We start from the raw sequence: 57,322 nt of genomic DNA, 5'->3' as shown, positions 1-57,322 counted from the left end.
GGTCGCACCGAGCATCGGCACGTCCACGCCCTCGTACTGGTCCTTGTACTTCATGGACAGCGGCCAGTAGTGCGGCGGCGTCCAGAGGAACACCAGCGCGAACAGGATCATCGGCGTCCACGTGAGCGAGCCGGTCACGGCGGACCAGCCGATGACGACCGGGAAGCAGCCGGCGATTCCGCCCCACACGATGTTCTGCTCGGTGCGGCGCTTGAGGATGATCGTGTAGATGACGACGTAGAAGAAGATCGCCACAGCCGACAGGGTGGCGGCAAGCCAGTTCGTGGTGAGCCAGAGCCAGACGGTGGATACCGCTGCCAGCGTCCACGCGAACACCAGCGCTCCGCGCGGCGAGACCTCGCCTGTCACGAGCGGGCGGTTCACCGTCCGCTGCATGTGGGCGTCCATGTCGCGGTCGAGGTACATGTTGAACGCCGCCGCGGATCCGGCGCTCATCGAACCGCCGAGCACGGTCGCCAGCACCAGCCAGATGTCGGGGAAACCGCCCTGGGCGAGGATCATCACCGGGACGGTCGTGACCAGCAGCAGCTCGAGCACCCGCGGCTTGGTCAGCGCGATGTAAGCCCGGATCGTGCGGCCCAGCGAACGAGGTCGTACGGCGGACACGTCCGCCGTCATCATGGTGTCCATCGCTCCCCGCTCAACCGACTGAACCTGCCCCCCGAGTCTATGGCATCCGCACCCGCCGCCTTCCGGCCCTTCGCTATGCTGAGAACCACACGCGCCTTGCGCCGGCTGCTGCTCCGATTGCGGCGCGGTCAGCGGACCCGGGTGCACTTCTTCTGAGAAAGGCGGCCCGGTGTCGGATCTGCGTTGGGATGAAATCGATCGGCGCGCGGTGGACACCGCTCGCGTGCTGGCGGCGGACGCGGTCGAGAAAGTGGGCAACGGCCACCCCGGGACGGCGATGAGTCTCGCTCCGGCGGCCTACCTGCTGTACCAGCGCGTGATGAACCACGATCCCGCCGATGTGCACTGGCCGGGTCGCGACCGTTTCGTCCTGTCGGCCGGCCACTCGTCGCTCACGCAGTACGTGCAGCTCTACCTGGGCGGTTTCGGACTCGAGCTGGACGACCTGAAGTCCCTGCGCACATGGGGGTCCAAGACTCCGGGGCATCCCGAGTACGGCCACACCGACGGGGTCGAGATCACGACCGGTCCGCTCGGTCAGGGCCTGGCCTCCTCGGTGGGCTTCGCGTACGCGGCCCGCTACGAGCGCGGCCTGTTCGACCCGGAGGCCCCCGCGGGCACCTCCCCGTTCGACCACATGATCTACGTGATCGCCAGTGACGGCGACCTGCAGGAGGGTGTGACCAGTGAGGCGTCCTCCCTCGCCGGGCATCAGTCCCTGGGCAGTCTCGTCGTCATCTACGACTCGAATCAGATCTCCATCGAGGACGACACGAACGTCGCCTTCACCGAGGACGTCGCCAAGCGATACGAGGCGTACGGCTGGCATGTGCAGACGGTGGACTGGAAGAAGACCGGTCAGTACGTCGAGGATGCCGCAGAGCTGTTCGCCGCCCTCGAGGCGGCCAAGGGCGAGACCGCCAAGCCGTCCATCATCATCCTGAAGACCATCATCGGATGGCCCTCACCGGGCAAGCAGAACACCGGCAAGATCCACGGATCCGCCCTGGGCTCGGACGAGCTGGCCGCCACGAAGAAGGTGCTGGGCTGGAACCCCGACGAGACCTTCGTCGTTCCCGAGGATGTGCTCACGCACACGCGTGCTCTCGGTGAGCGGGGTGCGACGGCTCATGCCGAGTGGCAGGAGCGCTTCGATGCCTGGGCTGCGGCGAACCCGGAGCGCAAGGCGCTGTGGGACCGGATGAACGCCCGCGAACTGCCCGAGGGCATCGCCTCGGCACTGCCGACCTTCGCGCCCGGCAAGGATGTCTCCACGCGCGCGGCGTCCGGCGCGGTGATCAACGCCCTCGCGGCCGAGCTTCCCGAGCTGTGGGGCGGCTCCGCAGATCTCGCCGAGTCGAACCTCACGACGATCAAGGGCGCGAACTCGTTCATCCCCGAGGAGTGGTCCACGCACGAGTGGAGCGGTGACCCGTACGGCCGTGTGCTGCACTTCGGGATCCGCGAGCATGCGATGGGCGCGATCGTCAACGGCATCGTCCTGCACGGGCCGACCCGTGCCTTCGGCGGCACGTTCCTGATCTTCAGCGACTACATGCGCCCGCCGGTCCGTCTGGCCGCGCTGATGAACATCCCGAGCATCTTCGTGTGGACGCACGACTCCGTCGCCCTCGGCGAGGACGGCCCGACCCATCAGCCGATCGAGCAGCTGGCCGCTCTGCGCGCCATCCCGAACTTCACCGTGGTTCGCCCGGGCGACGCCGCGGAGACCGCGGTCGTCTGGCTCGAGATGCTCCGCCGGCACGCCGGTCCCGCCGGGATCGCACTGACCCGTCAGAACATCCCCGTCTTCGAGCGAGGCGAGGGCGCGGCATCCGGCGACACGTTCGCGTCCGCCGAGGGCGCCGTGCGCGGCGCGTACGTCCTGGCCGAGGCGCCCGGCGGTGCACCCGACGTGATCCTCATCGCGACGGGCTCCGAGGTGCAACTCGCGGTCGCCGCCCGCGAGACGCTCGCCGCCGAGGGCGTGCAGGCGCGCGTCGTGTCCGCTCCGTCGCTGGAGTGGTTCGACGAGCAGGACCTCGACTACCGCGAGAGCGTCCTGCCCTCGTCCGTGCGAGCGCGCGTGTCCGTGGAGGCGGGCATCAAGCTGCCGTGGCGCGCCCTCGTCGGCGACCGGGGCCGCAGCGTCTCGATCGAGCACTTCGGCGCATCGGCGGACTACAAGACCCTGTTCGAGAAGTTCGGCGTCACCGCCGAGGCCGTCGTCGAGGCGGCACGCGAGACTCTTAAGGAGAACTCATGAGCACCCCCACCGCACACCTCGTCGCCGAGGGCGTCAGCATCTGGCTGGACGACCTCTCTCGCGATCGGATCGTCACCGGCAACCTGGCCGATCTGATCGCCACCCGCAATGTGTCCGGAATCACCACGAACCCGACGATCTTCGCGGGGGCGATCGGCTCCGGTTCGCAGGCGTACTCCGGGCAGGTCGGCGTGCTCGCGAATCGCGGCGCGACCGCCGATGAGGCGATCTTCGAGATCACCACCGATGACGTCCGCGCCGCCGCCGATGTGTTCCGGCACGTGTACGACGATACGAACGGAGTGGACGGTCGCGTCTCTATCGAGGTCTCCCCCGATCTGGCTTACGACACCGCGGCGACCATCGCGCAGGCCAAGGAGTTGTGGGCCAAGGTCGATCGCCCCAACATCCACGTCAAGATTCCGGCGACCCAAGCGGGCCTGGCGGCGATCACCGAGACGATCGGAGCCGGAATCTCGGTCAACGTCACCCTGATCTTCAGCCTGGAGCGCTACGCCGCGGTCATCGACGCGTACCTGGCCGGTCTCGAGCAGGCTCAAGCGGCCGGGTACGACCTGTCCGGAATCCACTCCGTCGCGTCGTTCTTCGTCTCGCGCGTGGACACCGAGGTCGACAAACGCCTCACGGCGATCGGCACCGAGGAGGCCGCGGGGCTGAAGAGCCTGGCCGGCGTCGCGAACGCGCGCCTGGCCTACGAGCTGTTCGAACGCGAGTTCGCGACGGACCGGGCGAAGGCGCTGACCGATGCGGGCGGCAACGTCCAGCGGCCGCTCTGGGCCTCGACCGGGGTCAAGGACCCGGCCCTGCCCGACACGCTGTACGTCACCGAACTGGTCGCGCCGGGCACCGTGAACACGATGCCCGAGAAGACGCTCGAGGCGACGTTCGATCACGGCGTGATCGCCGGCGACACCGTGACCGGTGCCTACGCCGGCGCACACGAGGTCTTCGACAGGCTTGCGGGCGTCGGCGTCGACTTCGCCGATGTCACCCAGCTGCTCGAGGACGAGGGAGTGTCGAAGTTCATCACCTCCTGGCACGAGCTTCAGGCCACCGTCAAGAACGCTCTCGAGGCAGCGCAGTCCGGCCGATGAGCCTTGAGATCCACCTGACCGGGCATGTCAAGTCCGTCGTCCAAGACACTCTCCCTGGCCTGATCGCCGACCTCGTGGCGTCCGGCATCACTGCCGGCGATGCCTCGTTGTGGGGTCCGGATGCCGAGGCCGGCGCATCCGATCGTCTGGGCTGGGTGCAGGCGGTGTCGATCTCGCGGCCGCTCGTTCCGGAGATCGAGGCGCTCCGCGCCGAGTTGGTCGCCCGTGGCGTGACCCGCGTCGTGCTGGCCGGCATGGGCGGGTCCTCGCTGGCGCCCGAGGTGATCGCGCAGACCGCCGGGGTTCCTCTCGTCATCCTCGACTCGACCGCACCCAGCCAGGTCCTGGCTGCGATCGACGGCGACGCCGAGGCCGGCGGGCTCGAGCAGACCGTGCTGGTCGTCTCGTCGAAGTCCGGTTCCACCGTTGAGACCGACTCGGCCAAGCGCGCCTTCGAGGCGGCGTTCCGCGACCTCGGCATCGACCCGGCCGAGCGCATCGTCGTGGTCACCGATCCCGGCTCGCCCTTGGATGAGCGCGCACGCGCAGACGGATACCGCGTGTTCACTGCGGATCCGACGGTCGGCGGACGCTACTCGGCGCTGACCGCCTTCGGGCTGGTTCCCGCCGGGCTCGCGGGTGTCGACATCTCCGAGCTGCTCGACGAGGCGGAGGCGTCGCTGCTGGAGGTCGCGATCGACAGCGCCGACAATCCCGCTCTGGTGCTGGCTGCGGCGATCGCCGGCGGAAACCCGCGGCGCGACAAGCTGGGCCTGATCACCGACGGGACGCACATCGTCGGCCTGCCGGACTGGATCGAACAGCTCATCGCCGAGTCCACCGGCAAGGACGGCACCGGCATCCTGCCCGTCGTGCTCCTGCCCGTCTCCCCCGAGGCCGACAGCACGCCGGCAGACATGCAGATCGTGCGCTTCGTGGACGAGGCGAACGAGTTCCACTTCCGCGAGCGGCACGAGGGCGAGGTCCTGGTCAGCGGCTCCCTGGGCGCGCAGTTCGTCGTCTGGGAGTACGCGACAGCGATCGCGGGACGGATGCTGGGCATCGACCCGTTCGATCAGCCCGACGTCGAATCCGCCAAGATCGCCACCCGCGGACTCCTCGACGCGCGGCCCGAAGCCACCGACCCCGCGTTCACCGTCGACGGCGTCGAGGTTCGCGTCTCCGATCCGACCCTCGCGGCGTCCGGAACGGTCGCGGGCGTCCTGGACGCACTCTGGGCGCGGCTGCCCGCGGACGGCTACGTGTCCGTCCAGGCGTACGTCGACCGGTTGCGCCTGCCGCAGCTGCAAGGGCTTCGCGAACTCGTCGCCGCCGACTCGGGACGGCCTGCCACCTTCGGGTGGGGACCGCGTTTCCTGCACTCCACCGGCCAGTTCCACAAGGGCGGTCCGGCCGTCGGCGTCTTCCTGCAGATTCTGGAGCAGACCGACGTCGACCTGGAGATCCCCGGGCGTCCCTTCACGTTCGGGGAGCTGATCCAGGCGCAGGCCGCGGGCGATGCCGCCGTCCTCGCCGGTCACGGACGCCCCGTGGTCACCCTCACGCTCACCGATCCACAGGCCGAGGTGCTCACGCTGTTCGAGGCTGCGCAATGACCGTCGAGATCTCACGCGGCCATAACCCGCTGCGCGACCCCGAGGATCTTCGCCTCAACCGGATCGCCGGGCCGAGCGCGCTGGTGATCTTCGGTGTGACGGGCGACCTCTCCCGCAAGAAGCTCATGCCGGCCGTGTACGACCTTGCCAACCGCGGTCTGCTGCCGCCGGGCTTCGCACTCGTCGGCTTCGCACGCCGGGACTGGGAGGATCAGGACTTCGCGCAGGTGGTGAAGGACGCCGTCAAGGAGCACTCCCGCACGGAGTTCCGGGAAGAGACCTGGGAACAGCTCTCCCAGGGCATCCGCTTCGTCCCGGGCGAGTTCGATGACCCGGATGCGTTTCGCCGTCTCCGCGAGACCGTCGAGAAGCTCGACGTGGAGCGCGGGACCATGGGCAACCACGCGTTCTACCTCTCGATCCCCCCGAAGGACTTCCCGCAGGTCGCCAAGCAGCTGAAGGACTCGGGGCTGGTCGATGACACCGCCGACCAGCCGGAGCGCTGGCGACGCGTCGTCATCGAGAAACCGTTCGGCCACGACCTGGCCTCGGCCAGATCGCTCAACGACGCCCTGCGGTCCGCGTTCCCGGCCGACTCGATCTTCCGGATCGACCACTACCTCGGCAAGGAGACGGTTCAGAACATCCTCGCGCTGCGTTTCGCGAACGAGCTGTACGAACCGATCTGGAACCGCAATTACGTCGATCACGTGCAGATCACCATGGCGGAGGACATCGGCGTGGGCGGCCGTGCCGGATACTACGACGGCATCGGCGCAGCCCGCGATGTCATCCAGAACCACCTCCTGCAGCTGCTCGCGCTGACCGCCATGGAAGAGCCGATCTCCTTCGATGCCAAGGACCTGCGCGCCGAGAAGGAGAAGGTGCTCGCCGCGGTCTCGCTTCCTCACGATCTGAGCGCCTCGACCGCGCGCGGACAGTACGCGGGCGGGTGGCAGGGCGGCGAGAAGGTGCTCGGCTTCCTCGAAGAGGACGGCATGAAGCCGGACTCGACCACGGAGACGTACGCGGCGATCACCCTCGAGATCAACACGCGCCGATGGGCAGGTGTGCCCTTCTTCCTCCGCACCGGCAAACGGCTCGGCCGTCGAGTCACCGAGATCGCGGTGATCTTCAAACGTGCGCCGGAACTGCTGTTCTCTCGCGGGCAGACCTCCGGACTCGGGCAGAACGCGCTGGTCATCCGTGTTCAGCCCGACGAGGGCGTCACCATCCGCTTCGGGTCGAAGGTGCCGGGTGCCGGCGCGCAGGTCCGCGACGTGACGATGGACTTCGGCTACGGCCACGCGTTCACCGAAGCGAGCCCCGAAGCGTACGAGCGACTCATCCTGGATGTCCTGCTGGGCGATCCGCCGCTGTTCCCTCGGCATGAAGAAGTCGAGCTCTCCTGGAAGATCCTCGACCCGATCGAGGATTTCTGGGAGCAGGAGGGCGGCCCGCTCGAACAGTATCCGCCCGGTTCGTGGGGTCCGGCATCCGCCGACGCCATGCTCGCTCGCGACGGACGCTCGTGGAGGCGACCATGATCATCGACCTGCCTGATACGACCGTGAGCAAGATCTCCAAGGCGCTGGTCAACGTCCGCCAAGAGGGCGGCGCGGTCGCTCTGGGTCGCGTGCTCACCCTGATCATCGCGACCCGGCGAGGCGTTGAGGAAGAGGCCATCGAAGCAGCCAACGATGCCTCGCGCGAACACCCCATGCGCGTCATCGTCATCATGCTCGGCGACCAGAAGAGCCCGCCGCGACTGGATGCCCAGATTCGCGTGGGCGGAGACGCGGGCGCCAGCGAGGTCATCGTCCTGCACGCGCAGGGGCCCGTGGCATCCAGTCACGACAGCCTCCTCACCGGCCTCCTCCTGCCGGATGCGCCGGTGGTGGCGTGGTGGCCGGCGGAGACGCCGGAGGTCCTGTCGACCTCGCCGATCGGGCGCATCGCGCAGCGCCGCATCACGGACGCCTCCGCACAGAAGGATCCGGCCGCGTGGCTGAGCACCCTCGGCGCGCACTACGCACCCGGCAGCACGGACTTCGCATGGACCCGCATCACCCGCTGGCGAGAGCAGCTGGCGGCGGTGCTGGACCAGCCGCCCTACGAACCTGTCACGGCCGTCGAAGTGCGCGGAGCGTGGGATTCGCCCTCTACGGCGCTGCTGGCGGCGTGGTTGCGCCTGAAGCTGGACGTCGACGTGAAGTACGAATACCTTTCGCACGACGAGTGGGCCGGCGGCATCAAATCCGTCCGGCTGGAGCGTCCCAGCGGCGTGACCCTCCTGGAGCGGCCGAGCCCCGCCGTCGCGGTGCTCACACAGCCGGGGCAGCCGACCCACGACCTCGCCTTCCCGCGCCGCAGCCTCCGCGAGTGCCTCGCTGAGGAGCTTCGCAGTCTCGATCCTGACGTCCTGTATGGTCGAGTCATCACGGAGGGTCTCGAACTCTTGGAACCCGCGACGGAGACGCATGGCTGAATTCATCATCGAGAAGCGGGTTGTGATCAGCCCCGATCCGGCCGCTCTCGCTGAGTCCGTCGCCGCGCGGTTGGTCCACCGCCTCGCCAAGCGGGGAGCGGGCGGGCGCACCGTCCACGTATCCCTCACCGGTGGCTCGATGGGATCCGCGGTGCTCGTCGCCGCGATGAGGCACCCGCGCCGCGACAGGGTGGACTGGTCCCGCGTTCACTTCTGGTGGAGCGACGAGCGGTTCCTGGCGCGCGATCACCAGGAGCGCAACGAGAGGCAGGCCCGAGCGGCTCTGCTGGACTCGTTGACGATCCCGGCCGCGAACATCCACGCGGTCGCCGCCACGGATGACGGCATCGAGCTGGAGGAAGCGGCTGAACGGTACGCCGCAGAGCTGGCGCGCTACCCGCAGGCGGACGGCACGCCGTGGCCGTCCTTCGACATCTGCTTCCTGGGCGTCGGACCGGACGGGCACATCGCCTCGTTGTTCCCCGACCGCCCCGAGATCCTGATCACCGACCGCGTGGCTGTGGCCGTGCGCGACTCGCCCAAGCCCCCGCCGGACCGCGTGTCGCTGACCCGGCCGGTCATCAACGGATCCCAGCGGGTGTGGCTCGTGCTGTCAGGTACCGACAAGGCCTCCGCGCTCGGACTCGCACTGGCGGGCGCGAGCTACGCGAGTGTGCCCGTGGCCGGGGCGAAGGGTCGGAAGCGCACCGTCTTCTTCGTCGACCAGGCTGCGGCATCGCAGGTGCCGCCCGAGCTGATCGATCAGGAGTATTGACGCGTCGCGGATCAATGCGAGCGAAGCCCGCCTTGATGCGCGCCGGGTCAAGATCCAGTAGGCGCGCCAGCGCCGTATCGAGATCCCGTCCGCGGGGATCTACTCCTGCCCGCGGCGGTCTCGCAGCTGCTTGAGCGCATCATCCAGAAGCGTTTCGGCCTCTTCCTCGGTACGGCGTTCCTTCACGTAGGCGAGGTGGGTCTTGTACGGCTCGGACTTCGCCAGCGCGGGCGGGTTCTCTTTGTCACGCCCGGCCGGGAGGCCCGAGTGAGGCGAGTCGATGGTTTCCGGGATCTCCTCCTCGGGGATACCTGCCGCGAAGTGGCGGACGGTCTCGTTGCCGAGGGCATCCCAGTAGGAGATGGCGATGCGCTCGGCGTGGAAGCCGTGATCCTGCTCGCCCATGGGACCCGCGCCGACCCGCGTTCCGCGGATGGCATTTCCTCCGCTGGCCATCAGACGCTCGCGAACTTCGTCAGGAGCCCCAGGGCCACGATCGAGACAAACCATGCGAGCGCCAGCACGACGGTGAACCGGTTGAGGTTGCGCTCAGCCAAGCCCGAGGAGCCCAGGGCAGACGTCATGCCGCCGCCGAACATGTCGGACAGACCGCCGCCGCGTCCCTTGTGGAGCAGGATGAGAAGTGTCAGCAGCAGGCTGGTGATGCCCAGGAGCACCTGCAGGACGAACTCTAGGATCTGCACAGATCTAAGCCTTTCACCGCGCCCGAGAGACGGGCGCACGATTCCCCAGTATAAGCGCGGTCAGACGCCGACGTGTTTCTGATAGCGGACGATGGCCGCGAACTCGCCCACAACCAGACTAGCCCCGCCCACCAGTGCACCGTCGATGTCGGGTTCACGCATGAAGCTCGCGATGTTCGTGGACTTCACCGATCCGCCATACAGGACGCGTGTCCGCTGGGCGGCGTCCGGTCCCAGCTTCGCGGCGATCACGTCGCGCAGCTTCGCGCAGACCTCTTGCGCCTGCTCGGGTGTGGCGGCCTGGCCCGAGCCGATGGCCCAGACCGGCTCGTAAGCCACGACGATATCCGCTTCCGACGGCAGGCCTTCGAGCGCGACTTCGAGCTGCCCGACGGGGACGGCGCTGGCGCCGAACTTCTCCAGGTCCTCGGACGTCTCACCGACACAGATCACGGGGACAAGCCCATGGCGAAGCGCCGCCTGCGCCTTCGCAGCGACAACCTCGTCGGTCTCATCGTGGTATTCGCGGCGCTCGGAGTGTCCCACGATGACGTACCCGCAGTTCAGCTTCGCCAGGAAGGCCCCGGAGACCTCGCCGGTGTATGCGCCGGAGTCCTTCGTGGACAGATCCTGCGCGCCGAGCGCGAAAGAGATCTTGTCGGCGTCCAGCAGCGTCTGGACGGTCCGCAGGTCGGTGAAGGGCGGGAAGATCCCCACCTCGACACTGCCCTCTACGTGCTTGGCCTCCTTGAGCGACCAGTGCAGCTTCTGCACGAACGCGATCGCCTGCTGGTGGTCGAGGTTCATCTTCCAGTTGCCCGCGATGAACGGGGTGCGACCTGTCACTGCCATCCGAGGACCTCCAGTCCGGGGAGCTTCTTGCCCTCGAGGAATTCCAGGCTTGCTCCGCCGCCCGTCGAGATATGACCGAACTGATCGTCCTGGAATCCCAGCTGACGCACGGCCGCGGCCGAATCGCCGCCGCCGACGACGCTCAGTCCACGCACGTCGGTGAGAGCCTGTGCGACTGCCTTCGTGCCGGCTGCGAACGGTGCGAGTTCGAACACGCCCATGGGGCCGTTCCAGAACACCGTCCGGCTGTCGCGGATGACCTCCGCGAAACGTGCGGCGGTGTCGGGCCCGATGTCCAGCCCGAGACCGGACGCACCGAACGGTGTGTCCTCGATCCGGTCGGCGGCCGTCACGACGTGTTCGGCATCCGCACTGAATTTCGACGCAACGACGACGTCGGTCGGCAGGACGATCTCGACCCCGGTCTCCTCTGCGGTCTTCACGTACTGGCGCACGATGTCGAGCTGGTCGGCCTCCAGCAGGCTTGCGCCGACGCGGTGGCCCTGGGCGGCGAGGAAGGTGAACAGCATCCCGCCCCCGACCAGCAGCCGGTCCACCCGCGGGAGCAGGTGCGAGATGACACCCAGCTTGTCGCTGACCTTGGAGCCGCCGAGCACGACGGTGTAGGGGCGCTCCGGGTTCTCGGTCAGACGGTCGAGGACGTCGAGCTCGGCCGCGATCAGCAGCCCGGCAGCGGACGGCAGGATCTCGGCGAGCTCGTAGACGCTCGCCTGCTTGCGATGCACGACTCCGAAACCGTCCGAGACGAGCACGTCGCCGAGTTCCGCGAGCTGCTCGGCGAAGGCGCGGCGCTCGGCGTCGTCCTTCGCGGTCTCTCCGGGGTTGAATCGGAGGTTCTCGATCACCGCGACGTCGCCGTCTTCGAGTGCGGCCACCGCATCGGAGGCGGACTCCCCCACCGTGTCCAGCGCGAACGCGACCGGCTTGCCGAGCAGCTCCGACAGCCGCTGCGCGACCGGTGCGAGGCTGTACTTCTCGTCAGGGGCGCCCTCAGGGCGACCCAGGTGCGAGCAGACCACGACGCGGGCACCTTGCTGGATGAGCGCGTTGAGAGTGGGAAGCGACGCTCGCACGCGGCCATCGTCCGTGATCGCGCCGTCCTTCAGGGGGACGTTGAGATCGCAGCGGACGATGACCCGCTTGCCGGCGAGCGAACCCAGCGAGTCGAGGGTGCGCAGAGGCATGATCGCTTAGAGGCGTTCGGCGACGTACTCGGTGAGGTCGACGAGACGGTTGGAGTAGCCCCACTCGTTGTCGTACCACGCCGAAACCTTGACCAGGTTGCCGCTGACGTTCGTCAGTTCCGAATCGAAGATCGACGAGTGCGGGTTGCCCTGGATGTCGCTGGAGACGATGGGATCCTCGGTGTACTCGAGGTACCCGACCAGTCGCCCATCGGCCGCGGCGGCCTTGTAGGCGGCGTTGACCTGGTCGACGGTGAGACCCTCGGTGGGGGTGATGAGCGTCAGGTCCACGATCGAGCCGGTGGGCACCGGCACCCGGTAGGACGAGCCGCTGAGCTTGCCGCTCAGCTCGGGAAGCACGTGGCCGATGGCCTTGGCTGCGCCGGTCGAGGCGGGGACGATGTTGATCGCGGCACCACGCGCACGACGGAGGTCGCTGTGCGGGCCGTCCTGCAGGTTCTGGTCGGCCGTGTAGGCGTGCGCGGTCATCATGAAGCCGCGCTCGATGCCGAAAGCGTCGTTGAAGACCTGCGCGAGCGGTGCGAGGCAGTTCGTGGTGCAGGACGCGTTGGAGATGATGACGTCGGTGGCCGGGTCGTATTCGCCCTCGTTCACGCCCATCACGATCGTGACGTCGTCGCCGGTGGCGGGTGCGGAGATGAGGACCTTCTTGGCACCGCCGGCGATGTGCTTCTTCGCGTCTTCTGCGTTGGTGAAGCGGCCGGTCGACTCGATGACGATGTCCACGCCCAGCTCGCCCCAGGGGAGGTTGGCGGGGTCACGCTCTTCGAAGACCTTGATCTTCCTGCCGCCGACGGTGATGGAGTCCTCGTCGTACGAGACCTCTTCGCCGAGGGGGCCGCTCACGGAGTCGTACTTCAGCAGGTGAGCGAGGGTCTTGTTGTCGGTGAGGTCGTTCACCGCCACGATTTCCAGGTCTGCACCCTGCGCGAGCGCCGCGCGGAGGTAATTGCGTCCGATGCGGCCGAAGCCGTTGATTCCGATCTTGACAGCCACGGAGATTCTCCTGAGATATGTGGTGCGCGACAGCGCGTTTGATGCGGTTGCAGGGGTGGACAACGGCGTCCCGGCGGGGGCACCCCGCCGGGACGCCCACTCGCTATGACAGTACCAGCAGGCCCGAGGTCTTCTCGCGGGCGGCGGTGAAGCGCGACTGGACGTCTGCCCAGTTCGCGATGTTCCAGAACGCCTTCACATAGTCGGCGCGGACGTTCTTGTAGTCCAGGTAGTACGCGTGCTCCCAGACGTCCAGAAGCAGCAGCGGCACCGTGCCGGCCACGATCTGACCCTGCTGGTCGAAGAACTGCTGGATGATCAGGTTCTGGCCGATCGAGTCCCAGAACAGGCCTGCCCATCCCGAGCCCTGGACGCCGAGCGCGGCGGCGGTGAACTGGGCCTGGAACGCATCGAAGGATCCGAAGAAGTCGCCGATGGCCGACTCGAGCTCGCCGGTCGGCTTGTCGCCGCCGTCCGGGGAGAGGTTCGTCCAGAAGATGGAGTGGTTGGTGTGCCCGCCGAGGTTGAAGGCGAGGTCCTTCTGCAGCTTGTTGACGTTCGCGAGGTTGCCGCTCTGGCGGGCCTCGGCAAGCTGCTCGAGGGCGGTGTTGGCGCCGGTGACGTACGCCTGATGGTGCTTGTCGTGATGCAGCTGCATGATCGTCGCACTGATGTGCGGCTCAAGAGCGGCGTAGTCGTAGGGGAGGTCGGGCAACGTGTAGTTCGCCATGTTCTCTTCTTCCTATCGGCGCTGCGCCGATACTCCTCGACGCAGCGAGCGTGACGTGTCTAGCCTACTGATGCGGCGCGGCCGGGCGCTCAGTCCTCGGCGCCCACCGGGACCGCAGCCTCGGTGTCGGGGATACCGTCCTGCTCGGCCTTCTTGTCGGCCATCGCCAGCAGACGGCGGATCCGCCCGGCGACCGCGTCCTTGGTGAGAGGCGGGTCCGCGTGGTGGCCGAGCTCGTCGAGGCTCGCGTCGCGATGGGCCAGGCGCAGCTCGCCCGCCTCGCGGAGGTGCGCGGGCACTTCGTCGCCGAGGATCTCCAGCGCGCGCTCGACGCGGGCGCATGCCGCGACGGCCGCCTGGGCGGACCGACGCAGGTTCGCATCGTCGAAGTTGACCAGGCGGTTGACGCCGGCGCGCACTTCGCGGCGCTGGCGCATCTGGTCCCAGTCGCTCGAGGCGCGACTGGCGCCCATCTGCGCGAGGGCGACTCGGATCGCCTCACCCTCCCGGACGACGACGCGCGGTACACCGCGCACTTCGCGGGCTTTCGCCGGGATGCCGAGACGGTGCGCGGCGCCCACCAGAGCCATCGCCGCCTCCGGCGCCGGGCAGGTGATCTCCAGGGCGGCCGAGCGGCCGGGCTCGCTGAGGGTTCCCGCCGCGAGGAAGGCGCCCCGCCAGATCGCTGCCAGGTCGGAGCGGGATCCGGTCGTCAACTTGTTCGGCAGGCCGCGCACCGGGCGGCGCCGCTGATCCAGAAGTCCGGTCTGGCGGGCGAGGGTCTCGCCGCCCTCGATCACGCGTACTGCGTAGTGGCTGCCGTTTCGGGCGCCCGATCCCTGCACGTGCACGAGCTCAGGTCGCACTCCGTACAGCTCCATGAGGTCGCGGGCGACGCGTCGAGCGAGTACGTCGGAGTCCAACTCCGCCTCGACGGCCACGCGGTTGGCGATCGAGTGCAGACCGCCCGAGAAGCGAAGGAGGGACGTCAACTCGGCCACTCGAGCCGTGGGACTCGGATCGCGCACAGCCGTCAGTTCAGCCTTCACGTCAGCGGTCAGCGACACGGATCTCCTCGCAAGCGATGATGCGGATTGGGGGTGGGAACGAGGATCAAGCCTACTCGGGACCCCGGTCACTCACGACCCAGGTCACGATGCTTCACCCGGACGGCGACCCCCGGCACGCTCGACAGCCGCGCCGCCAGTTCCCGCGCCACCGCCACGGATCGGTGCTTCCCGCCGGTGCAGCCGATGGCGATCACGGAGTGACCCTTGTTCTCGCGCTGGTATCCGGCCAGGACCGGCTGGAGGGCAGCGGTGTAGGCGTCGATGAACTCCATGGCCCCCTCCTGGCTCAAGACGAACTCGCGCACCTCGTCGCTCTCGCCGGTGAAGGCGCGCAGCTCGTCGTTCCAGAACGGGTTCGGCAGGAAGCGCATGTCGGCGACGAGGTCGGCGTCCGGCGGCATCCCGTACTTGAATCCGAAACTCATGATCGTCACCGAGTGGCGCGCGGCACCCTCCGCTGAGAACAGATCGATGACCTGCGTGGCCAGCTGGTGGATGTTGAAGGCGGAGGTGTCGATGATGACGTCCGCGCTCTCGCGAACGGCCGCGAGACGATCGCGTTCCATCCGGATGCCGTCCAGGATCGTCCCGTCGCCCTGAAGAGGGTGCGGGCGACGGACGGCCTCGAAGCGGCGCACCAGCACCTCGTCCGAGGCGTCCAGGAACATGACCCGCACCGGGCGTCCGTGCCGCAGCGCCCGCGTGATCTCGGGCAGCGCGACGAACAGATCGCGGCCACGGACATCGACGACCACGGCGACCCGAGGCAGCGCGCCGGCGGCGAGCTCGGTCAGCTCCAGCAACGGGCGGAGCATCTGCGGCGGCAGGTTGTCGACCACGTACCAGCCGAGGTCCTCGAGGGCGTCGCCTGCTGTGGAGCGGCCCGCGCCGGACATTCCTGTGACGATGAGCACCTCACCGGGCGGGCGACGCTCATCGACGGGAGCATCCAGCGCGTCTGCCTCAGCGTTGGTCATTCCCACCCCCGTCGTCGCCCTTCAGCCTACCCACTCGTGAGATGGGCGTGAATCGCGGCCGCGAGCTTCGGACCGACCCCGGGCAGCTCCGTGATCTCCTCCGGGGTGGCGCGCTTCAACGCGGCCACCGAGCCGAAATGCCGAAGGAGCGCTTTGATGCGCGCCTCGCCCAAGCCGGGCACCTCGGCCAGAACGCTGTGGATGTCGCGGCGACGCCGCCGTCGCTGGTGCGAGATCGCGAAGCGGTGCGCCTCGTCGCGCAGCCGCTGCAGCAGGTACAGGGCCTCACTCGTGCGCGGCAGGATCACCGGGTATTCCTCCCCCGGCATCCAGACCTCCTCGAGCCTTTTCGCGATGCCGCACAGCGCGATCTCCTCGTGGCCGGCATCGGCGAGAGCGCGGGCAGCGGCTTCGACCTGCGGCTTTCCTCCGTCGACGACGAGCAGCTGCGGCGGGTAGGCGAAACGAGGTCGCCGTCGCGTACCCTCATCGGCGTCCGCCTGCTCCTCGGGCCGATCGAGGTAGGCCAGCCGGCGCGTGAGCACCTGGTAGAGCGAGTCCGTGTCGTCGGTGGTCTCGGGGACGCCGAACGACCGGTACTGATCCTTTCGGGGCAGACCGTCCTCGAACACGACCATCGACGCGACGACGTTGGTGCCACTCAGATGCGAGACGTCGAAGCACTCGATGCGCAACGGTGCCTCGACCAACCCCAGGGCCTCCTGCAGATCACTGAGGGCCTGCGTGCGCGCGACGTAGTCGCTGGTACGCCGGGTCTTGTGGATCATCAGCGCCTGCTGCGCGTTGAGCGTCGCGGTCTTGAGCAGATCGGCTTTGCGCCCGCGTTGGGCGACCTGGATCGAGACCTGCTTGCCGCGGCGGTCGCGCAGCCACACCTCCAGATCTCCCGCGTCATCGGGGAGGGACGGGACGAGCACCTGCCGCGGAATGTCGGCGGGCGCGGCGTCGCCGTAAGCCCGCTGCAGCACCTGGTCGACCAGTTCGCCGCCGGTGATGTCGAGCTCCTTCTCGACCGTCGTCGCCCGCACGCCGCGCACGCGGCCGCCGCGGATCACGAATTGCTGGACGGCTGCGTGCAGCTCGTCCTCGGCGATGCCGAACAGGTCGGCGTCGGTGTCGGCGGCCAGCACGAGGGCGCTCTTGGACAGCACCGCGTCGATCGCGGCGAGGCGGTCGCGGTAGACGGCCGCCGCTTCGTAGTCCATCGCGGCGGACGCCTCACGCATGCGCGCGTTCAATTCCTTGGCGAACCTCTGGTCGCCGCCGGCCATGAAGGCGATGAAGTCGTCGACGATCGCGCGGTGCTCCTCGATCGTGACCTTCATCGAGCAGGGGCCGCCGCAGCGCCCGATCTGCCCCGGGAAGCAGGGGCGACCGCTGGCCATCGCCTTCTTATAGGACGCGTCGCTGCACGTGCGGATCGGGAAGACCTTGATCATCAGATCGATCGTGTCGTGCACCGCCCACACCTTCGGGTACGGACCGAAGTACTTGGCTCCCTTGATGCGGTGGTTGCGCGTGACGAGCACGCGCGGGGCCTCATCAGCGAGTGTGATCGCCATGAACGGGTAGGACTTGTCGTCGCGGTAGCGGACGTTGAAGGGCGGATCGAACTCCTTGATCCACATGTACTCCAGCTGCAGCGAATCCACGTCGCTGTCCACGACGGTCCACTCCACCGATGCCGCGCTGGTGACCATCCGGCGGGTGCGCTCGTGAAGGGTGCGCAGTGGGGCGAAGTAGTTCGACAGTCGCGAGCGCAGGTTCTTCGCCTTGCCGACGTACAGCACCCGGCCCGCGGCATCCCGGAATCGGTAGACACCCGGGTTCGTGGGGATCTCGCCCGGTCGCGGCTTGTACGCGACCGTGGGCAGGGATGCGGGCATGCTCACCCGGCCTTGCGCACCGCGGTGATGCCGAGCACCTCCGCCAGGAAGGCACCCGTGAAGCTGCCTTCCGTCTGCGCCACCTGCTCGGGGGTTCCCGTCGCGACGACCTGGCCGCCGCCGGATCCGCCCTCCGGGCCGAGATCGATGACCCAGTCCGAGGACTTGATGACATCGAGGTTGTGCTCGATCACGATCACCGTGTTGCCCTTGTCGACCAGGCTGTTCAACACCTCGAGCAGACGCTGCACGTCCTCGAAGTGCAGGCCCGTGGTCGGCTCGTCGAGCACGTAGACGCTGCGCCCGTTGCTGCGACGCTGCAGCTCGGTGGCCAGCTTGACGCGCTGCGCTTCGCCGCCGCTGAGCGTCGTCGCCGATTGACCCAGGCGGACGTAGCCCAGGCCGACGTCGACGAGCGTCTTCAGGTAGCGGTGGATGGCCTGGATCGGCTCGAAGAACTCGGCGGCCTCCTCGATCGGCATCTCGAGCACCTCGGCGATGTTCTTGCCCTTGTAGTGGACCGAGAGCGTGTCGCGGTTGTACCGCTTGCCGTGGCACACCTCGCAGTCGACGTAGACGTCGGGCAGGAAATTCATCTCGATCTTGATCGTGCCATCGCCCGAGCACGCCTCGCAGCGTCCGCCCTTGACGTTGAAGCTGAAGCGGCCCGGCTGGTAGCCGCGCACCTTCGCCTCGGGCGTTTCGCTGAACAGCGCCCGGATGCGGTCGAAGACTCCCGTGTACGTCGCGGGGTTGGAACGAGGCGTGCGCCCGATCGGCGCCTGATCGACGTGCACCACCTTGTCCAGGTTGTCCAGGCCCGTCACTCGCGTGTGCTTGCCCGCGATCCGGCGTGCCCCGTTGAGGCGTGTGGCCAGCACCTCGTACAAGATGCCGTTCACCAGTGAGGACTTGCCCGAGCCGCTGACACCGGTCACGGCGGTCATCACGCCGAGCGGGAAGTCGACGGTCACGTTGCGGAGGTTGTTCTCGCGCGCCCCGACGACGGTCACCATGCGCTTCTTGTCGATTCGACGGCGTTTGCTCGGCGTGGGGATCGCCCGGCGGCCGGCCAGATAGTCGCCGGTGATCGACCGGGGATCGTTCAACAGGTCTGCGAGCGGACCCGAGTGCACGACGTGGCCCCCGTCGACGCCCGCCCGCGGGCCGATGTCGACGACCCAGTCGGCCGCGTGGATGGTCTCCTCGTCGTGCTCGACGACGATCAACGTGTTTCCGAGATCGCGCAGGGCCAGCAGCGTTTCGATCAGCCGGCGGTTGTCACGCTGGTGCAGACCGATCGAAGGCTCGTCGAGGACGTACAGCACGCCCGTCAGACCGGAGCCGATCTGCGTGGCGAGGCGGATCCGCTGTGCCTCGCCGCCCGAGAGGGACCAGGCCGACCGGCTGAGGCTGAGGTAGTTCAGCCCGACCTGCAGCAGGAAGTTCAGGCGGGCACGGATCTCCCGCAGCACCTGTGCGGCGATCTTCGCCTCGCGCTCGGTGAGCTCGAGTTGCGCGAAATACTCCTGAGCATCGCCCAGACTCAGGCGCGAGGCATCCGCGATCGAGTGCCCGTGCACGAGAACAGCGAGGACCTCTGGCTTGAGCCGGTCGCCGTTGCAGGACAGACACGGCACTTCGCGCAGGTACTCCGACCAGCGCTGACGCTGCGAGTCCGAGTCGGCCTGCACGTACTGACGCTCGATGTACGGCACGACTCCCTCGAAACCGGACGAATAGCGCATCTCACGGCCGTACCGGTTCTTCCACTTGACGGTGACCTTGTAGTTCTCGCCCCGCAGGACGGCCTCCTGCACATCGAACCGAAGGTCGCGCCAGGGGGTATCCAGCGAGAAGTTGAGGTCGGCGGCCAGACCCTCAAGAAGCCGCTCGTAGTACTGGAAGAGACCCTTGCCCTGAGTGGTCCACGGGATGATGACGCCTTCGCGGATCGACAGTTCGTCGTCGCCGAGCATGAGATCCACGTCCACGGACATGCGAGTGCCGAGGCCCGAGCAGGTGGGGCAGGCTCCGAACGGCGCGTTGAACGAAAAGGTGCGCGGTTCGATCTCCGTGAGCTGGAGCGGGTGCCCGTTGGGGCACGCGAGCTTCTCGGAGAACGACTGCCACGCGGCATCCCCCTCCTCGTCGACGAAGTTGACCTGCATGATGCCGCCGGCCAGGCCCAGCGCCGTCTCGACGGAGTCCGTCACCCTGCTGAGGATTTCCGGGCCGGCGACGAGCCGGTCCACGACCACGGCGATGTCGTGCTTGTAGCTCTTCTTCAAGACCGGGGGTTCGGCGAGCTGGATCAACTCACCGTCGACGACCGCACGGGCGTATCCCTTGGCCGAGAGCTCCTTGAAGAGGTCGACGAACTCGCCCTTCTTCTGCGAGACCACCGGTGCGACGATCTGGTACCGCGTCTTCTCAGGCAGCTCCATCAGCTGGTCCGCGATCTGCTGCACGGTCTGTCGCTGGATGATCTCACCGCAGACGGGACAGTGCGGCACGCCGATCCGCGCCCAGAGCAGGCGCATGTAGTCGTGAATCTCGGTGATCGTGCCGACCGTCGACCGCGGGTTCCGGTTGGTCGACTTCTGATCGATCGAGACGGCGGGACTCAGTCCCTCGATGAAATCGACGTCGGGGCGGTCGACCTGCCCGAGGAACTGACGTGCATACGCGCTCAGTGATTCCACGTAGCGGCGCTGGCCCTCGGCGAAGATCGTGTCGAAGGCGAGGCTGGACTTGCCCGATCCGCTGAGGCCGGTGAAGACGACGAGGGAATCGCGGGGGATGTCGAGGTCGACGTTCTTGAGATTGTGAACGCGGGCGCCGCGAACACTCAGTTTGCCACTGGAGTTTCCGGGCGCGGCGACAGGGACGATGGGCACCGGATAAGTCTAAGCGGGGCCTCCGACACGAGCGCCGGAGACCCCGCCTTCACGGGCTGTTGCCAGACGCCCGCTCGTCAGCGGACCGTCGCCCGAACGGTCGCGTCGGAACCGAGGGTCAGTGCGTCACCGGAGTAGACCGCGGTGAACGCGTAGCGGCCGGGCGCGAGACCCGGCAGAACGAATGCGGCCTTGCCGGAAACGACACTCGCCGTGCCGACCACGGTGCCACCGTTGCTCAACACCACCGTGCCGGTCGGCGTGCCCTTGGCCTTCACCGTCACGACGATGGAGAGCGGCTCGCCCTTCTTCCCTCCGGTGGTCCGGTCGACGAGGGTGGACTTCTCCTTCTTCACGACCTGGATGGGGATGTCGAAGGACGTACCCGTCGGGGTCGTGATCGTCAGCGGCACAGTGCCTTGCACCCGCCTCGGAATCGTCGCCGTCAGGCTCGCCCTGCCCGCCTCGTCGGTGTTCGGGACGAGGCTCGCGTCGATCGTCGCGGTGCCGACCGTCTCGCCGGCGATCGCCACGCTCACGGTGCCGGCCGGCGTCGGCGTCTGAGTGAACTCGAGGGACGACAGATCGATCTGGATCGTCTCCGTCGCGCCGTAGCCGTTGGCGCCGGGCGCGGAAAGCTTCACACCGATCGAGCGCTGCGCGAGATCCGGCGAGGCCTCTCCGTTCGTGGCGAACCAGCTCACCATGGCCTCGAGATCCACCAGACCCGAGTCGGCGCGCTGCGTGCCCTCAGCCAGAGTGAAGAAGTTGTCGCCGCCGGACGCGAGGAACGAGTTGACCACGACCCGGTAGGTCGCCGCCGGATCGACCGGTTCGCTGTCGAACTCCAGGTTCGTCACTCGCGAGCCCGCGGGGGCCGTGTAGTCGGTGACATACGTCAGGCCTTTCGACACACCGAGCTTCAGGAACGGACGCGATGCCGCCGCCGGCTGCCACTGCTCCTCGAGCACTGACTTCACCTGCGCACCGGTGAGCGTCATCGTCACGAGCGTGTTGGCGAACGGTTGAACACCGGCCGCTTCGGCGTATGTCACGTTGCCGTCGGGGTCTTCCGGGCCGCTGCTCGCGTAGGTCATGTTCGCGCGGAGACCGCCCGGGTTCATGAACGCGATATCGGTTTCAGGGAAACGCACCTGCGTCTGGTCGAGTTGCACGTCGGCGACGAAGTTGCCGAGCGTCGACTCGGCGCCGCGCGCCTCCTGAGTCGTGGCGGGGTCGGCCGGCGTCGGCGTTCGCGGTTGGAGCCCGCGCTGGAAGCTCGCCGTGATGTCGCCGACCTTCACGCCTCCGGCAACCTTGGCGTAAGCCACCGACTCCGTGACCAGGTCGACGATCGGCTGCTCGGCGGCACCAGGCGTGTAATTGGCCACGTACGGGTTCGCGGTGGTGCCGGCGCCGGTGTACATCGCATACGTGGTGTTGACCATCGACACGATGTCCTTCGTGGCCGGGTCGACGAGGATCTCCATGTTGCTGAAGCGCTCGCCGTACTGACCCGAAGAGATCACCGGGCGTCCGTCGACAACCAGGTTGTAGGCGAGGTGGGTGTGGCCGGACACGATCGCGTCCACCTCATCCGTCACGCCTGCGACGATCTTGCCGAAGGGCGTGCTCAGATCGGTCGCCGAAGCCAGGGTCGGCTGAGTAGCGCCTTCGTGGACGAGCAGGACCAGTACGTCGGCCTCGTCGTTGGTAGCATCGCCGTCCGACAGCTGGGCGGCGACGGCGTTGACGCTCTCCACGACAGGGTTCACATCCAGCGTCGCAATGCCGGCGGGGCTGACCAGCGCGGGAAGCTCCTCGGTGACGGCGCCGATGAAGCCGATCGTCACGCCCTCGAACGTCTCGGTCCAGTAGGGCGCGAGAGCGTAGTCATTCGTCTCGGTGTCCCACACGTTCGCCGCGATGTACTCCCAGTCCGCAAGACCCTGCACGCGGTCACGGAGGTCGGCCCAGCCCTGGTCGAACTCATGGTTTCCGGCGGCACTGACGTCGAGGCCGGCAGCGTTGAGCGTCTCGATCGTCGGCACGTCGTCCTGGATGAACGACGTGAAAGTCGATGCGCCGATCATGTCGCCCGCGGCGGCGAACACCGTATTGGGATTCGTGGCACGCACCTGGTTCACCGCGGTGGCCAGCGCGGCAACGCCCCCGGCGGGCGCCACTGCTTCGATGCGACCGTGGAAGTCGTTCACCGTGACCAGGTTGATCTTCACCTCGCCCACGGCCTGCGCGGCGGGTGCGACGAGCGCGCCCGCGCCGAGGGCGAAGACGGTCGCAATCGCCGCGACGGCGAAGCGCCGGCGAGTGGGCGGTGTGGTGTGGTCGGTGTGTGACCGTGGGACTGACCGAGATCGCATGACGCATCCTCTGGGGCTAGACCGATGGGGACGGTGCGACACAGCGCGAGTATCAGCCGGGCAGCGCTGCACCTCAGTCGAGCCTATGAGTCCGCCGCGAGTCTGCCAAGAGTGCGATGCAGTGTTCATCGGGCCGCAAGGGGACCGGCACGGTCTGTCCGATCAGCCCGCCGCGGCAACCGGTGCGCGGCCGGCGAAGCGCACCAGCGCATCGCGCACGGCCATGATCTCGGCAGAATCCATCCCCACCCGCTCCATGATCTGATGGGGCACCTGCAGCGCGTCCTTGCGCAGCGCCTCGCCCTGTTCAGTCAGGGCGATATCGAGCACGCGCTCGTCGTCGGTGCGCCGGGTGCGGGTCACCCGCCCCTGCGACTCCAGCCGCTTGATCAGCGGCGACAGCGTCGCCGGCTCCATGGCCAGCTCCCCCGCCAGGTCACCGAGAGAGCGCGGCGACCGCTCCCACAGGGCGAGCAGAACCAGGTACTGCGGGTGCGTCAGGCCGAGCGGCTCGAGAACCGGCCGGTATAGGGCGACGACGTTGCGGGCCGCGGTCACCACGGCGAAGCAGAGCTGGTTCTCCAGCGCCAGGACGTTCTCGGTCATAGTTGAATCTTACGGCCACGAATAGTTAGTACACTAATCACATGACCGACGACAGGATGCCGCTGCGCAAGAGGGTTCGCCAAGCGGGTGGCTGGTACGCGTGGTTCAACACGAATCTCATCCGCCTGGCCGGGCCGGCGGCCGTCGGCCCCTACGAGAGCACTCCCCCACCGACGGTCGCCGAACGCGCGGACCGGGCCTGTCCCCTGTGCGGACACCCGATGACGGCGCACACGTTCGACCGCTCCGGTCCAAAACCGCTCATGCACTGCCCGTGATCGGACCCTGCTCGCTCAGGCGTGCCCGGCACGCTCCATGGCCCGCAGCTCCTTCTTCATGTCCTGCACTTCGTCGCGCAGACGTGCGGCCAGCTCGAACTTGAGCTCGCCTGCGGCAGCGAGCATCTGATTCGACAGATCGGCGATGGTCGCCTCGAGCTGGTCTGCGCCCTCAGCTGCGATGCCCTCGCGGCGCAGCCGCGGCGTGGGCGACTTCCCCTTGCCGGATTTGGACAGCGCGGCGTGGCGGCGGGACAGCAGCGCGGCAGTATCGGCCCCCTCGCGGGCGAGCACGTCGGTGATGTCGGCGATCCGTTTGCGCAGCGGCGTGGGGTCGATGCCGTTCTCGAGGTTGTAGGCCACCTGCTTCTCACGGCGTCGGTCCGTCTCGCCGATCGCCGCCTTCATCGAGTCGGTGATCCGGTCGGCGTACATGTGCACCTCGCCCGAGACGTTTCGTGCGGCGCGGCCGATGGTCTGGATGAGGGACGTGCCCGAACGCAGGAAGCCCTCCTTGTCGGCATCCAGGATCGCCACGAGCGACACCTCGGGAAGGTCGAGACCCTCGCGGAGCAGGTTGATTCCGACCAGCACGTCGTAGACGCCGGCGCGGAGTTCGGTGAGCAGCTCGACGCGACGGAGGGTGTCGACATCGGAGTGGAGGTAACGGACCCGGACCCCGTGCTCGCTCAGGAAGTCCGTCAGCTCCTCAGCCATCTTCTTGGTGAGCGTCGTGACGAGCACGCGCTCGTCACGTTCGGCGCGAACGCGGATCTCCTCGAGCAGATCATCGATCTGGCCCTTGGACGGCTTCACGACGATCTGCGGATCGACCAGCCCGGTCGGGCGGATGATCTGCTCGACGATGCCGTCCGCGATGCCCATCTCGTATCGACCCGGCGTCGCGGACAGATACACGGTCTGACCCACGCGGTTCTTGAACTCGTCCCACCTCAGCGGGCGGTTGTCCATCGCGCTGGGCAGGCGGAAGCCGTGTTCGACGAGCGTGCGCTTGCGTGAGGCGTCGCCCTCGTACATGGCCCCGATCTGCGGAACGGTCGCGTGCGACTCGTCGATCACGACGAGGAAGTCGTCCGGAAAGAAGTCCAACAGGCAATGCGGAGCCTCACCCGGCGCGCGTCCGTCGAGGTGGCGCGAGTAGTTCTCGATGCCGGAGCAGAACCCGAGCTGCTGCAGCATCTCGAGGTCGAAAGTAGTGCGCATGCGCAGGCGCTGGGCCTCCAGAAGCTTGCCCTGCGACTCCAATTCCTTCAGTCGGATGGCCAACTCTTCTTCGATGGTGCCGATCGCCCGATGCACGGTATCGGTGCCGGCCACGTAGTGCGAGGCCGGAAAGATCGGCACGGAGTCCAGCTTCTGCACGACATCGCCGGTCAGCGGGTGCAGCATGTAGAGCGCTTCGATCTCGTCGCCGAAGAGCTCGATGCGGATCGCGTACTCCTCATACACCGGGATGATCTCGATCGTGTCGCCGCGGACCCGGAAGTTGCCGCGCGAGAAGTCGACGTCGTTGCGGTTGTACTGCATCGCGATGAACTTGCGGATCAGGGCATCGCGGTCGTACTGCTCGCCGACTTGCAACGCCACCATCGCGCGCAGGTACTCCTCGGGCGCGCCGAGTCCGTAGATGCACGAGACGGTCGAGACCACGACGACGTCGCGCCGGCTGAGGAGGGAGTTGGTGGTGGAGTGGCGGAGGCGCTCGACCTCGGCGTTGACCGAGGAATCCTTCTCGATGAAGGTGTCCGTCTGCGGCACGTACGCCTCAGGCTGGTAGTAGTCGTAGTACGACACGAAGTACTCGACGGCGTTGTTGGGCATCAGGTCGCGGAACTCGTTGGCGAGCTGGGCCGCGAGCGTCTTGTTGTGCGCCAGCACGAGGGTCGGGCGCTGCACCTGCTCGATCAGCCAGGCCGTGGTCGCCGACTTGCCTGTTCCGGTGGCGCCGAGCAGCACCACGTCGGTCTCGCCGGCGTTGATGCGGGCCGCCAGGTCGGCGATGGCCTGCGGCTGATCACCCGAGGGGACGTATTCGCTGACGACCTCGAACGGCCGCACGGATCGTGTCGTCTGCATCAGTCCAGGCTAAGCGCGGCCCCGGACATCGCGGCCGACGTTCGCCGTCAGCCGAAGCCGCCTCCGCCGTCGAAACCGCCGCCGAAGCCCCCTGCATCGAAGCCGCCGCCGAATCCGCCGCCGTCGAAGCCCCCGCCGTCGTATCCGCCCGAGCCGCCGGCGTCGATTCCGGTGCCGCTGGGGCTGACCATGTCACCCACCCAGCCGGGCTGGTCGCCGACGATCAGGGACCCGGCGCCAACCGTGAAGTACGACATCACGGACGTGGTCGCGACGAACTGGTACGCGACGATCGCAAGGACACCGGTCTGCGCCATCACGTCTCGCGAGTCGACGAACGCGTTCCGATCTGCGACGGCGGTGCTCGTACGAACGGATGCTTCGGCCTCGGCATCCGGTCCCCCATGCGAGGCCGCACGCTCGACGCGACGCTCCTCTGCGCGTCTGACGAGCTTGGCCAGAACCGAGGGGTCCTCGGGCGAGGCGTTGCGCTCGGCCTCGGACATGAAAGGACGCAGCTGCTCGAACATCTCGCGCCGGCGTGCGACCGGGACGTCCGCGAACGCCGACGCGTGAGCGCTCTCGATGACGCTCGCGGGGAGCGTGTTCAGCAGGTACACGTAACGGGAGATCTGCTCTTCTTCGGTGACCGCGACGTAGGGGTTCTTGCGCCTGCGAAACCTCGACAGAATGCTCATGCCGCACCTCCATTGCTGCTGCTTCCAGGCTACTCCCGGGCGAGCAGCCGAGGCAGTCCCGCCCAGAGCTCGTCGGCCTGACGCAAGGTGTCCTCCAGCGAGCCGGCCGTGTCGATCACGACATCGGCGAGGCCCAGCCGCTCCTGGTCGGACACCTGCGACGCGATGCGCGCGGCGGCGTCCTGCTCGGACAGTCCCCGCAGGTCGACCAGGCGCCTGCGTCGCACATCGGCCGCCGCGTGCGCCACGACGATCAGGTCCCAGTGGTCGTTCAGCCGCGCTTCGACCAGCAGCGGAACGTCATAGACGACCACGGCATCGGGGTCAGCGGCGAACGCCTCGTCGAACTGCCGCTGCGACTCGAGGCGCACCGCCGGGTGGACGATCGCGTTCAGCCGCTGGACGGCCGCCGGGTCGCCGAAGACGCGGGAGCCGAGCGCAGCGCGATCGAGCGAACCGTCGGATCGCAGCATCACGTCGCCGAATTCGGTGGCGATGGCGGCGAGCACCGGGGATCCCGGCAGTTGGACATCGCGGACCACCTGGTCGGCGTCGACCAGAACAGCTCCGTGCTCGGCGAGGCGCCGGGCGATGGTGGACTTTCCGGAGGCGATGCCTCCGGTGAGGGCGACGAGTGGCATGCATCGAGGATGCCATGCTCAGAACTTTGGGGAGTCCTGAGGTGCTCCTGAGCCGGACTTGAGTCCGGCCGCGTATCGTCGATGGCACCCGAAGAAAGCGGATCCTCGGACGGTCTCTGGGGGAGGATATGCGATGGCAGGCGGACGCGACCGTGCGGCGTCAAGGCCTCGCGCCGTCCGTTCGCACCATGCAGCATCGCTGACGGGTGCAGGATCTGATTTCGGTACGGCGGGATGGCGATCGTGGGGGCGATCGCCATCCCACACCGTTCCGCTGGCGCGCTGATGAGCGACCCGGACAGGAAGTTTCAGACCGCCTTCTGGGATATCATTACCGACGTTCGGGCGCCGGCGATCGAGTCGTCCGCGCCGGAAGGTGCCAGGGTGGAAGAAGCACGCGTCGCGGTCGTGATCGAGGATGAAGAAGACATCCGGTCGCTTCTGTCTGCCGTCCTGTCGCAGGCGGGATTCGCCGTCCACGCCGGCGCCACCGGTGAGCAGGGCCTGAAGCTCGTCCGCAAGCATTCGCCGCTGGTGACGACCCTCGACGTGAACATGCCCGGCATGGACGGTTTCGAGACGGCCAAGCGCATCCGAGCGATCAGCACGACCTACATCGTCATGCTCAGTGCGCGCACCGAGGAGATCGATGCGCTGCAGGGACTGGAAGCGGGTGCGGACGACTACGTCGCCAAACCGTTCCGCCCCCGCGAGCTGCGAGCACGGATCGACGCGATGCTGCGGCGACCGCGACATCACCTCGCCACCGGGGCGTCGCCCGCCGCCGACGAGGTGGACGACGCCCCGATCGGCTGGCTTGAGCACCAGGGCGTGCGGTTGAATCCGCAGACCCGCATCGTGACGCTCGAAGGCACCGGCCTGGACCTCACCCGCAGCGAGTTCGACATCCTCGCGGAGCTTCTGCGGTCGGGACGTCGTGTGCGCGCCAAATCCGATCTGGCCACGATGCTGCGCGGCGAGCAGGTCACCGGCGCGGAGTTCTTCAGCGACAGCGATGCGCGCGCCATCGAGGTGCACGTGGCGAATCTGCGCCGCAAGCTGGGCGAGTCGCCGGCGAGCCCGCGCTGGATCGAGACGGTGCGCGGAGTCGGCTATCGGCTGACCGCCTGATCCTCTTCGGCCTCGCCGACCAGGATCGAGGTGTCCACGCTCGTCGCCGCGCGACGAGCCGCGCCGCGCGCGACACCCGACAGCGCCTCGGCGTCGTAGCCGGTCGTGTCGCTGAGCGCGACCCCGACCCCGACGACGGGGATCACCGCGCCGAGATCGCCGCCGGCTCCGACGGTGCCCAGATCGTCGAACAGCCCGCGGTAGATCGCACCGGCCTGACGGCGGGCTTCACGAGGCGACTCCATGAGGCCCCCGACGAGAAGACCGCTCAGTCCGTCCTCGGCGACGAAGGAATTCGACGGGGCGTGGCGGCGCACCCCGGCGCGCCAGGTCTCTGTCACGGTGCGGGCGACATCGCTGCCGAAGGCGGTGGAGATCTGCTCGAGGTCATCGATGCGCACCGCGATGACCCCCACCAGCTCGGACCGTCGTCGAGCGCGATCGGACAGGTCTGCCAGAGCAGCGAGGAACACGTCCTGCGCGAGTATCCCGTCACGCGCCGTGCCGAGCCCGGCCGGCCGGAAGTGACCGCGCATCGGTGCGCGCGAAGCCCGCAGCACGGACGTCGCGACGACGGCGACGATCGAGAGGGTGACCGTGACGAAGCTCGCCGCGACCGTGCCGAACGCGCGCTGGAACAGGGCGCTGTCCACGCCCGCGGTCAGGTACACGATCGTCCTGCCGAGGAAGAACAGCGACTGGACGCTGAACACGGCAGCCAGTGCCCACGCCGTGCGGGACGATCGCAGCTCCCCGCGCAGGCACTCCCCCGCCGCCGCTCCGGCCAGGACGACGAGCGGGAGGAACAGCCACAGCGCGCCGGCCCAGTCCCCACCGGTGGGGCCGGCCGCGAAGACCGAACCGGCCGCGCCGAGCGTGGCCAGTGCCACGACGATCGAGGGCCAGTCGATGCGGTGGCCATTGAAGCGACGGCATCCCAGCCACATGCACCCGGTGCCGGCGACGAAAGCGCCGTTTCCGATGGCCACGGCCCACCACGCATCGGACGACTGGGCCCAGATGAGGTAGGCGAGCGTGGTCAGCATGGCGGCGAGGAACCCGAGCGCCCAGATGCGCCCGGCGCCTTCATCGCGGCGCAGGAGCGTCCCGATGATGAACAGGACACCGCTGACGTTGACCACCAGCGCGCTCATCACCAGCACGCTAGTGAGATCGAGGGCGAGGTTCATGAGAGGGTCCCTTCCGGGGCTGTTGCGGGGAGTTTGACGATGAAGGTCGTTCCGACGCCGGGCGCGCTGTGCAGGCCGAGCTCGCCGCCGTGGGCGCGCACGATGTCCCGGCTGATGGCCAGTCCCAGCCCCGTCCCCGCGCGACGGGACGGTCCGGCCTTGTAGAAGCGCTGGAACAGGCGCGTGCGCTCCGCCTCGGTCATCCCCGTCCCCGTGTCGCGGACGAGGATCCAGCTCGAGACCGCGTCGCCGGTCGTGCCGAGGAAGACCGTTCCGCCGTCGCGGTTGTAGGTGATCGCGTTCGAGAGCAGGTTATCGACCACCTGGCGGATGCGCAGCGGATCCGCCCACACCATCGCCTCCTCCAGGCCGCTGACGTCGATCGTGATCGATCTGCCTGCGGCGCGGGGCGCGAGCGCCTCAGCCGAGGCTCTCACGATGTCTCGGGCGTCGGTCGATACGGGCGAGAGGGATGCCGCGACCGATGTGGACGAGCTGGACGCCGCCAGGATGTCGGCGATGATCCGCAGCAGGCGTTCTGCGTTGCGCTCGGCGATATCCAGGTTCGACCGGAGGTGGTCCGGAAGGTCGGGATCCTCGATCGCGAGGTCGAGGTAGCCCAGGATCGACGTCAGCGGCGTACGCAGTTCGTGGGAGACCGAGGCGACCAGCTCGTCGCGCGCCCGCAGCGCGTTCAGCTCCGCGGTCACATCGCGCGAGACGACAACCGCTCCGGCATCCTGTCCCGACGAATCGGTCAGGCGGCGCGCGGTGATGCTGAGCGCCTGTCGTGGCCCCTGCTCTCCGCCGAACCAGACGATCTGCCCGTCGAACGCCTCGCCACGCAGCGCCCGCTCGAGCGGCAGCTCCTCCTGAGGCAACGCCGTGCGCCCGTCATCGCGGAAGGCGGGGACGTCGTCGCTCGCGGCGTCCTCGTCCGGCAGGACGACCTGCTGCAGACGACCGTGCGCCTCGTTGGTCACGGCGACCTGGCCGTCGCGGGCGACGCGGATGACGCCGAAATCGACGGCGTCCAGCACCTCGGTCAGCTCCTGCTCCTGCCTGCGCGTGCGCTCCAGCAGCCGACGCAGGAGGTGCGACTGCTTGGCCAGCAGCATCCGCTGGGCATCCGAACGGCGCGCGGAGAGGTGGCTCGTGGTCGCCACCGCGATCAGCACCAGCGGCAGCAGGAGGGTCGCGTGCGTGAACTGCAGGTCGTTCAGAGCCGTCAGCACCGAGGCGATGCCGACCCCGGCCACGACGACGGCGACCAGTCCGAAAAGCCCGAAACCCGCCGCGAGCCAGGTGGTCGGAAAGATCCAGAGCAGCCCGAGTGCGGAACCCGGCGCCGAGACCTGGATCAGTGTGATGGCGACGATATCGATCGCGGGCACCAGCGCGACCCACCCGGATGGCACGCGATTCCACGGGATGACGAGTGTCGCACCGGTGACGAGCACGATGATGACCGCCCCCGTGAAGAACAGGATGACATCGCCCGCGAACGGTCCGAACACGACCATGAAGGCGAGCGCGAAGACGACGGAACCCAGCAGCAACTGGTTCAGAGTCGCCGCTCGCGCACGGGTGCGGTCGACGAAGTCCTCCTTCAGCCAGGCCGCCCGCCGGGCGCGCGCATGGCGCGCGGACTCCTCCGGGGCGTTCTGCTGGGTCGCTACGGCCATACCGTGACGGTAACGGATGCCGCGGTCCCTGCGCCTCACGAAACGGGCTCAGCCCCGCAGTGCCACAGCTTCGCTGAGCCATCGCGCGTAGAGGTCCCAGGGATCGTCGATGCCGCGGCGCACCGTGTCGACGTGGGCCCCGAGCCGGTCTGTCAACCGGAACCACTCCGTGCGGTCGAATCTCTCGTCACTGAACTGCTCGTGCCGTCGACGCTCGAGTCGGCGGTCGCCGCGTTCGAAGCCCAGCAGATCGTCGTGCCAGATCGCGGCCAGCCGCTGCCGCGGATTCGCGCTCGTACCGATCTTCACGCGATCCCCGAAGCGCAGGTAGTATACGACGTCAACGCGCGGCGGGGGCAGCTCCGTGTCGATCAGCTCCCCATGCACCCACTCGCAGACGGCGCACAGCCAGCCGGACGGGTAGCGGACTCCGAGACGTGAGCCGCACAGACGACACGGGCCCGGCAGGAGGTCGGGAGCACCGAATTCGCGACCCGACCACTCCGCCGCCGCGTTCAGGTGCCGTTCGCACAGTTCGACGGGTGCCTCACGCGGCACCGCATCGCGGCATCCGTCGATCGCACAGGAGGTGGGCACGTCAGGATGCTACGTCGGAGCCCGGACACTCCCGGCCGGGAACGGCGAAAGGCCGCCACCCGGAGGTGACGGCCTTTCGCGTTCAGAACCTGCTGAGGATCAGCGACCCGACAGCTTCTCGCGAAGCGCGGCAAGCGCCTCGTCGTCGGCCAGGGTTCCGCTGTTGCCGATGTCGGACGCGAACGAGCTCGATGCGGAGCTGGTCTCGGTCGGAGCGGCGGCCTCGGCCTCGATGGCCTTGGCGACAGCAGCCTTGTGCTGCTCCCAGCGAGCCTGGGCGGCTGCGTACTCGAGCTCCCACTTCTCGCGCTCGGCGTCGGAGCCTTCCTTCCACGCCTGAGTCTCGACGTCGAAGCCCTCGGGGTACTTGTACTCCCCGTTCTCGTCGTACTCGGTGACCATGCCGTAGAGGGCCGGGTCGAACTCGGTGCCGTTCGGGTCGACGGACTCGTTCGCCTGCTTCAGCGAGAGCGAGATACGACGGCGCTCGAGGTCGATGTCGATGACCTTGACGAAGACCTCTTCACCGACCGACACGACCTGCTCGGCGAGCTCGACGTGCTTGCCCGAGAGCTCTGAGATGTGCACGAGGCCCTCGATGCCGTCCGCGACGCGAACGAACGCACCGAACGGAACCAGCTTGGTGACCTTGCCCGGCGTGACCTGACCGATCGCGTGGGTGCGGGCGAAGACCTGCCAGGGGTCCTCCTGCGTCGCCTTCAGCGACAGCGAGACGCGCTCGCGGTCCAGGTCGACCTCGAGGATCTCGACGGTGACTTCCTGGCCAACCTCGACGACCTCGGAGGCGTGCTCGATGTGCTTCCACGACAGCTCGGAGACGTGCACGAGGCCGTCCACGCCACCCAGGTCGACGAACGCACCGAAGTTGACGATCGACGAGACCGTGCCCTTGCGGACCTGACCCTTGTGCAGGTTGTTGAGGAACGACGTGCGCGACTCGGACTGCGTCTGCTCGAGCAGAGCGCGACGCGACAGAACCACGTTGTTGCGGTTCTTGTCCAGCTCGAGGATCTTCGCCTCGATCTCCTGACCGAGGTACGGCGTCAGGTCGCGGACCCGGCGCAGCTCGATCAGCGAAGCGGGAAGGAACCCACGCAGGCCGATGTCGACGATGAGCCCGCCCTTGACGACCTCGATCACGGAGCCGGTGACGACACCGTCAGTCTCCTTGATCTTCTCGACGTCGCCCCACGCACGCTCGTACTGCGCGCGCTTCTTGGACAGGATGAGGCGGCCTTCCTTGTCCTCCTTCTGGAGAACCAGGGCCTCGACCGTGTCGCCGACCTTGACGACCTCGTTGGGGTCGACGTCGTGCTTGATGGAAAGCTCGCGGGAGGGGATGACGCCCTCGGTCTTGTAGCCGACGTCGAGGAGCACCTCGTCGCGGTCGATCTTCACGACGGTTCCTTCGATGAGGTCGCCGTCGTTGAAGAACTTCAGAGTCAGTTCGACCGCGGCCAGAAAGTCCTCAGCAGATCCGATGTCGTTGATGGCGACCTGCTTGGTGGCCGGGGCGGTCGTTGCGATAGTCATGTAGTGGGTTGTCCTTGTTGGGTTGGTGTCGGGCTGGGCACACGGGCATACAGATACCGGGAGACTCAGCGGGGTGGATTTGATTGCGATTGTCACGCACGCACGGCAATGAAGCCACAAAGGTGACGTTTCACAGTACCAGAAACGCTGCCGCGGCCCGCATTATTTCGGCGCTGGGGGCGCCGTTGCGAGCGGCGCCCGCAGCGCGACCGCCAGCCGATCCAGTCCGTACTCGAACGCCTCCTCCACGTCGCCACCGAGACGGAAGGATCCCGACAGCTCCATGTTCACGAAGCCGGTCGCCCACGCCGTGAGCAGTCTCGCCGCGTCGAGAGCGGCATCCGGCCCCACCAGGTCGCCGGCGGCCCGAAGCACGGGTACGGCAGCACGGGACATCGCCGCGTCTGCGCCTTCCACGGTGAACAGCAGGCGGAAGCCCTCGGGACGCCGGTGCGCGAAGGAGCGGTAGGTGCGGGCCAGCCCGGCGATCGTCGGGTCGGACTCCTCGAGCCGGTGCGCCAGGTCATTCGCGGTGGCCTCGACCACGAGCGTCAGCAGCGCGTCCCGATCGCGGACCCGCTTGTACAGCGAGGGCGCGCGCACGCCGACCCGCTCGGCGACCGCCTGCATCGTGAGCCTGGCGGGACCCCCCGATTCCAGGATGCCGCGTCCTGCGTCCACGATCTCGGTGAGCGATGTGCGATCCGGGGTGGGCATGAGCGGTCCTCCAAGCAGCAGGTGACGATGGCTATTGACCGAAGCTATCATAGCTATGTAGCATAGCCATCGCTTGGCCACCGACTCGAGGAGAACGTCATGCAACTCGCACCGCACCTGCACCGGATCGGCAACGACGTCGTCGCGGCCTACCTGGTCGACGCACCGGAGGGCATCACGGTGATCGACGCGGGCATGCCTGGCCACTGGAGAGATCTGCAGGCCGAGCTGAAGGCGATGGGCAGGTCGCTCGAAGACATCCGGGGCGTCGTCCTCACTCACGGGGACAGCGACCACATCGGTTTCGCGGAGCGACTTCGCACGGCCCAGGGTGTTCCGGTCTATGTGCACGCCGCCGATGCGGATCGCGCCCGGGGCGCCGAGAAGCCGAAGCTCGCCATGGGGCCGATGCGCCCGGGCGCGACGGCCGGGTTCTTCGCCTACGCGCTGCGCAAGGGCGGTTTGCGGACGCACTACCTGTCCGAGGTCGTGGAAGTCGCCGACGGCGACGTCCTGCCCCTTCCCGGCGCGCCGGTCGTGATCGGGCTGCCCGGTCACTCCCCCGGCAGCATCGCCGTGCATGTGCCATTCGTCCAGGCGGTCTTCGTCGGTGACGCACTGACCACGCGGCACGTTCTGACCGGCCGGAAGGGCCTGCAGCCGGCGCCCTTCACGGACGACCCGTCGCTCGCACTCGACTCCCTCGAGCGCCTTCGGACACTGGATGCCGCGTGGGTGCTGCCCGGTCATGGCACGCCCTGGAGCGGCAGACCGGCGGACGTCCCCGCAGCCGTACGCGGCGGCGTCAGCCCTTGAAATCGTCGGGGTCGACGTCTTCGAGGAAGCGCTTGAACTCGTCGAGCCGCTCCTCGGCTTCGATCGCCGTCTCTGCACCGCTCTCCAGTTGTGTCTCGAGCTCGGCCTCGAGTTCCGTCTCGATGTCGCTCTCGGTGACCGTGTCGGGCACGCCGGCGTCATCCATGACCGCTTCGGCCACCCAGATCGGTGCTCCGACGCGCGACGCCAGGGCGACGGCATCCGACGGCCTGGCGTCGACGATGCGCTGCCCCAGCGTGCTCGAGAGCGTCACCTCGGCGTAGAACGTGCCCTCCTCGATGCGGGTCACCGCGATCCCGGTCACCGACGCACCCAGCGAGTCGAGCAGGGACCGCATCAGGTCGTGCGCGAGGGGACGCGGCACGGCCGCGCCCTCGACCGCGACGAGGATCGAGGTGGCCTCCATCTGACCGATCCAGATCGGCAGGATGCGGCCCTCACCGGGAATCTCGTCGAGTGGTTTGAGCAGGATGACGTGCTGGCCCGTGGGGTCGAGCGCGACTCCGGCGACGCGAACCTGGATCATCGGCCCTCCTCCCTCGTGGGGACGTGTCTCCCATCGTAGGCTTCTGCCGGATTACGTCAGCCCCGGCTCCGGTTCGTCGGGCAGCACCAGTGGAAGCTCGCGCGTGTCATCCCACGGTTCCGTCCACCCGAGACGGTCGAACAGTCCGTTCAACAGCATCCCGGTGAAACCCCAGACGAGATGGGCGTCCTCGCCCTGCCCGACCAGAAAGCCGGGTCCGCGCCATTCCTGTCCGTCGCGCCTGATCACCGTCACACCGCGGTTCGCCGGGTTGATCAGATCGGCGACGGGTGCGCGGAAGACATCGGCCGACTCGGCCCGGTCGACGGCGTGCACCGGTGACGGATGCCGCCACCACGCCAGCACGGGAGTCACAACATGCCGCGAGTACGCCAGCGGGAGGTCCTCGAGCGTGCCCAGCACCTCGACGCCGGCCGGGTCGAGTCCGGTCTCTTCACGCGCTTCGCGAAGAGCGGCAGCGATGGGCGAGTCGTCTTCGGGATCCACCCGCCCGCCGGGCAACGCCACCTGCCCCGGGTGCGATCGCAGCGTCGTCGCGCGAGAGAGGAGCAGCAGGTCCAGATCGCGTGATACCGCATCGGAATCGGCGACGTGCTCACTGGGGAGCGAGTCGAGGATTCCGAAGAGCACCAGCACCGCCGCAGGACGGGAGTCCTTCTCGACGGGTACACGGGTGAGGGCTTCGAACTCGGACCCGCCGAGGCCGGCGGCGGCGGTCTCGGCGACGCCGATGAGCTGTGCGCGGGCGCGCGGGCGGGCAGGGTCCAGTGGCATCCGATCAGGCTACGCGGGTTCCTTCGGCGCGAGCGTGATCGAGGTCGGTCGCCGACTCGCCCAACGCGCGCAGCGCGAGGAAGGTGATCCACTTGGACGGCTCCCCCGGCGGCACATCGGGCGGGAACCACGTGCGGCCCGGGATCTCGTCCTCTTGCAGCCAGGTACCGTCGGGCAGCCGACGCGATCGGACCAGCTCAAGGGTGTCGGCCGCCCGCGGGTCGAGCGGTTCGCCGTCGTGGCGCGCTGACCGGGTGAAGTAGTCGACGGCTTTCAGTGCGGTGAAGGGGGCACGGAACGGATAGAGGATGGTCGTCGCCCACGAGCCGACCTCCTCGCCGGTCGAGAGACGATAGCGCAGGCGCCGTTCGAGAAGGTACTCCTCTCCTCTCTTGCGTGCGGCGCGCAGTTCCGCCGTCCCGCCCGGACCTTGCTCGTACTCGAGCAGGGCCTCCAGCGCGTTGATCGTCGAGTGGAACGAGGACCTCGTCGAGCCTTCGATCCACTCGCAGTTCCAGCCGCCGTCGGCGAGCTGGTGCTCGGCGAACCACTGCGCGAGCGGTGCGACATCGACACCGAGCCACGCACCGTTCGCCAGCGTCATCGCGTTGATGCAGACGTCGACCTCACCGCCCCAATACGGCAGGTCGTCATAGTCCCATCGTGAGTTCCGGGCCAGCTTGTCAGCCGTGCCGGCCAGTGCCCCGGCATCCAATCCCCACTCCCGCAGGGTCGTCAGCGTCCATGTCGTCGCCGTCCATGGTTGCCCCGGTTCGTCGTCACTGCTGTTTGCGGGGAAGAAGGCGCCGCCCGCCCACTGCCCGTCAGCGTCTTGGTGCGAGAGCAGTGCGGCCCCGTTGCCCTCGGTCGCGATGCGCGCCCGCGTCGCCTGCCAGACTTCGGGCGCCGCATGGAGGAAGTCGCGCTGGACTTGCCAACGCAGCGTGGGATCCGAGTCGAGCAGCCACGCGGTCACGTCCATGCGGACACGGTAGGGCGCGGTACCGACATGCGACAGGAGCGATGGTGCGCGCCACGGCTGCTCGAGCCGGTGTCGCAACGACGCGTGCTCGCATCTACCCTCGAGGCATGGGGACGGGACCAGAAGCGGGCTGGTACGACGACGGCAGCGGCAAACAACGCTGGTGGGACGGTTCGCGGTGGACTCGGGACTACATCGATCTGAGCGAACCCGCGATCGAACTGCGCGCCGACGCGGGTCCACCCGTCACCGGTTCGGCCGGTCAGGGCTGGTATGACGACGGGCGTGGTCGACAGCGCTGGTGGGACGGAACGCGCTGGACGGATGCCGCGAAATTCAGCGGGCAGGAGCGATCGTTCGCCGGAATCGTGGTCGACGGCCGATGGATGCACTTCGGCGCCCTGAGCGAACCGGCGGCCGGTGCGCAGGCTTCGTCCGAGACGGGGTCGGTGCTGCTGAAACGCGGGCTGCTCGGCAAGCCCGCGACCGCGCGGATCCTGTTCGGCCCCGGCGGGCAGATCACACCTCGCCTGCTGCCCCGGTCGGTCCAGGCGGCGGCGACCTACCTTTTCGTGGAAGTGGCGGGGCAGGTGTGGTTGGCGCCCGTGCCGGCGGGTCAGGAGGCCGAGGCCCGACAGTTCGCCACGTGGATCAATGCCGTGTCCGAGCACTACCGCTACCGCTGAGCGCGCCGGGCCCGCGACCGCGCGCGGCATCAGAAGAGCGCGTCACACCCTCCGTCTGCGGGCGGAAAACCGGCACGCGCCGGCAGCGTGGTGCTTCACGAAGATTGAGCGAGGAGTGACGGGTCCCGACCGTCACGCCGCGCGGAGGATCTTCTCCATCGCCTTGCCTCGGGCGAGTTCATCGACGAGCTTGTCGAGGTATCGGATCTTCTGCATCAGCGGGTCCTCGACCTCTTGCACGCGCACTCCGCACACGACTCCGGTGATCAGTGAGGCATTCGGGTTCAGCCGGGCGTCATCGAAGAACTCCGTGAAGGTCGTGCCATCGACCAGGTGCCGGTTGAGCTCTGCATCGTCGAAGCCGGTCAGCCACTCGATGACCTCGTCCACCTCTTCTTTGGTGCGCCCCTTCTTCTCTGCCTTCGCCACATAGAGGGGGTAGACCGCCGCGAAGCGGGTCTGGAAGATCCTGCTCATGCGGTGAGTGTAATCCGAGTACCTGCGGGCCGCCGGACGGGTCGCCGACCCCGCACTCCAGGGTCCATCGACGGTCGCCGGGCCCTCTTGCGAGAAATACCCCAGTCCACGATGCTATTCGCCAAGACGCGACGCCCGTCGTTCTTAACACCATCTGCTGGGGGTTCCTTCATGAGTCATCCGAACAAGCGCAAGGCTCGCCGAGGCGCTGTCGCGCTTCTGACGGCCGTTGCGGCCGCGATCACGTTCGCGTCGGCCGGCGTGTCCGCGGCCGCGGCCGGTACGCAGGAGTCCTGGGTCGTCGCGACCGGCCTTGACAATCCCCGGCAGCTATCCATCGGCGCCGGCGGCACCGTCTACGTCGCGGAGGCGGGAACGGGCGGCGACGGCCCCTGCGTACCCAACCCGGAGGACCCCGCGGCGAACGAATGCCTGGGGAGCACGGGCGCCGTGACCGAGATCCGGCGGGGAACGCAGACCCGCGTCGTCACGGGACTCCCCTCTCTCGCCGGACCCGACGGCTCCGGTGCGACCGGCCCGTCCGCCGTGAGCGTGCGAGGAAACAACATCGCGGTGCTGATGGGACTCGGTGGAGACCTCGATAAGCGGGCCCTGCTCGGCCCCGCCGGTGCCGGTCTCGGCACGGTCCTGACCGGCCGTATCGGCCAGACACTGACCATAGCGGCGGACGTCACCGCCTACGAGGAGGCAGCCAACCCCGACGGCGGAGAGGTCGACTCGAACCCCAGCGGGTTCACCGATGTGAACAGCAAGCGCTGGACGGTGGCCGATGCAGGAGCGAACGCCATCGTGGCGGTGGGTGGCAACCTCGCCGACGCCACGGTCGCCGTCTTGCCACCGGTACTCGCGGTTCCGCCGTGGGGCGGCGACCCGATCCCCGCCCAGTCGGTTCCGACGCAAGTCGTCTCCGGGCCGGACGGAGCGTATTACGCTTCCGAACTCCTCGGCTTCCCCTTCCCGGTCGGCGAGTCCCGCATCTGGCGCGTCGTCCCCGGCCAGGAGCCGACGGTATACGCCACGGGGCTGAGCAATGTCACCAGCCTCGTGTGGCAGCACCAGACGCTGTACGCCGTGCAGTTCAGCGATGGCAGCCTGCTGAGCGAAGAGCCGCCGATCGGCTCGCTGCGCAGGGTGGTGCCGGGCGCCGCTGAGCACCCCGCTGTTCTGGCCGGACTGTTCGCCCCCTACGGCGTGACGGTTCACGGCAAGACGGCATATGTCAGCGTCGGTTCCATCCTCGCCGGTGGCGGCGAGGTGCACGCGGTGAACCTGCGTTGAGACCACGACAACAGTCGTGACGAAGGCCCCGCGTTCCTGACGAATCAGGAACGCGGGGCCTTCGCTGCGCGATGTCACGGCAGTGGGTGGCGCGTGTCGTAGTCCCAGACCGTGGGCAGCGCGCCGCGCGAGTCGCGTACGGACGCCACGACCGCACCGATCAGCCCGACCAGGCCGAGGATTGCGAGTGCGAGCGCAATGATCATGTCCCATTCCCTTCTGTCCAGAAGCGAGAGTCACCCTCCGCCCCGAAGGAGCCGAGTGCGAGGTGTCTCGGTGTCAGCTCTGCAGGAGCGGACGCCAGGCGCGGAACCGGGGACGGTGCGCGTCTTCGCGCCTCCGGCGGACGGTCGTGCGTGCGTGACGTTCGGCGGCGTCGCGGCTCACCTGGCGACTGTCGGGCAGGAGGCCGGCGTACATCAGCGGGTGCATGATCTCTCCTATCGACGCCGCGCGGTGACGATCAGGTACTCCCACGGCATCACGCCGTCGTCGAGGAACCGGTCGCCCAGTGACGCCATGTCGGCGTCGAGGGCGGCGACCCTCTCCGCGTCGTCGGCGATGAAGCGGTAGACCGCGATCGTCGGGCCGTAGTTGGTCTTGAAGAAGTCGCGGAAGTCGGCGCCGGTGGCGAACCGGTCGACCCGCAGAGCCCGTTGCCGGGCGACGACCTCGTCCACGCGGTCGCCGAACATGTCCCGGACGTGCTCGACGCTGCCCCACAGCGGCGCGGGAGAAGCGCCGGGAGGGGGTGGCGGCGCAAAGGGCTTCATCGTGGCGAAGAGCTGTCCGATGAAGCCCATCGGCGTCCAGCTGAGGACGCCGATCGTCCCGCCGGGACGGACCACGCGGACGAGCTCGTCCGCGGCCTGCCGGTGGTGCGGTGCGAACATCACGCCGATGCTCGACATGACGACGTCGAAGTCTCCGTCGCCGAACGGCAGCGCTTCAGCGTCCGCGGTCTGCCACGTCAGTCGGATCCCTTCCGACTCGGCGGCGGCACGTCCGACGGCGAGGAGTTCCGGGGTGAGATCCGTGGCGCTGACGTCGGCGCCGCGCCGAGCCGCCGGGATCGCCGATGTGCCGGTGCCGGCGGCCACGTCGAGGACGCGCTGTCCAGCTCGCACGTCGATCGCCTCGACGAGGATCCCCCCGAGGGAGTGGACGACCTCGTCGACGACGGCGGGATAGTTCCCGCTCGCCCACATCGCGGCGTGCTTGGCCTTGAGCGCGCGGTCTTCATCGGTCGCCGTCACGTTCCAGGTGGTGCTGGTAAAGGATGACATCTGATTCCTCCTGTTGTGGTTGGTGCCACCACGCTAGGAATCGCGCACCCCCGGTCACATCGGCGCCGACGCGCAACCGACACCCTCAGCGAGAGGGATGCTGTCGGCTGACGCGTACGCGTTACGCGCGGGACAGCAGCCGGGCGACGGCGGCGGTGCGGGCCGTCCGCCCGCTCAGGCCGAGCTTCGCGTAGACGTTCTGAAGGTGCCGCTCGACGGTGCGCACGGACAGGAACAGCTGGGCAGCGATGGCGTCGTTGTCGTAACCCGACGCCGCGAGCCGCAGGATGTCGAGCTCCCGCGGCGAGACCAGACCCGCCACGTCTTCGGCGGTGACGTCCGGCGTGCGTCGCCGGTCGGGTTCGATGAACGCCGCCACCTCGTGCAGGAACGCCGGCCAGGCCGGCTCATCGGCGAGCAGGATGTGATTGTTGCTGTCCAACGCCACGAGTCGTGCACCGCGGATGCCGGCGGCGAGGTGCCGGGCGTGATGGAACTCGACCATCTGCTCACCCCGGCTGTGAATGACGAGGGTCGGAAGATCCAACTCGGGGAGACGCCAGGTGGAGTCGGTGACCTGTCGCTGCGCGCGTGCCAGGACTGCCGTCTCGGTGTCGCAGGCGCGCTGTTGCAGGTCGTCGATCCAGCGCATCTGCTCTTCGGTCCCACCGGGGATCATCATGCTGCTGAAGACGCGTCGGAACTCCGAAGTCGGCCGCGCCCAGCCGACCTTGATCAGCGCTTGCATCGCGTCCGACAGCTCCAGCTCCTGCGATGTCGCCGCGGCCCGCTCGCCGGAGTGGCTGGCGTAGAAGATGAGCCTGGTCAGGCGTTCAGGATGCCGCGCGGCGTACTCGATCGCGACCGGGCCTCCCTGGGCCATGGCCATCAGCGCGAAGCGGTCGAGCCCGGCATCCTCCACCACCGCCTCGAGATCGCCGACTCGCGCCTCCAGACTGTGATCGGTCACCCCGCGGTCCGAGAGCCCGTGGCCGCGCTCGTCGTAGCGGATGACGGTGGCGATCTTGCCGAGTTCGACGAGGAAGTGGCGCCAGACGGGACTCTCCCAGTCGAACTGCAGATGACTGAGCCAGCAGGCGTCGATCAGCAGGGGTGGTCCGGATCCGTGCACCGCGTACGCGATCCCGACTCCGTCGGCCGATCGCGCGAAGCGGATGTCCTGGACGACATCGGCTTTGGGCGTGTCCACGCCGACATCATAGAAGGACCGCCGGGCCAGCACACCGGGGTCGCCGGCCGGCACACGGGAGCCTGCCATCCGCGGCGCCTATCCTGTGCAGGAGGCGAACGCTGTCGGTACGCGTGAGCGCGCCGCGCGGACGGGCGTCACCTGGTCGGACCGCTCCCGACCGGCGCGGCGCGTGCCGACCAACGAGAGGCTCCTGTGAAGATCACCCAGCTTTCACGATTCGTGGCGGCGGCCGAAGAGTTGCATTTTCCCCGGGCCGCGAAAACGCTCGACATCCCGCTCGCTGCTCTCTACTCGTCGATCGAGAAGCTCGAGCACGAAGTCGGTCATTCCTTGTTCACGCGTGGGCACGCCGGAACCCGGCTGACGCCTGCCGGCGCGCTTCTGCTCGCGGAGGCCAAGATGCGCATCGCCGCAGCGCCCGCCCCGGCTGCGAAAGCTGCCGTTCCGGCCGGTGGCAAGGCCAAGGCCTCGAAGGGCAAAGGCCGCGCTCCTGCCGTGAAGGGGCAGCCGAAACCATTCAAGAAGCGTCAAGGCCGCTGATCGGCGCGATTCCTCGACGGGAGCGCAGCCGGATGATGTCGGGTGAGCAGCGACGCACGCGTCCGTTCATGAGAATCCTCACATCCCCGCGCGCTGTCTCGAGCGCGGGGTTGTGGGAGCATCCGGACCGTGGCGGCGCTGCGAGGCGCGTCTGAACGCACTACCCCAATTCACCACGGTCATCGATGGACTCGGAATTCATTTCATCCACGTCCGGTCACGGCATCCGAGCGCGATGCCGCTCATCATGACCCACGGCTGGCCCGGCTCGGTGATCGAGCTCCTGGACACGATCGGCCCCCTCACCGATCCCACGGCGTACGGGGGCAGCGCGGACGATGCATTCCACGTCGTCCTCCCCTCTCTGCCCGGGTACGGCTTCTCTGATGCGCCGACGGAACTCGGGTGGGAGAACGGGCCCATGGCGCAAGCGTGGGCGAAACTGATGGAGCGGCTCGGCTACACCCGCTACGTGGCGCAGGGCGGCGACGTCGGTGCCGCCGTGACCGACGCGATGGGCCGCCAAGCTCCCGCTGGGCTCCTCGGCATCCACGTCAACCTGCTCGCCCTCGCAATCGGCCTGAAGGACGTGCTCCCCGCCGAGACGGAGGAAGAGCGCGCGGCGCATGCCGCGCTGGCCAGCTTCACCACCGACGGTTTCGGGTACTTCCTGGAGCAGACGACCCGCCCTCAGACCATCGGGTACTCCTTGCTGAACACGCCGATCGGTCTGGCCGCATGGATGCTGGATCACGACACGGACAGCTACTACAAGATCAGCCGAGCCTTCGTCGAAGGTCGACCCGTGGGCAACCTCACCCGTGACAACATCCTCGACAACATCACGCTCTACTGGCTGACAGGAACCGGCACGTCCGCCGCGCGCTGGTATTGGGAGTTCGGGCGGTTCCTGGCCGCCGCGGGCGCCTCCGGGCAAGCGCCACCACCGGTCGCGGTGCCCGTCGGCTTCACCGCGTTCCCGGGCGAGATCTGGGCGGCTCCCCGCAGCTGGGTCGAGGTCGCCTACCCGGGCGTGGCGTACTACAACGCCGTCGATCGGGGCGGACACTTCGCGGCGTGGGAGGAGCCCGAACTCTTCACCTCCGAGGTGCGCAATGCGTTCCGAGGGCTCCGCGTGTGAGATGACATGAAGGCGATGACCGTCGCGGCGCCCGGCCTCGGCGTGGAATCCATGACCCTTGCTGACGTGGAGTATCCTCACACCGCGGAGAACGACGTCATCGTCCGTGTCCACGCCGCGGGGTTCACGACCGGCGAGCTGACCTGGCCGGGTACCTGGATCGACCGGGCCGGGAAGGACCGCACGCCCAGCGTCCCGGGTCACGAGGTCGCGGGGGTCGTCTCCGAACTGGGTTACGGCACCACTGGTCTCACCGTCGGACAGCGCGTGTTCGGGCTGACGGACTGGACCCGGAACGGGTCGCTCGCCGAGTACACAGCCGTCGAAGCGCGCAACCTCGCTCCGTTGCCCGTGAGCGTCGGTTTCGTCGACGCCGCCGCGTTGTCGATCTCGGGACTCACGTCCTTGCAGGGGCTCTTTCAGCACGCACGGCTGGCGACCGGTCAATCCGTCCTGATCCACGGGGCCGGTCGTGGGGTCGGCTCCATCGCCGTGCAGCTCGCGCAGGAAGCAGGCGCGTGGGTGATCGGCACAGGACGAGCGACAGATGAGGACACCGTGGTGGGGCTCGGCGCGAACGAGTTCCTGGACCTGCAGCGAGACCGACTCGAGGACGTCGGCCAGGTCGACGTCGTTTTCGATGTCATCGGCGGGGACGTCTTCGAGCGGTCGCTGGGTGTCCTGAGACCGGGCGGCCGAATCGTGACACTCCCGGGGCCGCCGGCGCGTCAGCCGGAGGACGGTCTGGCGCTGTACTTCGTCGTCGAGCCGAACCGGCCACAGCTCGCCGACCTCGCGCGCCGTCTGCAGGATGGTCGTCTCAGGACCGTCGTCGGCGCCGTCCGGCCTCTCGAAGAGGCAGCTGCGGCATTCGTGTCCGGCCGGCACACCCCGGGTAAGACCATCATCTCGGTCGGTTGAGCCGCTGGTCGGACGACACCGCCTCGCCGTGCTAAGCTCAGGGTTGCCCACTCGGGTTTCGCGTCTTAACCCACTGCCTCACTGTGGAGTGCAGACAGCCTGACGCTGGATCGTCGCATCGACATCCGCCCATATCGCCCTTCGACTTCCGTGTACGAGCGTCTGTTATCGCCACACGAATCCCTGAAAGCCGCATTGACTACCTGCATCACCGCATCATCACGACCGCCGCTCGACTGGCGCCCCGCTGACGACGACGTGTTCGTCGCGACAGCCGCCGGAGAGTACGCTGGTTTCGTCGGCATCACCTCCCGCGGCTACGAAGCGCACAGCGCTCGAGGCGAAGACCTCGGCGTGCACGCAACCCGTGAGCTCGCCTCCGCAGTGGTCGCCGCATGTGTCACCCACGCGGCCCCGTCACAGACGGGCCGCCCGCTACACCCCATTCGTCCGCTCCGAACACATCGGCGCGGTACAACTGGTCGCTCTCGCGGCCCTAAAAGTAAAAGGAAAGACACGATGGCCACTGGCACCGTGAAATGGTTCAACTCTGAAAAAGGCTTCGGCTTCATCGCTCCCGATGACGGCGGCGCCGACCTGTTCGCGCACTTCAGCGCGATCACTGGCGACGGCTACAAGGAGCTTCGCGAAGACCAGAAGGTCGAATTCGAGGCCGAGCGCGGCCCGAAGGGCATGCAGGCTGCGAACATCCGGCCTCTCTGATTTTCTGTTGGTCGGGACGGCCTAGCTCCGTCCCGACCGACCACTCCTTACGCGGCTCGCCTCGGCGAGCTCAGCGAACGGACAAGAATGCCGCGGACCTTCGGGTCGCGGCATTCGCCCGTTAACACGCGGGTCGGGATTCGTCGCATCGGGGACATCGGCGCGCAGATCCGCCGCACACGGCCCAGCCCGACGTAATATCGAACATGGCGCACGCGGTGAACACCGGAACCATCGTCGCAATCGTCGGCGAGCATTCCCAAGAAGCGCTGGCGAGCCTCGACGGCATCCGCGGGGTGGAGGTGCTCGAGTTGCGAGACAGCGAGCCCGCGCTGGCAGCCCGGCGCATCGCGGCGGCAGGTACTCCCTGGATCGTCCACGACGCTGACCCTCTCGAGCATGTCGCGGCCGCGTGGGTGGAGCTTTTCGAAGAGCGATCGACCCTCGGAGCACTCGAACTCGAAGTCGAGACCGCCCTGGCAATGTTCCAGACCGGCTCCGCACTCATGCCCGACTACTACATCGTGCTCGAACCGCTGGGTGCACCCGACACGTGGCGGCACTGGTGGTGCGGAGCGCTCGGGCACCACGCCCCCCAGCGCGTGCTCGCCTCACCCGCGCCGGCGACGGTGACGGATGCCGCCATCCGGCGTCTGCTGAGTCATCTGCCGTCATCGCGGCCCTGGCCCGACCCGGCGTCCTGGCTCCCCCATCTGCCTTTCGAGATCCCGGACCGGGTGGGCCTGCGCAACTGACGACGGCGCCGGAGCGCGAAGCTCTACGGCAGCCGGCGGGTGACCCAGCCCGCGAACAGCGCGTGCAGCAGTGGCAGGACCGAGACCGCCATGACCACCGTGCCGAACACGACATCCTCTGCGCGCAGCAGGATCCCGCCGATGAACAGCGCGGCGAACAGGACTGCGGAGATGACACGCCGACCGGTGCGCTCGAGGCGTCCGATCCGACGTTCGAGCCGGGGACTCTGCGCCGTGAGCCGGCCGTCCTCGATCCGTGTCGCGAGGTCATCGAGGCGCTGGGGCAGCCGTGCGACGAGTCCCGCGGCCGACCCCGCCTGCTTCACGAACCCCTGCAGGATGTTGCCGCTCTCGTCCCGGATGAGCCGGGCGGCGTAGGGCTCGATCGCGTCCCAGATGTTGAACTGGGGGTCAAGAGCGCTGCACATGCCCGAGGTGAGTCCCATCGCGCGGATGATGAGCAGGAAGTTCTCGGGCAGCTGGAACGGCAGCGTGCGGACGACATCACCGAACTCGACCGCGAAATCGCGGAACTCGCGCGGGTCTACTTCCTGCAGTTCGGCGAACCCCATCCCGCCGAACCGTCCGAACAGCTTCGTCATCGCGCGCTCAAGCTCGCTGGTATCCGCGGACGGCAGCAGCACGCCGACCTCGCGGATGCCGTCGACGAGCCCCTTGCCATTGCGCGAAGCGGCGGCGATGAGCACCTTCTGCAATCCTCGGCGCAGACCGTCCGGGACCTCGCCCATCATGCCGAAGTCGATGAAGGTCAGATTCCACGCCCGGCTCCCGGCATCCGCTCCCCCGATCAGCGGGGTGACGAAGATGTTGCCGGGATGCGGGTCGGCGTGGAAATAGCCGTGTTGGAAGAGCTGGTCGAACATGACGGCCGCGAATTCCTGCGCGACCTCTGAGGGGTCGATACCCGCAGCACGCAACGCCTCGACGTCGTTGATCTTGATCGCCGTGACGTCTTCGAGGGTCAGCACCCGGCGAGTGGTGCGCTCCCAGACGATCCGAGGAACGCTCACGCGAGGGTCGCCGGCGAACATTTCCGTGAAGCGCTCGGCGTTGGCGGCTTCGTGGAGGTACTCGATCTCTTCGAGGCTGGTCTGCGCGAATTCCTCGACGAGTGCGGGCATGTCCACGCGGTCCGAGACGACCTTCACGCGACTGAGCCACCCGGCGACGCGACGCAGCGCGCGGAGGTCGACATCGACGATCCTCTCGATCCCCGGCCGCTGGATCTTCACGACGACGTCGGTCATCCCGGAGTCTTGGGCATCGGCATCCGACAGTCGTGCGCGGTGCGCCTGACCGAGGGATGCCGCGGCCAGCGGCACCGGGTCGACGAACGAATACGCGCGTGCGAGCGGAACCCCCAGCTCGGCTTCGGCCAGCTCGCGGATCGGCGGGAACGGAACCGGCGGAACCTCGTCCTGCAGGCCCTCGAGCTCCTTGGTGATCTCGGGTGGCAGGACGTCGAGCCGGGACGACATGAACTGTCCCACCTTGATCATCAGACCACCGAGGTCGACGGCCAGCACGTGGAAGCGCTGCGCGATGCGCTGCAACCGCGCCGTCCTCCCGCGCGCGGCGACCCGTTCCAGCCCGATCCTGGGCAGGGTCAACTCGAACCACCACGCCTGAACCAGGTAACGCGCCGCGAACCGCAGGATCCTGCGGTACCGGGCACGCATGCTGCCGGCGTCGGCCATCGAATCTCCTTGACGCCGACGTGCGGCTGGCAACGAATCAGTCCTGGGCGAGGATGCTGAAGATCCTACGGCGTGCCTCGTCGAGGACGGCGATGGACTCCTTCACCTGCTCCGGCGTGCCCGAACGTCCGACCTGAGCGACTGCCTGGGCCAGGTCGATGCCGGCCTTCGGAAGCCCCGAGGTGCGTGCGCTCTGCTTGGCGGCCGAAGCCTCCCACGGCACGGACTGGCCGGCGTCCTCGGCCACCTGTCGGCCTTCTTCGGTCAGCGAGTACGTCTTGCGCCCGTTGGACTCTTCGGCGCTGATGAGCCCCTCGTCGGCGAGCAGCTGGAGCGTCGGGTACACCGAGCCGGGGCTCGGCTTCCACGACCCACCGCTGCGCTCCTCGATCAACTGAATGATCTGGTAGCCGTGCATCGGCTTCTCGGCCAGCAGCGCGAGCACTGCTGCGCGGACGTCGCCGCGTCCCATCCGGGTGGCGCCGCCGACCTTCTGCTCGAACTGCCCACGCAGCTGCTCCATCGCGTCCCACAGACCGGTCAGGGGCCAGCCCTGGCCCGATCCGCGAGTCCCCCCGGTGCTGCCGGCGCCGCCGCCGCTGAACCAGTCGCCCATGTTCGAACCGCTCATGATGACCTCCTTCGCGCCGTCGCCCGGTCGGGCTCAGCGATACTCAACGATATATCGTTCAGGAGTGGTCGGGGCTGTGAATTTCCCGGGCGCTGCGGGATGCCTCCGGTGCTCAGCACACGGCGAGCGTGCGCTGGAGCGCATCTCGGTCTGCCGTGCCGATCCCCAAGTTCCAGCTCGCCAGCACCACGATGAAGTCCTTCGCGTAGTTGCAGTGCGCGGTCTCAGCCGGCGGCATCCACGTCCCCGGGCCGGAGTCGCTCTTCGATTGATTCACGGGTCCCGATGTCGCACGCAGATTCGCCGGATCGTTGGCGAACGAGGTCCTCTCCTCGGTCGTCCAGAATTCGGCTCCATGCCGCCACGCCCAGGACAGCGGTACGAGATGATCGATCTGCACCAAGACGGACGTGGTGGTGCCGGATACGAACTCGAGCGTCTCGCCCGTGTATGGATCCACAAGAGTCCCGGTCAAGACCTTGCAGTTGTTCGTGCCCGGCTTCACCACGGTCTGGGTCAGGTCTCGGCGCAGCATGTCGTTGCGCGTGTCGCAGCCATTGCGGTCCTCGTCGTACCACGCCTGGCCGAAGGCGCCGCGGTCGTATCCCGCCGTGGATGAGCCCGACACGCTGTCCAGATCGGCCAGCGCTGCCAGTGCCTCTCGGACCCCCGGCGACAGTGACGGCGGCGAGGGGGTCGGGGTGCGCGAGGCGGTCGTCGACGGACGTGGAGACGGCGTGTCACCGGGCCCGGGTGCCGGCGAAGCTGTCGGAGACGTTGTTGCCGGCGACGGGGTGGTCGGCGCAGCCGTCGATCCGGGCGACTTGTCATCGTCGTGACCTGCATCGGAGAGCACCGCCCAGAGCGGTACCGCGATCACCAGAACCGCCGCAAGCGCCACGATCGCAGCCAATACCCAGATCAGCCAGGGCAGGCCCCGCTGCCTGTCATACGGTGCGCTCACGTGCCCACCTACAGAGGGTAGGCGTGCCGGAAAGGTGTGTCGGCGTCGATGTCGCCGTCCCGAGCGAGCGGGTACCGCTCGACGAAGAGGCGATATCCCACGCCGTAATCGTCGGTGCGCTGCGCCGCGTACGCCTCCTGCCGGTCGGCCTGCTCGAACTCTCTGGTGAAGAGCAGATATTGGATCTGCGCCCACGTCGCCATTCCTTCATACACGGCGAGCCGATGCCGCTCGCCGTAGCGGCGCTCGATCTCACGAACATCCCACGTTCGGTACTGCCAGATGTGGGTCAGTTCGTGTGCGATCGTCGATATCGCCGCGAGCTTCGGCGACCCGTTCTCGATGAACAGCGAGTAGCCTCCTGCAGTCTTCTCGGCATAACCGAGGACGCGCGCATCAACGCCCGCGGTCGGCTCGAACCGCTCCCCCGAACTGCGCGCGATCTCCTTCGCGTTGACCATTCGCACACGCATGGCAACGGTGACGGAGATGTCGAATGCGGTTTCGAGATTGCGTCTCACCGATGAGAACACCTCGTGGAATTCGTCGCTGGTGCGCAGCACAGTGCGCGAGCAGCGGATGCACCTCTCCCTTCCGTCCTTCAGACGGTCATGCTCGCCGCCCATCAGCTTCATGAAGCAGAAGTCGCAGTAGCTGGCGTTCATGGGCTCGAACGTGAATCGCCTCTTCTCGTAGGTCTCGAGCGCTTCCCGCGCCCGCTGCAGATAGCCGTTTGCGAACCCGTTCCGGCGAAGATATTCGAGCGTGCCGTCGACATCGACCCCGTGCGCTGCGTCCGCGCCACCGTAGGCCAGGAACTCACTCGCGGGCATGCGTACCCTCCTCCGGCTCGGAAGCGAATTCCACCGGGACCGACGGGACTCCGACCGGCTCCGCCGGATGCGCGTCGTCGACGGGCGAAGAATCCACTCGCACGACTGCTGGGGTTGCAGCGTCCGTCGAGGCTGCCGGCGTCGCGTCCTCCGCTGGTGCCGACCCGGCGGGCGCGCGCACGCGGGAGACCCAACGCCGGAACCGCATCCACCAGGACAGACGGCGAGGAGCTCGCGGGACTGCCGCACCGATCGCGTCCTGCTCGGCCGCGATGTGTCGCCGCTGGGCGACGTCCTCCGGCGCGTCATCGGGAAACACCGGCACATCAGTTACGGGGGTCGTCCCTGGTCTCTCATGACCTTCGGTCTGCCAGAGCAGATAGTCGGAGATGATCTCGAGGAGCCGCCGCCAGTTGCGTTCGACGGCGATCGTGAGCCCCATGTCGATCGGGCTGTCCTCGACGATGAAGATCACGTCGTCGCCACCGTCGTCATCTTCCGCAGTGAGCCCGTCGAGAAGAGGCGAGAACGACCCGTCGGGGTCGGAGGTGAGCGCGACGACATATTGATGCGAGTCGGGGAAGACCGTCACGAAGAGCTCGTTGAGCAGAAGCGTGATGGTGCGACGGGTGGACGCGGCCACGCCGGGAAGGCGGATCTCGAGGAGTTCCTTGTTCGTGTGCACGCGAAGCGGGATGCCCGAGACCAAGGTCTGCCGCCCGTTGGGAAGGTCAGCCCTGCTGGGCAGCTCGAGGTATCCGCTGGTTGCCACCTCGATCGTGGCGAACGTGTGCGTCAGGGAGACCTCACCCACCACCCTCCGACCGGCCGACTGATCGTCCACTCGACGCTCCCGCAATGCGAAGGAGCGCAGGGGACGATAGACGTGCCGATCGCGGATGTGCTCGGCAGCGCGACGAAGCACCACACCGCTGCGACGGACGTCACGGCCGATGCTCTGCACCTCGTAGTGCTTTCCGGCATAGGTGACGAACTGGCCCGGCAGCATCACCTGATAGACGAGCCCGTACAAGGTCGAGCCGAGGTAATCGCGACCCTCTGCTTCGTCCTCGACGAAGAAGTACGCGGCGTGAAGCTCCTCCACAACGCGGTCGACCGGCGTTCCCTCGGGGATTCTGTAGTGCCGCTGTTGAACGCCGCGATCCTCGTGCACCGCGCCCTCCGGTACGAGGGACTTGTCCAAGATCGCCGCGCGAATGCCGGTGTGCACTCCGATGAGGTCTCTCAGCAGCATGATCACGGGTGCATCCCGCTCCTCCTCGTCGGCGTCGCTCTCGCGCGGCGGAACAATCGGAGGGAGCTGGCGCCCGATGAGTTCGAACTCGCGCGTGAGCGCCGTCTCCGACATGCCGAAGGTGAGCAGTGTGAGCAGGAGACGCAGCACGAGGTTCCGCTCAGTGCGCGCGAAGTCGGGCACGATGGAGGGAATCGCTTTCGGATCCGCCGCGAAGATGCGACTGTTTGCGACCATGTAGTCGCGGAGCAGGTAGTCCTCACTGATCAGGTTGACGAAGCCCTCATCCTGCGCCCGGGTCGAGTACAACCGGATCGACTCGTACACATTGCGGATCTCGTCCTCGACGATGAGGAATCTGTTGGTCGCCGTCGCAACATCCCAGGGGTTCGACACGGGTCGGATGGCATCGGTGAGCGCGTGTTGAGAAAGTTCCAGGTCGGCGAACGCGTTGATCTCGCTGTAGTACTGCCCCGCGATCCACATCATGTCCTGCACGGGGAACGCATCCCCACCCACCCAGTCCACGGCGGCAACCTGATACTTGAGGGCGACAGCACCGATCTCGATTCCCATCCCCAGATATCGACTGATGGCAGGAAGCACGGCAGCGTGCATGGGTGCGCCATCCGGGCGCCAGATCATGTCGGTGCTCACGCCTCGCGGCAGAGCCGCCGCGACGACATCCGTCAGGTCGACTTTCAACAGGTGCGAAAGCGTGTCCACGAGTCCGTCGTGATTGCGGTCGAACGCAGCGAATACCGGCGTCGAGTCGCCGCCGCAGCGATTCAGCACCAAGCCCAGCCCCACCTGGCCCGTCGCGAGGGTTCGCGACGGCTCGGCGAAGATCACATAGTCGACATCGCGCAGGAAGTCGTCGTTGGCACGCACGATGTCGAGGTTGTGAACGTCCGCGAAGCGCAGGACGCCGACATCGAGTTCGGGATTCGCCGTCGTGCTCAGCAGGTCCACTCGCCACAGATCCGGGACACCTGTGATGCCCTCGAGCCCCTCATCCATCCAGGCCACCAGATCAGCAGCGATGGAATCGCGCCCGCAGATGATCAGGCACTTGCTGGACTGGAGCAGGTGGAAGTACGCCGGAAAGGCCAGATAGGCGGTCAGGTCAGGGTAGAACGGGTTACTGATGAGTGCACTGCGTCCACGCATGAGATCAGCGGCAACGCCGATCAGGTTGGTGTCGAGGATGCGGCCGGACTGCTTGAGACGCGAAAAGTACCCGGCCACGAGACGGTCCACCTCATCGGCCGAGTGAGCCAGAGCATCGAGCCTGCCGAAGGTCTGCGTCGAGTCGGACGAGGAGAAGATCACCCCATCGTCCAGGACCCGCTCGGGGAAGGTCTGCTTGAGCACGTCCCGCATGCCGGCGTAGTCGGTCACGCGGTCGGGCTTGTCCTCTTCCCCCAGAACATCGCCACGGTACTCACGCTTCGTCACGCCGTCGACGGCGTAGGCGAACTCGCCGACGACGAGGGCGGCTAGAGCGGGAAACGAGATCGCGGCGAACCCGGGCCATGTGGGGAACATGCCGACCAGCGCGATGAGCGCCACCGCCATCGCCACAGACACCCAGAAGAAGACTCGCAAGTACTGCCGCAGCATCCCGTTGTCGGTGCGAACGAACCACATGGCGTACTCCGGGTCGTACCGGTACACACTTTCGGCGAGTGAGCTGCCCTGGAAGGCCTCGCCCTGGAAGAGTCGATCGAACACCCCGCGGACCAGGATCTTGACGATGACGAAGACGACCAGTACCGCAGTGTTCTCCAGGACGTATTGCCACGTGGTGTCGTAGAGGCCCCGCAGGAAAGGCACGGACTGGAACAGTGATCGCAAGAGGTCGTCGATGTGTGAGTTCAACGCATGCAGCGCTGCGAGCGCCGCGACCGCGTAGATGACCGCGACGAACGGCATGGGGTACTGACGAACCCGCGTGAGCTTGGGGGTGTTCACGGCGCGGACCAGCAGGAGCGCGATCACGACCGGCGTGACGGAGAGCGCCTGCCGCAAGAAGTCGAGCATCAGTCGCCCCCTCCCATGGAATCGAGATCGTTGACCGTCTTCCCGGTGAGCGATGATGTGTCGCGCTCGAACAGTCGAACGCGTTCCACCGACAGCCGTTCGATGAAGTCGTAGGGGGCCCGGATCTGTTCACCGGTTGTGTTGAACGACGCCGCCCGGGCGCCGATCGGGAAGCGGAAGAAGGACCCGATCTGGTGCGGATCATCGACGTCGAACCTGGCCAACCCCGTCGTGATACGGCGAACGGTCAGCGGCTGCCCCAGGGACGTGACGATTCGCTTCTCGGCCTCGATCGCGGCGATCGCGCGCGTTCGGACCGCTTCGATTCGTCGATTGCGTACCCTTTCGTCTTCCCGAAACCGATCCGCGCCGCGCAGCAACGCCCGCGCATGCATATACGTCGTGAGTTCAGAGAGATATCCACCGAAGACGGCGGCGCCGTTGTTCACTGCGCCGACGAACGACCTCATCGTGGCATTCACGCGTCTCAACAGCTCGACCAGGCGCCGGCGCATCCAGACGAGCGTGGCGATCCCCGCTCCCGCCAGCAACAGCACCACGACGGCGACGACGAAGATGCTCCATCGCAGGGAGTCGCCGTCCCTGGCCGAGGCCTGGATCAGGTACGGAACGAATGTGCCGAGCCATACCGCCACGACCAGTGCCGACGCCAACGCGATCGTCCGGATGCGCATCCGCTCGGAGATGTGGCGGTGCACTCGCTCATTCTCGAGCTCGAGGACGGACGTCAGCCGGTCACGGTCCAGGATTTCCGTCGTAGCCGGCTCGGTGAGGAGACGAACACGCTTCGCGAGTTCGTCCTCGATCTCGTCGCGATCGATCTCGCTCAGTGCGTAGTCCTGGCCGACATGGCGGCGCGACTTCGCTCGCGTGTCGAAGACCGCGCGAGCCAGCACGCGCCGCGGGCGGCGCAGGAACTGGGCCGCGTTCGCCCGCAACTGGTCGTAGTCGGCGGACCATGCCGCGGCCTCGCTTCGGGGTTCGTCGACCGCCAGACCGTACCCGGTCGTCTGCACGACGAGATCTCCACCGCCCATGCTCTCGAATTGCACATGCACCTTCTCAGCGCGCATCAGCTCTCGGACGTCGGTTTCGGGCGCCCGCTCGCGTCGACTGAGGAGTGAGTCCAGATGATCGCGCAACGCGGTCAGCCGCCCCATGTGCGAGTTGAGGAGCTCCCCCAGTGCCGGCTCGCTGAAGTCCACCCCCAGCCGATACAGGCGCTCCGCTTGGAAGGCGCTCGGGGGCAGCACGTTGACCGCGATCGTCAGTACCGAGATCCAGAACCGCAGCGCGTCCTGTTCGTAGCCCGAGTTCTCCCGGTTGAGGAGGTCGTACACGGCGAAGCGGCTTGCCGGAGGGTAATCGTTGCGCTCGACGAAGCGCGACGCGTGCTGACCCGTCTCGACGCGCCAGGCGTGGTGCAATTGCGCGCGCTCATCAGCGTCGAGCCTCGAGCGGGTGGCGATGAAGACGACCTCCGAAGGCGAGACCTCTTTCACCCGGTAGCGTTCACGCAGCTCGGCGTGGCGGGACCGCTCCTCGGCTGCGTACGGGACCTCGCGATACTCGACACGAACGTCCGAGTGCGTCTGGCTCAGACCACGCAGCACCTCTCGAAAGTCACCCCCCGGAGAGTCCGCCTCGACGCGCTGGCCTCTCTCGTCTCGGTGGCTGACGATGGGCTGGAAGCCGCGCGCCGTCATCGATGGGTATCCCAGGAGCTGATGAGAGATGCGCACGAGCGCGTGCGGCGAATCGACGAGGTTGGGATGCAGCCCGAGATTGTCGAGGAAGTCGAACGGGTTCTCTGCATCCCGCCGTCCGAGATCGTCCGCTGTGAAGTGGTCGACCACCACGGCGCGCCACTCGGTCTTGCCTCGGATGATCTCGGGAAGGCGCGGCAGCGCCTGATGCAGAGTCACCGCCTTCTGCGACTCGTTCCAGTCGCAGAAGGCGATCTCGTTTCTCTCGAGGAACGGGTCGAAGAACGTCTTCGACTTGTCGAAGATCGCTTTGGCCGACCGGCTCAGAAAGATGACGGTGAACACGTGGTTGTGCGCCTCACCCGTTCGACAGTCTCTGTACGAGCTGTTCGACTCGTTCGACCGTCTCGCGCAGGTGCAGTTCGTCCAGCAGGTCCGACAGCGGCCGCAGGATGTGGCGCAGCTTGCGCGCGAACGGGAGGCCATCGCTGTCCAGGAGCGCAGGGATGTTCATCTCGAACGTCGTGAACTGGTCGAGCAGAAGAGCCTCGATGGCCGGGAGCGCATCGCCGTTGCTCTCGACGGCGTCGACCTCCTTGCGCACGTGCGCCAGGAAATCAGCCACCATGTCATGGAGCTGGATGTCGGAGTAGATGTCTTTCGGAACCGTCATCCCGTAGAACGCCGCCACGTCGAAGATTGTGAACCGAGCGCCTTTGAGCGCCGGCACGATGACTTCCAGCTCCGGCAGTGGGATCCCCTTCTGCAGCTCTCTGGCGAAGGGCGTCTGGGCGAACGATATCGTCCGCGCCTCCTCCATGAGGGTGCGCATGCGGCGCTCGATCGACTGCGTGATCTGCCGCACCGCCACGGGGTTGATCGTGAGCGCGTCGATCACCTCGTGGAAGTGATCGCACGGCGTGCCGTTGGAGACGATGAAGTCCTTGTCGATCGGGCTGTCCGAACGGTACTGATAGACACGGTGGTCGGTGTGCACCGTGGTCCACACGATCCGCTGATGGACCAGTCCCAGCAGCAGGGCATCGTGCACGACGCGCAGCTGGACGGCCTGGTTTCCTTCGTCCAGGTCGGGCAGCTGTGAGATCCAGTGCCAGCGGCGATCGATGTGCGGCGTGATCACCTTGGTCGCCTCGACGGACGGCTCGATCTCGGAGATGAGGTTGTAGTACGCGGAGAAGTACTGGCCGGCGGGTCGGTTCTGTGTCGCGTGGACACGGGCAGGTGAGTATTTGGACAGGTCTCGCGCGCGGATGCCGTAGATCGCGCTGTAGAACAGGATCTCCTGCGGACTGATCTCTTCGTCCTTCTCGCCGCCGTAGTCCCCCAGAAGTTCGGAGATCAGGCTTCTCCGCTTCGGATCGGAGTCACCCTCGAGCTTCGGGTTGTAGGCACACGCCTCGATCGGATGCCGCTCTTCACCCAGCGGCTGCTCGAGGAAGGGCGCGGCGAGCCGCTTCGCCTTGTCGATCTCTCCACGCAGATAGTGGGCGACGTTGTCGGCCTCGTAGTTCTTCGTCGTGATCCGGTATTCACGCTCGAGCGCTTCGATGACATCGATGCTGATCTGGCTCTCGTAGCGCTGCATGACCTGTTCGGAGAAGTAGCCGAGCATCGTGTCCTGGTAGAGGTCCTGGAAGAAGTTCCCGTCCTTGCCATCGGCGAGCATGTGGAAGTCGCGAACCTTGCTGTAGATGCTCTCGGACAGTTCCGAGTCCACGCTCATGACGCCGCCGGTGTACGGCATGGACTCGTAGACGCTGTCCAGGCATTCCGACGACGCCAGGACGTAACGCGTCGTCGAGCCCTTCAAGTCGTCGTACTTCGTCCGCTGCATGTCCACGGTCGTCTTGAGCCGCTTCAGGTTCCCCTTCAGCGCCTCGAAGAAGGTCTCGAAGGACGTGGACATCCCGGACGTGTAGGCGATCGCCTCCTCGAGGACCTTGGCGTATACCGTCTGGTCCCGGAGCTCACCCACCTTGCGGGTGTAGTTCTGGAATTGATCCGTGAGTTCTTGCAGCGCCGACCCGGGCTTGTTGCGCATCCGCTCCATCATCGAGCGCTTGCGGTTTGCCAGGTCCTCGACGGTCTCGACCTCTTCGGT

At 67.5% G+C, this 57,322-nt stretch carries 52 protein-coding genes (2 of these 52 only partly in view); 16 read left to right on the top strand and 36 right to left on the bottom strand.

Translation table 11 applies throughout. From position 1 onward, the window contains the following. On the bottom strand, positions 1–642 hold the 5' portion of the coding sequence (locus ABD655_RS08280) for a heme o synthase (protein WP_344715753.1). The gene continues 273 nt to the left of window position 1, outside the view; only the first 642 of its 915 coding nucleotides appear in the window; the start codon lies at positions 640–642; its stop codon lies off the left edge, out of view. Positions 643–820: 178 nt separating this feature from the next. Between ABD655_RS08280 and tkt the strand changes: the two genes are divergently transcribed. The 6 genes from tkt to pgl are packed head-to-tail and all read left to right on the top strand — an operon-like array spanning position 821 to position 8,911. Continuing rightward, a complete protein-coding gene (gene tkt, locus ABD655_RS08275) occupies positions 821–2,917 on the top strand; it encodes a transketolase (protein WP_344713114.1) in 2,097 nt (698 codons plus the stop codon). Then, positions 2,914–4,032, top strand: coding sequence for a transaldolase (gene tal, locus ABD655_RS08270; protein ID WP_344713112.1), 1,119 nt, complete (start codon positions 2,914–2,916; stop codon positions 4,030–4,032). The genes tkt and tal overlap by 4 nt, the downstream gene beginning before the upstream one ends. Then, on the top strand, positions 4,029–5,648 hold the full coding sequence (locus ABD655_RS08265; protein ID WP_344713110.1) for a glucose-6-phosphate isomerase: 1,620 nt from the start codon (positions 4,029–4,031) through the stop codon (positions 5,646–5,648). Before tal ends, ABD655_RS08265 begins: the two co-directional genes overlap by 4 nt. Continuing rightward, complete coding sequence (zwf, locus tag ABD655_RS08260) at positions 5,645–7,195, top strand: glucose-6-phosphate dehydrogenase (RefSeq protein WP_344713108.1); 1,551 nt, start codon at positions 5,645–5,647, stop codon at positions 7,193–7,195. The genes ABD655_RS08265 and zwf overlap by 4 nt, the downstream gene beginning before the upstream one ends. Then, positions 7,192–8,136, top strand: coding sequence for a glucose-6-phosphate dehydrogenase assembly protein OpcA (locus ABD655_RS08255; protein ID WP_344713107.1), 945 nt, complete (start codon positions 7,192–7,194; stop codon positions 8,134–8,136). The genes zwf and ABD655_RS08255 overlap by 4 nt, the downstream gene beginning before the upstream one ends. Then, the gene (gene pgl, locus ABD655_RS08250) at positions 8,129–8,911 is read left to right on the top strand and encodes a 6-phosphogluconolactonase (RefSeq protein ID WP_344713105.1); all 783 of its coding nucleotides are present in this window, start codon (positions 8,129–8,131) and stop codon (positions 8,909–8,911) included. The genes ABD655_RS08255 and pgl overlap by 8 nt, the downstream gene beginning before the upstream one ends. Positions 8,912–9,010: 99 nt before the next feature. On the opposite strand, the gene ABD655_RS08245 is transcribed toward pgl, so the two are convergent. The 12 genes from ABD655_RS08245 to ABD655_RS08190 all read right to left on the bottom strand — a co-directional run bounded on the left by ABD655_RS08245 (position 9,011) and on the right by ABD655_RS08190 (position 23,260). After that, the gene (locus tag ABD655_RS08245; RefSeq protein WP_344713104.1) at positions 9,011–9,367 is read right to left on the bottom strand and encodes an RNA polymerase-binding protein RbpA; all 357 of its coding nucleotides are present in this window, start codon (positions 9,365–9,367) and stop codon (positions 9,011–9,013) included. Then, positions 9,367–9,615: a preprotein translocase subunit SecG gene (gene secG / locus ABD655_RS08240; RefSeq protein ID WP_344713103.1), complete on the bottom strand. Its 249-nt coding sequence runs from the start codon at positions 9,613–9,615 to the stop codon at positions 9,367–9,369. The genes ABD655_RS08245 and secG overlap by 1 nt, the downstream gene beginning before the upstream one ends. Positions 9,616–9,675: 60 nt before the next feature. Then, entirely contained in the window at positions 9,676–10,467 is a 792-nt protein-coding gene (gene tpiA / locus ABD655_RS08235; protein ID WP_344713102.1) for a triose-phosphate isomerase, read from the bottom strand. Next, on the bottom strand, positions 10,458–11,672 hold the full coding sequence (locus tag ABD655_RS08230) for a phosphoglycerate kinase (protein WP_344713100.1): 1,215 nt from the start codon (positions 11,670–11,672) through the stop codon (positions 10,458–10,460). Before ABD655_RS08230 ends, tpiA begins: the two co-directional genes overlap by 10 nt. 6 nt (positions 11,673–11,678) lie before the next feature. Next, positions 11,679–12,689, bottom strand: a complete 1,011-nt coding sequence (gene gap, locus ABD655_RS08225; protein ID WP_344713098.1) for a type I glyceraldehyde-3-phosphate dehydrogenase — start codon at positions 12,687–12,689, stop codon at positions 11,679–11,681. 103 nt (positions 12,690–12,792) lie between these two features. Beyond that, on the bottom strand, positions 12,793–13,419 hold the full coding sequence (locus ABD655_RS08220; RefSeq protein ID WP_344713096.1) for a superoxide dismutase: 627 nt from the start codon (positions 13,417–13,419) through the stop codon (positions 12,793–12,795). A gap of 89 nt (positions 13,420–13,508) precedes the next feature. After that, positions 13,509–14,486 carry a DNA-binding protein WhiA gene (whiA, locus tag ABD655_RS08215; protein WP_344713094.1) on the bottom strand — a complete coding sequence of 326 codons (978 nt, stop codon included), beginning with the start codon at positions 14,484–14,486 and terminating at the stop codon, positions 13,509–13,511. Between the two features lie 68 nt (positions 14,487–14,554). Continuing rightward, on the bottom strand, positions 14,555–15,466 hold the full coding sequence (gene rapZ / locus ABD655_RS08210) for an RNase adapter RapZ (protein ID WP_344713092.1): 912 nt from the start codon (positions 15,464–15,466) through the stop codon (positions 14,555–14,557). 26 nt (positions 15,467–15,492) lie between these two features. After that, complete coding sequence (gene uvrC, locus ABD655_RS08205) at positions 15,493–17,373, bottom strand: excinuclease ABC subunit UvrC (protein ID WP_344713090.1); 1,881 nt, start codon at positions 17,371–17,373, stop codon at positions 15,493–15,495. A 2-nt stretch (positions 17,374–17,375) separates the two neighbouring features. Next, on the bottom strand, positions 17,376–20,273 hold the full coding sequence (uvrA, locus tag ABD655_RS08200) for an excinuclease ABC subunit UvrA (RefSeq protein ID WP_344713088.1): 2,898 nt from the start codon (positions 20,271–20,273) through the stop codon (positions 17,376–17,378). A gap of 77 nt (positions 20,274–20,350) precedes the next feature. Then, entirely contained in the window at positions 20,351–22,654 is a 2,304-nt protein-coding gene (locus ABD655_RS08195) for a 5'-nucleotidase C-terminal domain-containing protein (protein ID WP_344713086.1), read from the bottom strand. A 162-nt stretch (positions 22,655–22,816) separates the two neighbouring features. Beyond that, the gene (locus tag ABD655_RS08190; protein WP_344713084.1) at positions 22,817–23,260 is read right to left on the bottom strand and encodes a MarR family winged helix-turn-helix transcriptional regulator; all 444 of its coding nucleotides are present in this window, start codon (positions 23,258–23,260) and stop codon (positions 22,817–22,819) included. A gap of 41 nt (positions 23,261–23,301) precedes the next feature. Here ABD655_RS08190 and ABD655_RS08185 point away from each other — a divergent pair, with 41 nt between their 5' ends. Next, positions 23,302–23,538 carry a hypothetical protein gene (locus ABD655_RS08185; RefSeq protein WP_344713083.1) on the top strand — a complete coding sequence of 79 codons (237 nt, stop codon included), beginning with the start codon at positions 23,302–23,304 and terminating at the stop codon, positions 23,536–23,538. Between the two features lie 15 nt (positions 23,539–23,553). Here ABD655_RS08185 and uvrB read toward each other — a convergent pair whose 3' ends face one another. From uvrB to coaE, 3 genes are read right to left on the bottom strand one after another with little or no spacing between them, the layout of a single operon-like run. Then, entirely contained in the window at positions 23,554–25,635 is a 2,082-nt protein-coding gene (gene uvrB / locus ABD655_RS08180) for an excinuclease ABC subunit UvrB (protein WP_344713081.1), read from the bottom strand. Between the two features lie 47 nt (positions 25,636–25,682). Next, a complete protein-coding gene (locus ABD655_RS08175) occupies positions 25,683–26,333 on the bottom strand; it encodes a hypothetical protein (protein WP_344713080.1) in 651 nt (216 codons plus the stop codon). Between the two features lie 29 nt (positions 26,334–26,362). Next, positions 26,363–26,974, bottom strand: coding sequence for a dephospho-CoA kinase (coaE, locus tag ABD655_RS08170; protein WP_344713079.1), 612 nt, complete (start codon positions 26,972–26,974; stop codon positions 26,363–26,365). A 384-nt stretch (positions 26,975–27,358) separates the two neighbouring features. On the opposite strand from coaE, the gene ABD655_RS08165 reads away from it, so the two are divergent. After that, a complete protein-coding gene (locus ABD655_RS08165; RefSeq protein ID WP_344713077.1) occupies positions 27,359–28,105 on the top strand; it encodes a response regulator transcription factor in 747 nt (248 codons plus the stop codon). Here the strand turns inward: ABD655_RS08165 and ABD655_RS08160 are convergent. The 5 genes from ABD655_RS08160 to ABD655_RS08140 form a co-directional block, all read right to left on the bottom strand. Then, on the bottom strand, positions 28,087–29,295 hold the full coding sequence (locus tag ABD655_RS08160) for a hypothetical protein (RefSeq protein WP_344713075.1): 1,209 nt from the start codon (positions 29,293–29,295) through the stop codon (positions 28,087–28,089). The two genes, ABD655_RS08165 and ABD655_RS08160, sit on opposite strands and share 19 nt — an antisense overlap. Further along, positions 29,292–30,980: a sensor histidine kinase gene (locus ABD655_RS08155; RefSeq protein WP_344713074.1), complete on the bottom strand. Its 1,689-nt coding sequence runs from the start codon at positions 30,978–30,980 to the stop codon at positions 29,292–29,294. The genes ABD655_RS08160 and ABD655_RS08155 overlap by 4 nt, the downstream gene beginning before the upstream one ends. Before the next feature lie 48 nt (positions 30,981–31,028). Continuing rightward, the gene (locus ABD655_RS08150) at positions 31,029–31,577 is read right to left on the bottom strand and encodes a GIY-YIG nuclease family protein (RefSeq protein WP_344713072.1); all 549 of its coding nucleotides are present in this window, start codon (positions 31,575–31,577) and stop codon (positions 31,029–31,031) included. 99 nt (positions 31,578–31,676) lie between these two features. Then, entirely contained in the window at positions 31,677–33,131 is a 1,455-nt protein-coding gene (gene rpsA, locus ABD655_RS08145; protein WP_344713070.1) for a 30S ribosomal protein S1, read from the bottom strand. A gap of 162 nt (positions 33,132–33,293) precedes the next feature. After that, a complete protein-coding gene (locus ABD655_RS08140) occupies positions 33,294–33,848 on the bottom strand; it encodes a TetR/AcrR family transcriptional regulator (RefSeq protein ID WP_344713068.1) in 555 nt (184 codons plus the stop codon). Positions 33,849–33,947: 99 nt separating this feature from the next. On the opposite strand from ABD655_RS08140, the gene ABD655_RS08135 reads away from it, so the two are divergent. Next, positions 33,948–34,664, top strand: a complete 717-nt coding sequence (locus ABD655_RS08135) for an MBL fold metallo-hydrolase (RefSeq protein ID WP_344713067.1) — start codon at positions 33,948–33,950, stop codon at positions 34,662–34,664. On the opposite strand, the gene ABD655_RS08130 is transcribed toward ABD655_RS08135, so the two are convergent. From ABD655_RS08130 to ABD655_RS08120, 3 genes are read right to left on the bottom strand one after another with little or no spacing between them, the layout of a single operon-like run. Further along, positions 34,654–35,211, bottom strand: a complete 558-nt coding sequence (locus ABD655_RS08130) for a bifunctional nuclease family protein (RefSeq protein WP_344713065.1) — start codon at positions 35,209–35,211, stop codon at positions 34,654–34,656. The two genes, ABD655_RS08135 and ABD655_RS08130, sit on opposite strands and share 11 nt — an antisense overlap. 51 nt (positions 35,212–35,262) lie before the next feature. Continuing rightward, entirely contained in the window at positions 35,263–36,006 is a 744-nt protein-coding gene (locus ABD655_RS08125) for an NUDIX hydrolase (protein ID WP_344713063.1), read from the bottom strand. Positions 36,007–36,010: 4 nt separating this feature from the next. Beyond that, the gene (locus ABD655_RS08120) at positions 36,011–36,988 is read right to left on the bottom strand and encodes a squalene cyclase (protein WP_344713061.1); all 978 of its coding nucleotides are present in this window, start codon (positions 36,986–36,988) and stop codon (positions 36,011–36,013) included. A 107-nt stretch (positions 36,989–37,095) separates the two neighbouring features. On the opposite strand from ABD655_RS08120, the gene ABD655_RS08115 reads away from it, so the two are divergent. Beyond that, positions 37,096–37,674, top strand: a complete 579-nt coding sequence (locus tag ABD655_RS08115; RefSeq protein WP_344713059.1) for a DUF2510 domain-containing protein — start codon at positions 37,096–37,098, stop codon at positions 37,672–37,674. A gap of 132 nt (positions 37,675–37,806) precedes the next feature. Here the strand turns inward: ABD655_RS08115 and ABD655_RS08110 are convergent, their stop codons facing one another. Then, positions 37,807–38,151: a DUF2200 domain-containing protein gene (locus ABD655_RS08110; protein ID WP_344713058.1), complete on the bottom strand. Its 345-nt coding sequence runs from the start codon at positions 38,149–38,151 to the stop codon at positions 37,807–37,809. 171 nt (positions 38,152–38,322) lie between these two features. Between ABD655_RS08110 and ABD655_RS08105 the strand changes: the two genes are divergently transcribed. Then, positions 38,323–39,450: a ScyD/ScyE family protein gene (locus tag ABD655_RS08105; RefSeq protein ID WP_344713057.1), complete on the top strand. Its 1,128-nt coding sequence runs from the start codon at positions 38,323–38,325 to the stop codon at positions 39,448–39,450. 74 nt (positions 39,451–39,524) lie between these two features. Here the strand turns inward: ABD655_RS08105 and ABD655_RS08100 are convergent, their stop codons facing one another. From ABD655_RS08100 to ABD655_RS08085, 4 genes are all read right to left on the bottom strand, one after another. Next, positions 39,525–39,656 carry a hypothetical protein gene (locus ABD655_RS08100; RefSeq protein ID WP_344713055.1) on the bottom strand — a complete coding sequence of 44 codons (132 nt, stop codon included), beginning with the start codon at positions 39,654–39,656 and terminating at the stop codon, positions 39,525–39,527. Positions 39,657–39,729: 73 nt separating this feature from the next. Next, positions 39,730–39,882: a hypothetical protein gene (locus tag ABD655_RS08095; protein ID WP_344713053.1), complete on the bottom strand. Its 153-nt coding sequence runs from the start codon at positions 39,880–39,882 to the stop codon at positions 39,730–39,732. A gap of 8 nt (positions 39,883–39,890) precedes the next feature. Continuing rightward, the gene (locus ABD655_RS08090) at positions 39,891–40,736 is read right to left on the bottom strand and encodes a class I SAM-dependent methyltransferase (RefSeq protein WP_344713051.1); all 846 of its coding nucleotides are present in this window, start codon (positions 40,734–40,736) and stop codon (positions 39,891–39,893) included. A gap of 121 nt (positions 40,737–40,857) precedes the next feature. Continuing rightward, positions 40,858–42,015 carry an alpha/beta fold hydrolase gene (locus ABD655_RS08085; protein ID WP_344713049.1) on the bottom strand — a complete coding sequence of 386 codons (1,158 nt, stop codon included), beginning with the start codon at positions 42,013–42,015 and terminating at the stop codon, positions 40,858–40,860. A gap of 126 nt (positions 42,016–42,141) precedes the next feature. Here ABD655_RS08085 and ABD655_RS08080 point away from each other — a divergent pair, with 126 nt between their 5' ends. The 5 genes from ABD655_RS08080 to ABD655_RS08060 all read left to right on the top strand — a co-directional run bounded on the left by ABD655_RS08080 (position 42,142) and on the right by ABD655_RS08060 (position 46,029). Next, positions 42,142–42,489: a LysR family transcriptional regulator gene (locus ABD655_RS08080; protein WP_344713047.1), complete on the top strand. Its 348-nt coding sequence runs from the start codon at positions 42,142–42,144 to the stop codon at positions 42,487–42,489. A 112-nt stretch (positions 42,490–42,601) separates the two neighbouring features. Next, a complete protein-coding gene (locus tag ABD655_RS08075; protein ID WP_344713046.1) occupies positions 42,602–43,630 on the top strand; it encodes an epoxide hydrolase family protein in 1,029 nt (342 codons plus the stop codon). 6 nt (positions 43,631–43,636) lie between these two features. Continuing rightward, positions 43,637–44,551 (top strand): NADP-dependent oxidoreductase, encoded by a 915-nt coding sequence (locus ABD655_RS08070; protein WP_344713045.1) that lies wholly within the window; start codon positions 43,637–43,639, stop codon positions 44,549–44,551. Positions 44,552–45,070: 519 nt separating this feature from the next. Then, positions 45,071–45,274, top strand: a complete 204-nt coding sequence (locus ABD655_RS08065) for a cold-shock protein (RefSeq protein WP_056118089.1) — start codon at positions 45,071–45,073, stop codon at positions 45,272–45,274. 206 nt (positions 45,275–45,480) lie between these two features. Continuing rightward, on the top strand, positions 45,481–46,029 hold the full coding sequence (locus ABD655_RS08060; protein WP_344713041.1) for a hypothetical protein: 549 nt from the start codon (positions 45,481–45,483) through the stop codon (positions 46,027–46,029). Between the two features lie 23 nt (positions 46,030–46,052). On the opposite strand, the gene ABD655_RS08055 is transcribed toward ABD655_RS08060, so the two are convergent. The 7 genes from ABD655_RS08055 to ABD655_RS08025 all read right to left on the bottom strand — a co-directional run. After that, on the bottom strand, positions 46,053–47,747 hold the full coding sequence (locus ABD655_RS08055) for an ABC1 kinase family protein (protein ID WP_344713040.1): 1,695 nt from the start codon (positions 47,745–47,747) through the stop codon (positions 46,053–46,055). Positions 47,748–47,784: 37 nt separating this feature from the next. After that, positions 47,785–48,378 (bottom strand): PadR family transcriptional regulator, encoded by a 594-nt coding sequence (locus ABD655_RS08050; RefSeq protein ID WP_344713038.1) that lies wholly within the window; start codon positions 48,376–48,378, stop codon positions 47,785–47,787. Positions 48,379–48,490: 112 nt separating this feature from the next. Then, positions 48,491–49,342, bottom strand: a complete 852-nt coding sequence (locus tag ABD655_RS08045) for an HNH endonuclease family protein (protein WP_344713037.1) — start codon at positions 49,340–49,342, stop codon at positions 48,491–48,493. Positions 49,343–49,350: 8 nt separating this feature from the next. After that, positions 49,351–50,175: a hypothetical protein gene (locus ABD655_RS08040; protein ID WP_344713036.1), complete on the bottom strand. Its 825-nt coding sequence runs from the start codon at positions 50,173–50,175 to the stop codon at positions 49,351–49,353. Continuing rightward, complete coding sequence (locus ABD655_RS08035; RefSeq protein WP_344713034.1) at positions 50,162–53,473, bottom strand: hypothetical protein; 3,312 nt, start codon at positions 53,471–53,473, stop codon at positions 50,162–50,164. Before ABD655_RS08035 ends, ABD655_RS08040 begins: the two co-directional genes overlap by 14 nt. Then, complete coding sequence (locus tag ABD655_RS08030; protein ID WP_344713033.1) at positions 53,473–55,545, bottom strand: hypothetical protein; 2,073 nt, start codon at positions 55,543–55,545, stop codon at positions 53,473–53,475. The genes ABD655_RS08035 and ABD655_RS08030 overlap by 1 nt, the downstream gene beginning before the upstream one ends. 13 nt (positions 55,546–55,558) lie before the next feature. Beyond that, on the bottom strand, positions 55,559–57,322 hold the 3' portion of the coding sequence (locus ABD655_RS08025) for a tubulin-like doman-containing protein (RefSeq protein ID WP_344713031.1). It continues 1,695 nt past the right edge of the window; 1,764 of the gene's 3,459 nt are visible here — the last part of the coding sequence; its start codon lies off the right edge, out of view; it ends in the stop codon at positions 55,559–55,561.

The sequence above is a fragment of the Microbacterium terregens genome (genome assembly GCF_039534975.1).
Lineage (GTDB): Bacteria > Actinomycetota > Actinomycetes > Actinomycetales > Microbacteriaceae > Microbacterium > Microbacterium terregens.
This window is presented reverse-complemented; position numbering and strand designations above follow the sequence as displayed.

Excerpts from the sequence above, each read along its gene's own strand:
- ABD655_RS08095 (WP_344713053.1), bottom strand. The coding sequence starts at position 39,882 with ATGCACCCGCTGATGTACGCCGGCCTCCTGCCCGACAGTCGCCAGGTG.
- ABD655_RS08115 (WP_344713059.1), top strand. The coding sequence starts at position 37,096 with ATGGGGACGGGACCAGAAGCGGGCTGGTACGACGACGGCAGCGGCAAA.
- ABD655_RS08220 (WP_344713096.1), bottom strand. The coding sequence starts at position 13,419 with ATGGCGAACTACACGTTGCCCGACCTCCCCTACGACTACGCCGCTCTT.
- ABD655_RS08135 (WP_344713067.1), top strand. The coding sequence starts at position 33,948 with ATGCAACTCGCACCGCACCTGCACCGGATCGGCAACGACGTCGTCGCG.
- ABD655_RS08255 (WP_344713107.1), top strand. The coding sequence starts at position 7,192 with ATGATCATCGACCTGCCTGATACGACCGTGAGCAAGATCTCCAAGGCG.
- ABD655_RS08085 (WP_344713049.1), bottom strand. The coding sequence starts at position 42,015 with ATGGCAGGCTCCCGTGTGCCGGCCGGCGACCCCGGTGTGCTGGCCCGG.
- ABD655_RS08245 (WP_344713104.1), bottom strand. The coding sequence starts at position 9,367 with ATGGCCAGCGGAGGAAATGCCATCCGCGGAACGCGGGTCGGCGCGGGT.
- tpiA (WP_344713102.1), bottom strand. The coding sequence starts at position 10,467 with ATGGCAGTGACAGGTCGCACCCCGTTCATCGCGGGCAACTGGAAGATG.
- ABD655_RS08120 (WP_344713061.1), bottom strand. The coding sequence starts at position 36,988 with ATGGACGTGACCGCGTGGCTGCTCGACTCGGATCCCACGCTGCGTTGG.
- rapZ (WP_344713092.1), bottom strand. The coding sequence starts at position 15,466 with ATGACCAACGCTGAGGCAGACGCGCTGGATGCTCCCGTCGATGAGCGT.
- ABD655_RS08100 (WP_344713055.1), bottom strand. The coding sequence starts at position 39,656 with ATGATCATTGCGCTCGCACTCGCAATCCTCGGCCTGGTCGGGCTGATC.
- ABD655_RS08125 (WP_344713063.1), bottom strand. The coding sequence starts at position 36,006 with ATGCCACTGGACCCTGCCCGCCCGCGCGCCCGCGCACAGCTCATCGGC.
- ABD655_RS08060 (WP_344713041.1), top strand. The coding sequence starts at position 45,481 with ATGGCGCACGCGGTGAACACCGGAACCATCGTCGCAATCGTCGGCGAG.
- coaE (WP_344713079.1), bottom strand. The coding sequence starts at position 26,974 with ATGCCACTCGTCGCCCTCACCGGAGGCATCGCCTCCGGAAAGTCCACC.
- ABD655_RS08105 (WP_344713057.1), top strand. The coding sequence starts at position 38,323 with ATGAGTCATCCGAACAAGCGCAAGGCTCGCCGAGGCGCTGTCGCGCTT.
- ABD655_RS08065 (WP_056118089.1), top strand. The coding sequence starts at position 45,071 with ATGGCCACTGGCACCGTGAAATGGTTCAACTCTGAAAAAGGCTTCGGC.
- ABD655_RS08230 (WP_344713100.1), bottom strand. The coding sequence starts at position 11,672 with ATGCCTCTGCGCACCCTCGACTCGCTGGGTTCGCTCGCCGGCAAGCGG.
- ABD655_RS08175 (WP_344713080.1), bottom strand. The coding sequence starts at position 26,333 with ATGAGCATTCTGTCGAGGTTTCGCAGGCGCAAGAACCCCTACGTCGCG.
- ABD655_RS08195 (WP_344713086.1), bottom strand. The coding sequence starts at position 22,654 with ATGCGATCTCGGTCAGTCCCACGGTCACACACCGACCACACCACACCG.
- ABD655_RS08155 (WP_344713074.1), bottom strand. The coding sequence starts at position 30,980 with ATGGCCGTAGCGACCCAGCAGAACGCCCCGGAGGAGTCCGCGCGCCAT.
- rpsA (WP_344713070.1), bottom strand. The coding sequence starts at position 33,131 with ATGACTATCGCAACGACCGCCCCGGCCACCAAGCAGGTCGCCATCAAC.
- ABD655_RS08265 (WP_344713110.1), top strand. The coding sequence starts at position 4,029 with ATGAGCCTTGAGATCCACCTGACCGGGCATGTCAAGTCCGTCGTCCAA.
- uvrC (WP_344713090.1), bottom strand. The coding sequence starts at position 17,373 with ATGCCCGCATCCCTGCCCACGGTCGCGTACAAGCCGCGACCGGGCGAG.
- ABD655_RS08190 (WP_344713084.1), bottom strand. The coding sequence starts at position 23,260 with ATGACCGAGAACGTCCTGGCGCTGGAGAACCAGCTCTGCTTCGCCGTG.
- ABD655_RS08050 (WP_344713038.1), bottom strand. The coding sequence starts at position 48,378 with ATGAGCGGTTCGAACATGGGCGACTGGTTCAGCGGCGGCGGCGCCGGC.
- ABD655_RS08140 (WP_344713068.1), bottom strand. The coding sequence starts at position 33,848 with ATGCCCACCCCGGATCGCACATCGCTCACCGAGATCGTGGACGCAGGA.
- tal (WP_344713112.1), top strand. The coding sequence starts at position 2,914 with ATGAGCACCCCCACCGCACACCTCGTCGCCGAGGGCGTCAGCATCTGG.
- ABD655_RS08110 (WP_344713058.1), bottom strand. The coding sequence starts at position 38,151 with ATGAGCAGGATCTTCCAGACCCGCTTCGCGGCGGTCTACCCCCTCTAT.
- ABD655_RS08070 (WP_344713045.1), top strand. The coding sequence starts at position 43,637 with ATGAAGGCGATGACCGTCGCGGCGCCCGGCCTCGGCGTGGAATCCATG.
- ABD655_RS08055 (WP_344713040.1), bottom strand. The coding sequence starts at position 47,747 with ATGGCCGACGCCGGCAGCATGCGTGCCCGGTACCGCAGGATCCTGCGG.
- ABD655_RS08130 (WP_344713065.1), bottom strand. The coding sequence starts at position 35,211 with ATGATCCAGGTTCGCGTCGCCGGAGTCGCGCTCGACCCCACGGGCCAG.
- ABD655_RS08160 (WP_344713075.1), bottom strand. The coding sequence starts at position 29,295 with ATGAACCTCGCCCTCGATCTCACTAGCGTGCTGGTGATGAGCGCGCTG.
- uvrB (WP_344713081.1), bottom strand. The coding sequence starts at position 25,635 with ATGCAGACGACACGATCCGTGCGGCCGTTCGAGGTCGTCAGCGAATAC.
- ABD655_RS08090 (WP_344713051.1), bottom strand. The coding sequence starts at position 40,736 with ATGTCATCCTTTACCAGCACCACCTGGAACGTGACGGCGACCGATGAA.
- zwf (WP_344713108.1), top strand. The coding sequence starts at position 5,645 with ATGACCGTCGAGATCTCACGCGGCCATAACCCGCTGCGCGACCCCGAG.
- pgl (WP_344713105.1), top strand. The coding sequence starts at position 8,129 with ATGGCTGAATTCATCATCGAGAAGCGGGTTGTGATCAGCCCCGATCCG.
- ABD655_RS08040 (WP_344713036.1), bottom strand. The coding sequence starts at position 50,175 with ATGCCCGCGAGTGAGTTCCTGGCCTACGGTGGCGCGGACGCAGCGCAC.
- ABD655_RS08035 (WP_344713034.1), bottom strand. The coding sequence starts at position 53,473 with ATGCTCGACTTCTTGCGGCAGGCGCTCTCCGTCACGCCGGTCGTGATC.
- ABD655_RS08185 (WP_344713083.1), top strand. The coding sequence starts at position 23,302 with ATGACCGACGACAGGATGCCGCTGCGCAAGAGGGTTCGCCAAGCGGGT.